Raw genomic sequence first — 54888 nt, 5'->3', positions numbered from 1 at the left:
GGTGTTCGAGGAGTTCGGCAAGGACGCGGCGGTACGGCAGGTCGCCGACCCCGAACCGCCCCGGGACGGGGTCGTGGTGCGCGTCGGGGCGACGGGGCTGTGCCGCAGCGACTGGCACGCCTGGCAGGGGCACGACCCGGACGTCCGCCTCCCGCACATTCCCGGCCACGAACTGGCCGGCACCGTCGAGGCGATCGGCGCCGATGTCACCGAGTGGCGGCCCGGCGAGCGTGTCACCGTCCCCTTCATCTGTGCTTGTGGGCGCTGCGCCTCCTGTGTCCGCGGCGACCACCAGGTGTGCGAGCGCCAGGAGCAGCCCGGCTTCACCCACGCGGGGTCGTTCGCCGAGTACGTTGCGCTGCACCATGCCGACGTGAACCTCGTCGCCGTCCCCGAGGGCATGACCGACGCCACCGCCGCGAGCCTCGGCTGCCGGTTCGCCACCGCCTTCCGTGCCGTGGCCGACCAGGGGCGCGCGGCCGCGGGGGAGTGGGTGGCGGTGCACGGCTGCGGAGGGGTGGGCCTGTCCGCCGTAATGATCGCGGTGGCGGCCGGCGCCCGGGTGGTGGCGGTGGACGTCTCTCCCGATGCGCTCGCCATGGCGACCGAATTCGGCGCCGACGCCTGTGTCAACGCGGCGGAGGTCCCGGACACCGCCGCAGCCGTCCGGGAGGCGACCGGCGGCGGAGCCCACCTCTCCCTCGACGCCCTGGGTTCCCCCACCACCAGCGCCGCGTCGATCGCGAGCCTGCGCCGTCGCGGGCGGCACATCCAGGTGGGCCTGCTGCCGGGCGGCGCACACCTCCCGATGGACCGGGTCGTCGCCCTCGAACTCGAACTCCTCGGCAGCCACGGCATGGCGGCGCACGCCTACCCGCGCATGCTGGAGCTGGTCACCAGCGGCACCCTGCGCCCCGACCGTCTCGTCACCGCCACGATCGGTCTGGACGAGGTCCCGTCCGCGCTCCACGCGATGGGGACGGCGCCGGGGCGGGGCGTCACGATGATCGCGCCCTGAACCGGCGGCGCCCGTCGGCAGGCGTCCTCAGTCGACCGGATGTCCCGGGGTGATGTCCTCTGCGTCGGAGAGCCTGAACGGCCGGCGCCCGGGCGCGTCGCCGGTGTCCGCGGCCTCCGGGGCGAGGACGAAGCCCACGTGGTCGCCCCCGCCGATGTGGTCCACGACGCGGCCCACCAGCCAGGCCCGGGCCGCCCCGAGCACCACGGTTCCGTGCGGGCCCCGGCTCCAGTCGACCGCCGCGAACTTGTCCACCTGGTCGCCGCTCTCGCCGCCGAACAGCTGGGCCAGCGCGTACTGGTCGTGTCCCAGCAGGTGCACGGCGAGGTGGTCGGCGCGCCTGGCGATGTCGTACGTCCGGTTGGCCTTCGAGAGCCACACGACGTAGCGGACGGGGCGGATCGAGCACTGGGAGGAGAAGCCGACCAGGCAGCCCGCCCGCGCGCCGTCGGCCTCGGCGGTGACGACGCACAGTTCCGGGTTCAGATGATCCACGAACGCGTCCGCGACGGGCGGCATGGCGGCGACACCTCCTCGGGTCGGCAAGCACGGCGGTCGGGTCGGCCAGGTGTGCGGCTGGGTCCGTCTCCAGCTGACCACGGGCAGGGCCCAGCCGCACACCACCGGTCATTCCTCTGCCGGAAGCGAGGCGTGCGCCGCTCGGTACCCGGCGAGCAGGTCCTGGGCGGTACGTGTCCAGGGATGGACCGGGCCGAGCACCCGGATGCGGCCCGCCACCAGGATCTCGCCCTGCTCGACCGCTTCGGCGTACCGGCCGAGGGCCGCGAGGATCTCGCAGAGCGCATGGCGTGCGTTCAGCACCAGGAAGTAGTCCGGGTCGAAGATCTGCTCGTATCCGGTCAGCGCCTTGAGCACGTGGGGCAGGGCCTCCGCGTGCCGGCCCGCGCAGCGGAGGCTCGAGGCGAAGTTGAGTTCGGCGGTCAGCGTCAGCGCGTGGTGCTCCCCGAGGGCGCGGTGGCAGTCCGTCAGGAGCTCGGGCCCCGTGGCGATCATCTCGGCCTGCTCCGGAAGGCCGGCCATGCCGGGGTTCGACGCGATCTCCATGAAGGAGGACCGAGCCATCAAGGTGAGCGGGTGATGTCTCCCCAGCGTCTCCTCCCGGACCTGTACGACCCGTCGCCGCAGCGGAGGCACTTCCTGGATCCGGCCGAGATTGGCGAGCGGGCTCCCCATCTTCAGGCACGCCTCCAGCGTCTCGGGAGCGTCGGGCCCCAGCGCCCTCTCGCACTCCGAACGCAGTTCCTGGTACAGGGACTCGGACTCCTCGAAGCGGCCGAGGCGGAACAGCGCACGGCCCACGCGCAGGCGGAGCCGCAGCACGCTCGCGTCGTCGGCGGGCAGGCACTCGGTGGCCAGGTCGACGGCGTCGGTCGCCAACGTGAGCGCCGACGCGTAGTCGCCCGACCTGTGCACCGCGACGACGAGCCGGTGGGCGCAGTCTGCTGCGCTCTCGACGGTGGACGGGCTGGTGCCCCATCGCGTCACGCGCCGCAGCAGCGCCATGACATGGGGAGCGAGCAGCAGCGTCGCGGGGTCCTGCGCCCCGCGCTCCGGCACCTCGGGCAGCATGGCGAGGAGCAGGCGGGCGGCCGTCGCGGCGAGCTGCTCCCGCTGGTCCGCGGGGGTCGCGTGCGCGACGCTGTCCAGCAGGATCCCGTGGACGCGCAGGCAGCGCACCTGCCCCGGCACGAGTTCGGTGAGCGAGTGGTCGAGGAGTCCTCGCAGGGCGGACTCGACACGGGAGGCGGCCAGTTCGGCGCCGAGTTCGGCGCGGGCGAGGAGCTTGAGCGGGAGGGGATCGCCCGCCCAGCAGGAGAGCAGCCGCAGCAGCGGCGTGGCCTCCGGAAGCCCCTGGGCCGTGAGGGAGTCGAGGGAGAGCTGCCAGGTGCTGTTGAGCAGGTGCCGGGGGTCGAAGTGGGTCTCGTCGACCGCGCCGACTGCCTCGATCGGAGCGGCGGGGCCGGTGCCGGAACTGCCGTCGAGCCGGTGACGGTAGTCGGCGAGGCTCCAGGGGTCGATGACCTGGTGGGCGAGGAAACCGCCGGCGAGGGTGAGTGCCAGCGGGAGGTGTCCGAGACGGTCGGCGACCTCCGCGGCGTCGTCGAGGGTGCCGGCGTGGGGAGCGATGTCCTGGAGGACGAGGGCGGCGTCCTGGCGCGGCAGCACGCCGAACTGGAGCAGTTCCGCTCCCGGCCACCAGTGGGTCGCGGCCTGGCGGGTGGTGACGACGACGATGCCCGCGGGGCTCGTGCGCAGCCATCCTCCGGCGCGCAGGATCGCCGGGGTGTCGGCGTTGTCGAGGACGAGCAGCCAGGGCTCGTCGGAGCGGTCGAGGTAGTGCCAGACGAGATCGGCGGCGGGGCGCAGGCCGCCGCGCGCGCCGGTGAGTTCGGCGTCGGTCGCGCCCCGGTCGGCGGCCACGGCGAGCATGCCGGAGCGCAGCGAGGCCGGATCGGAGGCGTTGACCCACAGCCCGACGCGGCCGGCCTGCTCGGTGGCGTACCGGAAGAGGGTGTACGCCACGGCGGTCTTGCCGCAGCCGCCCAGGCCGTGCAGGACGTAGACGCCGTTGCCGATGCCCGGCTCCACCGCGGCGCGCAGCCGGTCCATCTCACCGACGCGGTCGCGGAGGGTGACGGGCGCCCGGCCGACGGCCGGGTGGCGCACCGAGTCGGGCCCCGACCACTCGGGGGCGTGATGATGGTGCTCGACGATGTGCTGGTCACCGGAGGCCTGGTAGACGCGCCCGTACCCCTCGGCGCGTGCTGCGCCGGGGCCGCTCATCGGCCGTCGAAGTGCTGGTCGCGGCCGGCCTGGTAGACGCGCGCGTGGCCGGAGGCGGTGGCGTGCTGGGTGACCGACGGGGCGTCAGGTGCGAGGGGGCTCAGCTCTTCGACGAGGGCGCGCAGGGCCCGGGCCTCCTCGGGGTGCGCCGCGAGCAGCCGCCGGATCCTGCCCTGCCACTCCGTGCCCAGCTCGTCGCGGGACTCGGTGTCACCGTCGTTCTGCGCGGTCAGCAGGTCCTCCCTGGTGACCTCCAGCTCGGCGGAGATCGCGTCGGCGCGCGCGGGTTCGGCCCGACGCCACAGCGCGGTGACACCGTCCCTGGCCCGCTGCCAGGCCTCGGTCGTCAGCAGCCCGACCAACGTGGTGCCCGCCGTCCCTGCGAGCGCGACCATCTCCGGATCCATGAACTCTCCCCCTGGGAACGGACGTTACTGGTGATCCAGGGTATCCAGAAGTGCCGGCCGGACGGTGTCAGTGCGCCGGAGTTCGGCGAGCGCCAAGTCCCGTTCGGCCATCGAGGAGTTCGCGGACGACGCCCAGGTGGCCGGCGTGCGCACCCGCTCAGCATGTAGCGGCATATGCGCATCTCGTCATGTTATGGCCAAGAGTCTTCGGCCACCGCTACGCTTCTGCACATGTCCGCCACACAACCCCCCGGTGGGATGCGGTCCGTTGAGGAGCTCAACGAAGAGATCCGTCGCCTCATGCTGGCTTCCGGCGGTTGGCTCAGCGACGAACAGCGTGTCGCATACGCGGATCTCGTCACCGCCTGGGCGCTCGCCTCACGGAACCCTACGCCCGATGGCGGGTCCGCACAGCCCGAGGGCTGTCCGGGTGTCGCGGCGCGGCCCCGGAGGAACGGGGGCGCGCGTCGTGGCCTGGGTCCGGTGCAGCCGATTCCGCACCCGGCGCCCGAGTTGGCGTCCGAGGACCCGGTGACGGCGTAGAGCGAGCAGGCTCCGGCGACAGCCCCGCTCCGTGCGATGTGCGAGTCAAGTGGCTCGACGGCGCGTTGACTTGTGCACACCGAGGGATCGCCCGATTATCACCGGTATGCACGAAAAATACACAAATGCTGGCCCTGGGGGCCTGCGGGCCGGCTTGCGCGGAGTGGCGGTAGGGGTGGTGGCGGTCGCCACGATCGGCTGCGCCGCGGCACCGGCCCTGGCAGTGTCCGCACCCACTGGGGCCACGAGCGCCGCCAGTGACGAGAATCCTGCCCTGGAGGCCGGCGGCGGGTACGGGGCCGGGGACACTCCGCACGAGGAGTGGTCGCCCCCGGCCGGGTACGGAGACGAGGCGGACGGCTACGGCTCGGAGGACGAGCCTTCCGGATACGGCGACGAGGCGGACGGCTACGGCTCGGAGGACGAGCCTTCCGGATACGGCGAGGAGGAGACACCCACCCCGACGCCGTCGTCGCCGGTGGGGACTTCTGCCTCCCCCTCCCCGTCCGGGAGCGGGTCGGCGACGCCGCCCACGACGCCGACTCCCACGCCGAGCGCGCCAAGCCCGTCGGACCGGGGCGCGACACCGCCCGGAACCCCCACCCCTCCTCCGACGGCCACGACACCGCCGTCGCCGTCGCCCGCCTCCTCCCGCAGGTCCCAACTCGCCGAGACGGGGCGGGAGTCCGGGAGCCACGCCCTCGGGGGGATCGCCGCGATGCTCGTCGCCGCCGGCGTCGGCCTCTGCATCCTTGCCTGCAAGACGCGACGCGAGGCTTGAGGGGCGTTCTCCGTCTCAAGGTGACCGGCCCCACCGCAACAAGGGCTCCAGCCGTGCGTGCGCGGCGGGAGCCCTGTCCTCCTCTCCCGGAGTGCCGGGGTCCGGGGCGGCTCCGGGAGAGATCGCGCAACGGGGAGCCGCGCCTTCGACGAGTCTGCCGTCTCCGGGGCCGCCTGGCAGGCCGTCGAGCGAACGGCATGAGTGCAGGTCAGCCGGTTTCAAGTCCGTTGAGCGAAGCCGGTTGTGCCCGTGAACGGCCGTCGGTCCGCAGCAGCGAGTTTGGAGGAGGGGCGGCAAGCTGGGAGGGTGGGTGTATGGGCCAAGCTGTCGAGCGAGCCGAGGTGAGCACGTCCACGGGGGACGAGGCGCTGGATGTCCTGCAGGCCGTGTACGGGCCGGGTCTGCGCATGGGCGGGTCCCGGCATGGCAAGAGCTCGTTTCGTATGCGGCACGTCGCTGTCGGCCCGCTCGCCTACGACGAAGTGAGCCTTCCGGCCCGACTGGACTTCACCAACGACGCGTTGAGCCCCGTGGTGGTGATCACGACGACGGGCGGGTCGGTCGAGCGGACCTGCGGCCGGCACAGCGACACGTTCACAGCGGGACAGGTGTGGCTGGCCAACATGCCCGATCGGCCCTACTCGGCGCGGACGGACCGTTTCGAGGCGGCCACCGTCAACCTGGACCCCGCCCTGCTGGCCGAGGCCGCCGCGACCATCGACCCGTCCGCGGCCCAGCACCTGCGCTTCACCGACCTGGTCGCGGCCACCGCCCGGGACGCCGCGCTGTGGGAGTCCGCCCGAGCGCACACGCGAGCGGTGTGCGAATCCAATGCGTTGGAAAGCCCGCTGGTGGCGGGGACGTTGGCCCGCAGCCTGGCCATGTTGGCGCTGTCGGTGTTCCCCAACAATGTGGCCGGGCAGGAGCCTTCACTGGCCGACACCCGGGACGCGATGTCCGCCACCACCCGCCGCGCCCGTGCGTTCATCGACGAGCACGCGCATACGGACATCGGGATCACGGACATCGCCGCCGCTGCCCGTGTCACACCACGTGCCCTGCAGTACGCGTTCCGCAGGCAATTGGGCACCACGCCCCTCGGCTATGTGCGCACGGTGCGCCTGGAGGGGGCCCACAGAGACCTGGTGGCAGCGATGCCCGGCGGGGAGTTCACGGTCACCGCCGTGGCGATGCGCTGGGGGTTCTCCCACACCGGGCGGTTCGCTTCCCAGTATCGGGCGGCCTACGGATGCCTGCCGTCGGCCACGCTGCGGCGCGCCCCGTAACGCATGCCGCATGGTGCCCGCCCCGGTCACGCAGGGACAGGCTCTCCGGCCCGCGTGTCCGCGCTCTCGGCGGTGGCCCTGCCCGTCCGTACGAACAGCTCCTCCTCGCGGAGCCGCGACGTCGCCCAGACGCTGCCCACCGCCGACAGGACGAGGTACCCGCACGCCAGCCACGGTGTGCCGGAGCCGATGGCGAGGAACGCGGTGACCAGCAGGGGTGTGATGCCGGACGCGAAGATGCCGGACACCTGGTAGACCGCCGACATCCCCGTGTAGCGCACGTGCACCGGGAACAGCGCCGCGAACAGCGTGCCCTGCGCCCCGTAGAAGGAGGCATGCACGATGCCCAGTGCGAGCACGAGTGCCACCGCGAAGCCCAGCACACCGCCGGTCTCGAACAGCAGGAACGCGGGGAAGACCGACACACCGAAGGCCGCCATGCCCGTCAGGTAGACACGTCGTGCGCCGAACCGATCCACAAGCCGCCCCGACACCGGGACGAGCGCCGCCATCACCAGAGACGCGCCGGTCACCGTCAACAGCACCGAGGTGCGCGGCAGTTCGAGCGTCCCGGTCGCGTACGTCAGCGCGAAAACGCCCCACGTGTTGAAGGCCACGCCCTCGCCCCAGCGGGACACCATGCCCAGGAGCAGGTGGCGGCGGTTCAGCGGATCGCGAGCCACCTCCACCAGGGGCACGGCCCGGGGCTCGGTCGTCCCGTCGAGCACGGCGCGGAAGGCAGGCGTCTCGTCGATCTTCAGGCGTACGGTCAGGCCGACCGCCACCAGGACCAGGCTGGCCAGGAACGCGACCCGCCACCCGTAGCCGAGGAACGCCTCGTCGCTCAGTACGTTGCTCAGGAGCGCGAACACGCCTGTGCCCAGGGCGAGTCCGAGCGCCAGGCCGATCTGCGGATAGCTGCCGAACCGGCCCTTGCGCCCCTCCGGCCCGTGCTCCACGGCCAGCAGCACCGCTCCGGCCCACTCGCCGCCGAGCGCCACACCCTGCGCGACCCGCAGGACCAGCAACAGGATGGGGGCGAGCGCGCCCACCTGCGCGTAGGTGGGCAGGAGGCCGATCAGCGCGGTCGAGACACCCATCAGGCCCATGGTGAACGCGAGGGTGCGCTTGCGGCCCACGCGGTCGCCGATGTGTCCGAAGAGCAGGCCGCCGAGCGGACGGGCGACGAAGCCCACCGCGAACGTGGCGAAGGCGAGCATGGTGCCCACCGTGCCGTTCGTCTCCGGGAAGAACAGCTTCCCGAAGACGAGGCCCGCCGCCGTGCTGTAGAGGAAGAAGTCGTACCACTCGACGGTGGTGCCAAGCAGGCTGGAGAGGACGACGGTGCGGAGCTTGCGTCCGGCTGTCGCGCCGCCGCCCGCCGCACCTGTGTCGGTGTCGGTGTCGGTGTCGGTGTCTGTGTCTGTGTTCATGGTCGTGCTCACACCCCCGCGAACGCCACGGTGCCGGACTCGACGGGGGCCGGTGCGGCCGGGTGGCGCCACAGCCCGCGGCGCTCAAGGAGCGGCAGGACGCCCTCGCCGAACCAGTACGCCTCCTCCAGGTGCGGCACGCCCGAGAGCACGAACTCGTCGATGCCCAGGCGGTGGTACTCCTCGATGCGGTCGGCGACCTCCGTGTGGCTGCCGACCAGCGCGGTGCCGGCGCCGCCGCGCACCAGGCCGACGCCGGCCCACAGGTTGGGGTAGATCTCCAGGTCGGAGCTGGTGCCGCTGGAGTGCAGCGCACGCATCCGCTTCTGGCCCTCGGACTCGGAGGTCGCGAGGCCGCGCTGGACGGCGGCGATGCGCTCCGGGTCCATGCCCTGCAGCAGCCGCTCGGCCTCCGCCCATGCCTGGGCGGCGGTGTCGCGGGCGATGACGTGCAGCCGGATGCCGAACCGGACGGTGCGGCCGAGGAGTTCGGCCCGCTTGCGGACCTCGGCGATCTTCTCGGCGACGGCCTGCGGCGGCTCGCCCCAGGTCAGGTACGTGTCCGTGTGCCGGGCGGCGACGTCGAGGGCCGCGGGCGATGAACCGCCGAAGTAGACACTGGGCACCGGGTCCGGCAGCCGGTTCAGGCGGGCGCCCTCCACGCGGAGGTGCTCGCCGTGGTGGTCGACGGTCTGCCCGTCCCACAGGCGGCGCACGATGTCGAGGAACTCGCCCGTCCGCGCGTACCGCTGGTCCTTGTCGAGGAAGTCGCCGTAGGCGCGCTGCTCGGCGCTCTCGCCACCGGTCACCACGTTCAGCAACAGGCGTCCGTGGGACTGCCGTTGATACGTCGCGGCCATCTGGGCGGAGAGCGTGGGGGAGATCTGGCCGGGCCGGAAGGCGACGAGGAACTTCAGCCGCTCGGTGACCTGCGTCAGCATCGCCGTGGTCAGCCATGCGTCCTCGCACCAGGCGCCGGTGGGCGTCAACGCCCCCTCGAAGCCCAGCTGTTCGGCGGTGCGGGCGATCTGGCCGAGGTACTCCACGGACGCCGGGCGGTCGCCTCCGGCGGTGCCGGGCGTCGAGCCGTGGCCGCCGCCGACGACGTGGCGGCTGTCGCCGGTGGTGGGCAGGAACCAGTGGAAGGTGAGTGCGGACATGACGGGGCGAGGACCTCACAGTGAGTGGAGCGGGGTGGGAGTGCGCCGGAGTCGGCGCGCGGGGGCGGCGTCAGCCCCGACAGCAGGCGCTCTTGTGCCGGCAGAGGTCGATGTGCCGACGGGAGACGAGCGGATGCACGGGCCCCTCCCTCACTGTTCCGTGTTGCCTATCATTCCTACTGGATTACTAGGGAAATGTTCCCCATCGGCGCCCGTTGGTCAAGTTCCGTCTCAGTGGCCGGACGTGCGGGCCGCTTTGACCGCAGCCGCCACGAATGTCCGTACGAGGGGGTGGTCGGCCTGGGTCGGCCAGGCGAGGACCAGGCGGCTTTCGGGGGCGTCCGTGACGGGGACGCACACCACGCCCGGCGGGGTGGGGTGGACGAGCGAGCGGGGCAGGACGGCCACGGCCCTGCCGAGTGCCACCAAGGGGATCAGCTGACTCACGTCCTGCACCTCGGGGCCGTTGGCGCTCACGTCCTCGATGCCGGGGACGCCGCGCCAGCGCGGCATCGGCTCGCCCTTCAGGTCCGCGAGCCGGACCGCTTCGCGGGTGGCCAGCCGGTGATGCGCGGCGAGGAGGGCCACACGCCCCTCGGTCCGAAGGGTCTCGTGGGCCAGGCCTTCCAGGTCGTCGAACGGCGTGTACAGAAGGCCCACATCCGCGCGGCCGTCCCGCAGTTGCTCCGCGCGGTCGGTGGGCCCGCTGAACACGATCTCGACACGGCGCGCGTCGGACTCCTCGGCGTACGTGCCGAGCATCGCGGACAGCAGGTCGGCGTCGCCGCCGGGTTTGAGCACGAGCCGCAGTCCTGCCCCGGCGTCCGCGGCCCGGCGGGCCCGCTCCGCCGCCGCGTCGACCGCGTCCAGCGCGTAACGCCCGTACCGCAGCAGCGCCTCGCCCGCCGGGGTCGGCGCGACCTGGCGGCTGGAGCGGACGAAGAGGTCCACGCCGAGCCGGCGTTCGACGCGGCGGATCGCCTTGGACAGGGCCGGCTGGGCGATCGCGAGGCGCTGGGCGGCGCGACCGAAATGCAGTTCCTCGGCCACCGCGACGACGTACTCGATCTCTCGTGTCTCCAGCTCGGCCATGCCTCCAGGTTATCGGTCGAGGCCCAGAAGGTCTTGGACGCGGCGGCCCACAGCTTGTTTCGATGGACGCATGATTCAACACACGATGCTCGTGTCCTTCGACGGCGCCGTTCCGGACGCCGACCTCGACCAATTCCTCCAGGACATCGAAAAGGTCATGCTCGACTCCGGTCACGCCCTGACGATCGCCGCCCGGCGGCACATCCCCGCCCCCGGCGAGGAGGCCATCCCCGCGCTGATCGCCACGGCGGTGATCCAGTTCGGGGTGGCCGACCTGGAGGCCCTCGGCGCCGCGTTCGAGGCACCCGGCCTCGAGGAGATCATTCACCGGTGGCAGGGCCGGTACCCGTACAAGGTCGCTTACGTGAATCACGAACCGCTGGACTGACAGGTCCCGTCGAACGGGGCCGGGACCTCCCCGGCCGGCTCCGTTACGACGTGGCTCCGGACAGCGCGAGGAACTCGCTGCGTGAGCGCGCGTCCGAGCGCAGGAGCCCGTGCAGGGTGGACGTCATCGTGGTGGAGCCGGTGGCCTGGACGCCGCGCAGGGTCATGCAGGAGTGCTCGGCCTCGATGACCACACCGACGCCCTTCGGTTCGAGCTGGGTCTGCAGCCAGTCGGCGACCTGCTTGGTGAGGCGTTCCTGGACCTGGGGGCGGCAGGCGAAGTGTTCGACGACGCGGGCCAGTTTGGACAGGCCCAGGATGCGGGCGCCGGGCAGATAGCCGACGTGGGCGGTGCCGGTGAAGGGCAGCAGATGGTGCTCGCACACGGACCGGACGGGGATGCGGCGGGCCAAAACCAGCTCGTCGTAGCCCTCGTCGTTCGGGAACGTCGTCAGGTCGAAGGGGCGCGGGCTGAACAGCTCGGCGTACGCGCGGGCCATCCGCCCCGGCGTGCCGCGCAGGCTCTCCGAGTCCGTGGAGACGCCCAGGGCGTGCAGGAAGTGGCCGGCCGCGGTCTCGGCGGCGGCCAGGTCGATGCCCTCGGGCTCGTGGACGACCCGCAGAACGGGCGGGGTGGGCGTCGCCTCGCCCGCGTCGGCGGGGTTCATGCGGGCGAGGATCGTGTCGGGGTAGTCGTTCATGTCAGCTTTCTCCGATGCCCGGGGCGGCGAGCAGGACCAGGACGAGGGTGGCGACGGCGAACGCGCCGTGGCCCGGGACGACGGCCACCGGGAGGTGCCGCTCGGCCGGGACGCCGGCCTCGTCGGCGCGGGCGCCCGACGGGTTGCTTGGCCGGGTGTGGTTCGGCCATCGCGGCCACCTCCCCATTTCGCCAATAGATTTTGGTCTTATTCGGGGAGGCGGTCAAGCGGGCCAGATCAGACGCGTCCGAATCGACGCTCGACGATGGCGGCTGGCGTTACCGTGAAGGGGTGAGCTCCGACATGACCCCGCCGCCGTCCGGCGAGGACGCGATCGACTCCGTCAGCGCGCTCGGCGAGGGCACCCGGCGGCAGATGTTCTCCTTCATCCGCCGCGCGCACAGGCCCGTCACCCGCGACGAGGCGGCCGCCAGCGTCGGCATCTCGCGCAAGCTCGCCGCCTTCCACCTCGACAAACTCGTCGACGTCGGCCTGCTGCGCGCCCGTTACGGCTCACCCACCGGCATCCGCAAGGTCGGCCGCCAGCCCAAGGTGTACGAACCCACCAACACGCCGATCCGCGTCAGCATCCCCGACCGCCGCCACGAACTCCTGGCCGATCTGCTCGTGCAGGCCGTCGTCACGGAGGGCGCGGACGAGACCGCCGTCGAAGCGGCCCAGCGCACGTCACGGCAGCGCGGCGAGGAGCTCGGGGCGGCGGAGCGCGCGCAGTTGAGGCCCGGTCGGCTCGGCGCCGAACGCGGTCTGACCCTGTGCGAGCGCATGCTCGACCAGCACGGCTTCGAGCCGGCGCGCGAGGCCCCCGACCGCCTGCGCCTGCACAACTGCCCGTTCCACCCGCTCGCCGTCCAGGCCCCCGACCTGGTCTGCGGCATGAACCACGCGTTCCTCAGCGGCTACGTCCACGGTCTCGAGGCCCCGTCGGTCGAGGCGGTCCTGGCCCCCCGGCCCGGCCAGTGCTGCGTCGAACTGCGCCACGCGACACCATCGGACGAGGCCGGGACCGATGTCGGGACAGCGGCCGGGTCCGGCTGAGGCGAGCGGTCCGCGTCGGCAACGGTGCCAGTGGGCCGGGCACCTGCTGGGAGCGCCCGAACTGCGGCCCGCACCATGCGTCGAGCCGCCGGAACGGTTCCCTCCGCCGCCCGGACGGACGGCGGGCCGCAGGGCACGGCCGGGGGTCAGGACATGCGCAGGGCCGGATTGGTGCGATCCGCCTCGTCGCGGACCAGCAGCGCCAGCAAGGACGCGACGCTCACGTCGGACTCGGCCGGGTGGCGCAGGATCTTCGAGGGGTCGATCTCGTACACATTGCTGCGGCCCTCGCGTACGTGGGAGAGATAGCCGGCCTCTTCGAGATCCGTGATGATCCGCTGCACCGCACGCTCGGTCAGGCGGCAGTGCGCGGCCAGGTCGCGGATGCGCACCTGGCGGTTGTCGGCGATGGCTGCCAGCACCCGGGCGTGATTGGTCAAGAACGTCCACCCGGTGTGCGACGCGGTCTGCTCCTCCATGCGACCACTATAGGGCCTCCCCGCCAAATGAATCACGAATTACTTTTCAGGTATTGGTTGACGTGATTCAAAGTTCGTACCAAGCTGTGGCCCACTCGACAGGTCGAGCGGGGAGGTGTGGCGGTGCTGGACGGCATGGATCCATCGAGCGCGACGTGGACTTCGCTGCTGATGAGCTGTGTTTCACGGCCCACCCGCATAGCGCCGTCGGCTCCCGTGATCGAGGTGTTCGAGCGCGGCGACCGCGCCGCCGTGGCGGTCTACGGCGAAGTCGACTTCGACGTCGCCCCCGCCCTCGACGACGGGCTGCGCGCAGCGCTGGAACGGTCGGTCTCGGGCCTCGATCTGGAACTCGAGTCCATGACGTTCTGCGACGGCGCCGGCCTCAGGGTGCTGCTGCGCGCCCGGCAGGCAGCCCTGGAGGCGGGCAAGACCGTGCGTCTGTGCTCGGCCAGTCCTGCGGTCGTGAGGCTGCTCCACGTCACCCGCACCCACGGCCTGTTCGCCGACGCCACCGGTCATATTTGTCAGCACAGCTGCAGAGGGGCATCCTCATGAACACCGAGACGGTACGTGACCTCGCACAGCGCTCCGCCTCACGGCCCCGGCGCGGGCTGATCGAGCGCGCCTGCGCGGATCCGGCTTCCATCGCGCCCCGAGACGCGCGTGAAGTGGGCAAGTACTTCTTCGAGCAGCTCACCCGCCTCGAGGAAGGCACCCGCGAACATCAGTACGTCCGCAACGCGTTGATCGAGATGAACCTGTCCTTCGTCAAGTACGCCGCCACCCGCTTCAAGCACCGCGGCCCGGAGGAGATGGAGGACATCGTCCAGGTCGGCACCATCGGCCTGATCAAGGCGATCGACCGGTTCGAGCTGTCCCGCGAGGTCGAGTTCACCTCCTTCGCCCTGCCCTACATCACCGGCGAGATCAAGCGGTTCTTCCGCGACACCACCTGGGCGGTGCACGTCCCGCGCCGGCTTCAGGAGACCCGCGTCGAACTGTCCAAGGCCACCGACGAGTTGCAGACCCGCCTGGGCCGGTACCCCACCACGGCCGAGCTCGCCGAGCTCATGCAGTTGGAGCCGGCCGAGATCGCCGAGGCACAGAAGGCGGCCAACGGCTACAACGCCGCCTCCCTCGACGCCTCACTCACCGGCCAGGACGCCGAGGGAGAGGAGTCCCGGCTCGCCGATGTGATCGGCGTGGAGGAGGACACCTACGAACTGATCGAGAACTACCGCTCGTTGGCGCCGCTCATCGATCGGCTCGACACCCGCAACCGTACGATCATCCACCTCCGTTTCGTGGAGGAGCGCACGCAGAAGGAGATCGCCGAGGCCCTCGGCATCTCCCAGATGCACGTCTCCCGCCTCCTGGCCCGCCTCCTCGCGCAGCTCCGGGAAGGTCTCATGACGACGGCGTAGGGGCCGCGCCGCGCGCCGTCATCACCCCGAATCCGGCGATGTACTCCTTGATCGGCCGGTAGAAGGAGTACGTCACCTCGTACGGGCCCGCGGCCCCGAGCGCCGCGAAGGCGGCGACCCACGTGCGCACCTCGTGGGCGGAGTTGCCGGCGTCCTTCGCCATCTGCTCCGGTGTCATCGCGTCGACGGGGGAGAGGTCACCGGAGGCGAACGTCGCCATCAGGGCCCTGTCCCAGTCGGGGTTGAGGTCCCGGATGCCGGCCGTGCCCGCGGCGAACGCCTTCGCCGTGTCGATGACCCGCTGCTGGCGGGCGTCGCGGGCCGCGGCCGTGGGATGGCGGCCGTTCAGCAGCAGCGCGCGGGCGTCGTCGTCGGCGGTGGCCCACTGGGGGACCGGCGGGTCGTGGGAGAGGCCGCCGGAGCCGATGACGAGGACGCGCTCGTCTTCGAGGGTGGCGAGGTAGCCGCCGATGGCCTCGCCGAGCCGCCGCACGCGGCGCATCGTCACGAAGGGCCTGGCCACACCGTTGACGAAGACCGGGATGGTCGGCACCCGGTCGATGCCGTCGAAGAGGATCTCCAGCGGCTGGATCGCGCCGTGGTCGACCTCCATGCGGCGGGAGACGGCCACGTCGACGTCGCGCTCCGCCACCCACTGGGCGAGCTCCTCTGCCCGCCCGGTCGGCACGTTCAGCGGGCCCGCGGTGGTGCCATAGTCGCCGACGCCCAATGCCTCGTAGCCGATGCAGAACGGCGGCATCAGGTCGTAGAAGAAGCCGTTGTAGTGGTCGGGTGCGAAGGAGACCACCAGGGTCGGGTCGTACTCCCTGACGAAGGTCCGTGCGGCGGAGAAGGCGCCCTGGACCGCGGCGTTCACCTCGGCGGGCGGGTCCGCGTACTCGAGCAGCGGGCTGTGCGACATGGTGACGAGGGCGACGGTCATGCCGGGGCTCCTTCCCGGGCCGGTGCGTCGGCGGGTGCGGTGGTGAGCGAGGCCGCCGTGCACAGGGCGGCCAGCGCCCGTGGCGCCTGGCGGGTGAGGCAGGCCGCGGCCACGAAGTGGTCGGGGCGCAGCACGACCAGGCCGCAGGCGCGCACGTCGAACCAGTCCTTGAGGGTGCCGGTGGTGTCACCGACGACGGTGACGGGTGCCGGGGAGTCCGCGAACACCCGCTCGGCCCACGGGCGTTGGGTCTCCGGCATGAAGGAGACCAGCTTGACGCGGTGGCGGCGGACCAGGTCCAGATCGGCCTCGGTGAGGAACGCCGTCGGGTTCGTGCCCCAGGTGGCCAGCGTCCACCAGTCGCCCGTGACATCGTCGAGGAGGACGTTCGCGGCGTCGGCGGTGGTGACGCGCGGCTGGATGAACTGCAGCCCCACCGGGGACAGTTCACCGGCGGAGTCGATGAAGGGGGCCAGCTGGCCACCGCGCTTGAAACCGGCCCGCGCCCGGCCCGGCGTGAGTGTCTGCTGGTCGACCACGACCCCGGCGGCGTAGCGCGGCATCGGCTTGAAGCGCAGCTCGGTGAAGTACGACTTCCACTTCGGTACGAGGTTGAGCGCGGACGCGGCGACGTCGCGGACCGCGCCACCGAAGCGGCCCATCTTCATGACGGTGCCCGCCGCCATGTTCACATCGATCATGTCGGAGGCGTGCTTGCGGCGCTCCTCGGTGTACGTGTCCAGGAGCGTGTCGGCCGCGTCGCCCGCGAGGACGGCGCTGAGCTTCCACGCCAGGTTCGTCGCGTCGCGGATGCCGGAGTTCCAGCCCTGGCCGAGCCAGACCGGCATCAGGTGCGCGGCGTCGCCCGCGAGGAAGACACGCCCCTTGCGGAAGTCGGAGGCCACGCGGCCGTGGTGGGTGAAGGTGCGCTGGTTGATGACGTTCAGCGCGGCCGGGTCGGGGACGTGCCGCCGCAGCAGGGAGTGCATGAACGCCGGGTCGTCGCACAGTTCGGTCGGCTCGTCGTCGTGGAGCATGAACTCCCAGCGGCGGATGCCCTGCGGCAGACCGATGGAGACGTACGGGCGGCGCGGATCGGCGCCGAGGTAGACCGACGGGGTGCCGATCGGGTCGTCCGCCACGTCGACGACCACCCAGCGGGTCGACGGTGACTTGCCCTCGAAGTCCACGCCCATCCACTTGCGGGTGAAGGAGCTGCCGCCCTCGCAGCCGACGGCGTACCGGGCGGTGACGGTGACCGGGTCGGTCAACTCGCCCTCTGTGTCGTGCCGTTCGGCGGTGACGGTGACGTGGTCGCCGTGGTCCTCCAGGCCGACCACCTTGTGGCCGAAGCGCAGTGCGGTGTCGGGGAACCGGCCCAGGCCCGCGGCGAGTTCCTTGTCGACCAGCGGCTGTACGAAGCCGTGCTTGCGCGGGTAGCCGAACTCCTGGGTGCGCGGGTTGTTGGTGGCGAGCACCTGGCCGGTGCCGTTGACGAGCCGTACCACGTGGTGCGGGACCGTGAACGGCTGCACGCGCTCCCACAGGCCCGCGGTGTGCAGGGTGCGGATCGACTCGTCGTCGAGGCCGACGCCGCGCGGGTAGTCGATGAGTTCGTCGCGGGCCTCCAGGACGGTGGCCCGGTGTCCGCGGACGCCGAGCAGATTGGCGAGGGTGAGGCCGACGGGCCCCGCTCCGATGACGACGACGTCGGTGTCGAAGGTGGTCATGGGGTGTTCCGATCGATTCAGGTGCCGGTGCTGTACCGGTGCGGGGTCCGGTTCAGTTGTGCGACAGGAAGTCGACGACCAGGCGGTTGAACTCGGCGGCGTGCTCGATCATCGCCCAGTGGCCGCACCGATTGAGCAGCACCAGACGGGAGTTGGGGATGTTGGCAAGGAGCCACAGGCTGGTCTCGTAGTGCAGGACGCGGTCGTCCTTGCCGTGGATCAGCAGGGTCGGTGCCTCGATGCCGGGGATCTTGTCGCGGTCGACCTTGATCGGGATGGGGGCTCCGTGCGCGAGGCCCTCGACGTAGTTCGCCAGGTGGTCGGGGCGGGCGAGCGCCGCCTCCGAGCGTGCCTTGGTCAGCTCCGGGGTGGCGAAGCGTTCCTTGTCGTACGTCATGATCTCGACGAGCGCCCGCATGTTCTCCGGGCTCGCGTCCTTGTAGGCCCTGACCAGGACCTTCAGGCCCTCGCTGGGGCCGTCGCCGGGGCCGAAGAGGGAGGCCGGGCCGCGGCCGAGCGAGGCCCCCATCGTCACCAGGTGGGTGATGCGCTCGGGGTGCAGCGTGGCGAAGCGGACCGCGGTGTGCCCGCCCATCGAGTTGCCGACGAGGGCTGCCTTCGCGAGGTCGAGGGCGTCCAGCAACTCGACCAGTGTCGCGTCGTGGTCCATGTCCTTGGTGGCCTGGGCGTCGGAGTCGCCCCAGCCCGGCATGTCGGGGGCGACGACATGGAATCCGGCGTCGGCGATCGCGCCGATGTTGCCCGAGAAGTTCGACCATCCCGTCGCGCCGGGCCCCGAACCGTGCAGCAGCACGACGGGCGTGGCACCGGGCTCCCCGGCCTCGTAGTAGCGCATGCGCAGGCCCGACGGCAGGGCGATGTCGCACGAGGCGGCTTCCTTGGTGAGGGACATGACCTGGCTCCTCGTTCTTTATCTGCACTCGACAGGGCGTTATTTACACTCCAGACATCTCGATGGAACGCCGCCCGGGTGGGAATGTCAAGGGGTGTTCGGTCACGTCGTTCGTGCGCCGCACGCCCGTGACCAGGGGATTCGTGGCTGTGCGGGCATGCCGACGAGGGCCGGGAGCTCGCGCCCTCCCGGCCCTGCGTCGTCGTAGGTGTCAGCCGGCCTCGGCGAGTCCGAGCGCCACGTCGACGATCATGTCCTCCTGGCCGCCGACCAGGCCGCGCTTGCCGACCTCGACGAGGATCGTGCGGACGTCGACGCCGTAGCGCTCGGCCGCCGCCTCCGCGTGCCGTAGGAACGAGCCGTACACACCGGCGTACCCGAGCGTGAGCGTCTCGCGGTCGACGCGGACCGGGCGGTCCTGCAGCGGGCGCACCAGGTCCTCCGCCGCGTCCTGGAGGGCGAACAGGTCGCAGCCGTGCTTCCAGCCGTTGAGGTCGGCCACCGCGACGAACGGCTCGATCGGGCAGTTGCCCGCGCCCGCGCCCTGGCCCGCGAGCGAGGCGTCCACGCGGGTCACGCCCTCCTCCACCGCGACCATGGAGTTGGCGACGGCGAGCGAGAGGTTCTCGTGGGCGTGGATGCCGATCTCGGTGGCCGGGTCGAGGACGTCGCGGTAGGCGCGCATCCGCTCGCGGACGCCGTCCATCATCAGGCGGCCTCCGGAGTCCGTGACGTAGACGCAGTGCGCGCCGTAGGACTCCATGAGCCCCGCCTGCGCCGCGAGTGTCTTCGCGTCGGCCATGTGGCTCATCATCAGGAAGCCGGACACGTCCATGCCCAACTCGCGGGCGGTGTCGATGTGCTGCGCCGAGACGTCCGCCTCGGTGCAGTGCGTGGCGACGCGCACGGAGCGCACCCCGAGCGCGTACGCCTGCTTCAGCTCCTCGATGGTGCCGATGCCGGGCAGCAGGAGGGAGGTCAGGCGGGCGTTGGTGATGTGCGCGGCCGCGGTCTCGATCCACTCCCAGTCGGTGTGGCTGCCGGGACCGTAGTTGAGGGAGCCGCCGGCGAGTCCGTCGCCGTGGGACACCTCGATGCCGTCGACACCGGCGGCGTCGAGGGCGGCGACGATCCTGCCGACCTGCTCGGGCTCGATGCGGTGCCGGATGGCGTGCATGCCGTCGCGCAGGGTGACGTCCTGGATGAACAGCTTGGTGTCACCCGAGGGGGTGCCCCCCGTGGTGTCGGTGGTGTGGCTCATGCGTCGGCTCCCTGGAGTTCGGTGGCGCGGGCGGCCATGGCCTCGGCCATCCGCAGGGCCGCGCTGGTCATGATGTCGAGGTTCCCGGCGTACGCCGGGAGGTAGTGTGCGGCCCCCTCGACCTCGAGGAAGACCGACACCTGGTGGGTGACCGGGGCCTCGGTGAGGGTGTGCACGGGCTGGTCGGCGGGGACCGGCGTGATCTGCACCTGCTGCTTGAGGCGGTAGCCGGGCACGTACGCGGACACCTCGTCGACCCGCTTGGCGATCGCCGCGCGGATCGCGTCGTGGGCGGCCTCGTCCGGCGCGTTCACCAGCGCGAGCACGGTGTCCCGCATGATCAGCGGGGGCTCGGCGGGGTTGAGGACGATGACGGCCTTGCCGCGCGCGGCGCCGCCGACCGTCTCGATGGCGTGGCTGGTCGTCTCGGTGAACTCGTCGATGTTCGCGCGGGTGCCGGGACCCGCGCTCTTCGACGCGATCGAGGCGACGATCTCCGCGTACGGGACCGGGGCCACGGAGGAGACGGCCGCGACGATCGGGATGGTGGCCTGGCCGCCGCACGTCACCATGTTCACGTTGTCCGCGCCGACATGGTCGTCGAGGTTGACCGCCGGGATCACCATCGGGCCGACGGCCGCGGGGGTCAGGTCGACGAGCTGCTTGCCGTACGGGGCGAGCGCGGCGGCGTTGGCGACGTGCGCCTTCGCCGAGGTGGCGTCGAAGACGATCCTGATGTCGTCGAAGCCGTCCATGGCGATGAGGCCCTGGACGCCCTCGGCGGTGACCGGAACGCCGAGCCGCTTGGCGCGGGCGAGTCCGTCGGATGCGGGGTCGATGCCGACCATCGCCCCCATTTCGAGGGTGTCCGAGAGCCGGAGCACCTTGATCATCAGGTCGGTGCCGATGTTGCCCGAGCCGATGACGGCGACCTTGGTCTTCATGCGGTGGCTCCCTCAGGGGTGGAGGCGTGGAAGCGGACGGAGACGGAGCCGAGTCCGCCGATGTCGGCGGTGAACGTGTCGCCGGCCGCGGCGGGCACCATCGGGCCGAGCGCGCCGGACAGCACGACCTGGCCCGCGCGCAGTGGATCGCCGACGTCGCGGGCGGTGCGGGCGAGCCAGGCAAGGGCGATCAGCGGGTCGCCCAGGCAGGCCGCGCCGTTCCCGGTGGAGACGGTCTCCTCGCCCCGACGCATGCTCATCTCGGCCTCGACCGGCTCGAACTCGGCGAGCGGCCTGGCCGGGGAGCCGAGGACGTAGAGCGCGGAGGAGCCGTTGTCGGCGACGGTGTCACCGAAGGTGATGTCCCAGTCGGCGATCCGGCTGTCCACGATCTCCAGGGCGGGCACGGCGTGCGCCACGGCGGCCCGGATCTGCGCGGCGTCGAGCGGACCCTCGGCGAGGTCCGCGCCCAGGGCGAACGCGATCTCCGCCTCGACCTTCGGCTGGAGAAGGCTGCCGACCGGCACGGACGCCCCGTCGTCGACGCCCATGTCGGCGAACAGCACCCCGAAGTCCGGCTGGTCCACGCCCAGTTGCCGCTGCACGGCGGGGGAGGTGAGGCCGATCTTGCGGCCGGTGACCCGGCCGCCCGCCTTCAGGCGATCCGCGGTGAGCAGCTCCTGGACGGCGTAGGCCGCCTTCACGTCGTCGCTGCCGATCAGGTCGCGGACCGGGGCGCAGGGCGTGTGGTCGGCGGTGGCGCGCAGCAGCCGCCGCGCCGCCTGTGCCACGGCGTCGTTTCCGGGGGGAGTCTCGTTCATGCCCTCAGCTTGGACACGCGGGACGCCGCACGCCCAGCATCGAGTTCCGTCTGGCGGAACTCTCGCGCAGATCAGTGCTTGCGCAGCTCCGCACGCCGCCCGAGCGTCGCGGAGATCCCGGCCGCGGCGGCGCGCACGCTGTTGGCGTGCCGCGCGGGCTGGAAGCGGTGCACCGGACCCGTGACACTGACCGCCGCCACGATCTCGTCCGCCGGGCCGAAGATCCCGGCCGCGACACACACGATGCCGACCGCCGACTCCTCGTACTCGAAGGCCACGCCCTTCGTGAGCACGTCGGACAGCTGCCGCGTCAGGACATCGACGTTCGTGATGGTGCGCGGCGCCTTGCGCTCCAGCGGCCCGCGCAGCGCGGCCTCCCGGTCCTCGGCGGGCGCGTGGGCGAGCAGTACCTTGCCGATCGCCGTCGCGTGCAGCGGCATCCGCCCGCCGAGCCGGGAGGGCGAGTCGGCCTGCTGGTGGCCGCCCATCTTGGCGACGTAGACGACCTCGGTGCCCTCGCGCGTGCCCAGGTGGACCAGTTCGTGCGTGCGCACGTAGAGGTCCTCCAGGAATGGGGTCGCCACTTCGAGCAGTCCCCGCTCGACCGACGCGCGCATCCCCAGCTCGAAGACGAGGCCCGACAGCCGGTAGCGCCCCTGGACCCGGTCGAGGAGGCGGGCGGCCACCAGGTCGCCGAGGACCCGGTGCAGGGTGCTCTTGGCGAAGTCCGTGCGCCGCTGCAGCTCGGCGAAGCCCAGGGTGGTGTCCTCGACGGTGAAGGCCTGCAGCACGGTGAGGGCCTTGGCCAGGACGCCGCTCGGCGCGTCGTCGCTCAAGGGGTCTTCCTTCCGGGATCTTCCGTCCGGGGGTCGCAACGTCCCGACTCTACGGGAGGGTGTGCGCGGGCACCGGGCCGTGCGCCCGCACCACAGTGACGGTGTGTCACCACCGCGCACGTAGACTGAGCGGATGAGCGACAAGCAGGTGGGCAAGGCCGTGGGGTCTCAGACCCTCTCCCGTGGACTGCGCGCCCTCGAACTGGTCGCCGGGCAACCGCAGGGGCTCGCCGTGCAGGACGTGGCGGAGCACCTCGGTGTCCACCGCACCATCGCGTACCGCACCTTGGTCACGCTCGCCGAGCACCACCTCGTCGTCCGGGCCTCCGACGGCCGCTACCGCGCCGGGTCCGGCACCGTCACGCTGGCGCGCGGCTACGCGGCGGGCGTGCGTGAGGCCGCCCTGCCGGTGCTGCGCCGCACGGCCGACGAACTCGGCGCCACGGTCGCGCTGATCGCGGCCGAGGGGGACGAGGCGGTCGCCGTCGCCGTGGTCGAACCGCGGTCCGTGGACTACCACATCGGCTACCGGGTCGGCAGCCGTCACCCCGTCGGCGTCGGCGCCGCCGGCCTGGCGCTCGCGACGCTGCGGCTGCCCGCACCCGGGGAACCGGCCGATGTCACGCGGGCCCGCGAACAGGGGTACGCCCGCACCTTCGGCCAGATCGAGCCCGGCGCGCACGGTGTCGCCGTGCCCCTGCACACGGCGGACCCGGCGCTGCACATGTGCGTCAACCTCATCACCTCGCGCGAGGACGTGGCAGACGCCTCCGTGGCCGCGATGCGCGCGGTCGCCAAGGAGATCTCGGCGCTGGGCTGAGCCCCGCCGCCGCACCCCGCACAGCGCCCGACAGGCCCCCACGAGAGCACCCGACAGGCCTCCACGTCCGACGTGGGGGCCTGTGTCATGGGTGCGCCGTCGGCTTTGATCGATCATCCGGGCGGCCCTTGACACCCTCCCGGGCCACCCGCATCGTGTTCGCTATCTACAAGCGCTTGTGCGGAAAATGCACACGTGGTGGCCGTGGACGACCGGCCGCCGACCCGGTGCCCAAGCCTCCGCAGCGCGCCAAACCCCCGGAGCCGAAGATGCCCCTCAACGACGCCGCGCGTCGCGCCGAATCACGCCGGATCGCCCTGTCCAGCTTCGTCGGCAGCGCCATCGAGTTCTACGACTTCCTGCTGTACGGCGCCGCCGCCTCGCTCGTCTTCAACGAGCTGTTCTTCACCGACCTGAACCCGCTCGCCGGTACCGTCGCCGCTTTCGGCACCCTCGCCGTCGGCTACGTCGCCCGCCCGCTCGGCGGCATCGTCTTCGGACACTTCGGCGACCGCGTCGGCCGCAAGTCGATGCTGGTGCTGACCATGACGCTGATGGCGCTCGCCAGCTTCGCCATCGGCCTGCTGCCCACCTACGACACCATCGGCATCTGGGCGCCGCTGCTGCTGGTCGCCTGCCGCCTGGTCCAGGGCATCGCGGTCGGCGGCGAATGGGGCGGCGCCGCCCTCATGGCCATGGAGCACGCGAGCACCGAACGCCGCGGCCTGATGGCCTCCTTCGCCAACATGGGCGGCCCCGCGGGAGCCGTGCTCGCCACCGCCGTCTTCGCCGGCTTCTCCGCGCTGCCCGAGGACGAGTTCCTCGCTTGGGGCTGGCGCGTGCCGTTCCTGCTCAGCCTGCTGCTCATGGCGATCGGCCTGTTCATCCGGATGAAGGTGAGCGAGAGTCCGGTGTTCGCCGAAGCACAGCGCCAGGCCGAGCGAGAGGCGACCGGGCACAAGACGGCCATGCAGGAGGCACCCCTGCTCACCGTGCTGCGCCGCTACCGCAAGAACATCGTCCTGTCCTGCCTCGGCGGCTGCGCGGCCCTCGTCCTGCAGTCACTGCTCGCCACCTTCATGCTCACCTACGCCACCGGGGTCGGCTTCGAGCGCTCGACCGTGCTGCTCGCCCAGACCGTGTCGTCGGCTCTGCACATCTTCACGATCCCCGCGTTCGCGATCCTCTCGGACCGGGTGGGCCGCCGCCCCGTCATGATCACCGGCGCGCTGGTCACGGCCGCGGCCGCGTTCCCGCTGTTCGCCCTGGTCAACAGCGGTTCCGTGGTGCTCCTGTTCGCGGCGTACATCATCGGCAACCCGATCCTCCAGGCGTCGATGTACGGCCCGATGGCGGCCTTCGTCAGCGAGATGTTCGGAACGCGTGCCCGCTACACCGGCGCCTCCCTCGGCTACCAACTCGCCTCCACGCTGGGCGCGGGCACGGCCCCGCTGATCGCCAGCAGCCTGCTCGCCGGGGCGGGCGGGGGGCACGCACTCCACCCCGGTCAGCGTCTACTTGATCGGCGTCTGCCTGATCAGCGCGGCGGCGATCGCGCTGACCCGGGAGTCGCACCGCACGGACATCACCGACGGCGCCGACTCCCCGTCCCCGCCCCCGGGACGTCAGCACTCCACCTCGAACTCGAGCTCCTCGTAACGGCGTTCCGCGAGCAGCTCCCTGCGGCCCGCGATGAGTGTGAGGTATCCGTCCCCGTCGGAGACCGCGCGCTCCGGGATGCGCAGGAGCAGCACGTGCCCGCGGTCCTCCACCGGGTTCTGCCAGGCGCGGGAGTGGCCGCCGAGCTGGATGTCCTGGGTCCACCGGGGGTACAGGATCGCGTCGATCCGCCCGATCAGCCGCTCCACGAGACGTCTGCGCTCGGTGTCCTCTCCGGCGTACTCCGCGGCCTCCGTGACGTCGGACCAGCGATGGAAATCGGGCATGGTGGCGCCCGGGACGGCGTAGAGGGGGAACGGATCGTGGAACTCCGGACCCTCCGTCCCCTCCACCTCCTGCAAGGGGCGTTCGGCGGCCCCCGTCTCCGACGGCAGATGGACGACGGCGCCTTCGCCCGGGTAGTCGCTGATCTCGGCGAAGACCACCAGGTGCCCGTCCGCGGGGAATTCGATGTCGAGGGCGTCGGCGGGTATGGCCGCGCAGTCGAGGGTCAGGATGTGCGGCAGGCCCCCGGGAGCCTCCAAGTCCTTCGGCAGACGGGCGGGTCCGGCGGCTCTGCCGACCGGCCGCGCCTCTTGTCTCTGGGCCTCCGGCACCATGTCGTGGGCGCAGAGATGGACGCAGGGGCGCAGGTGGCGGAGGAACGACCGCGTCACCGGATCGGGTACGCCGAGGGCCCGTCCGGCGTCGAGGACGGCTTCCCGCGTGGTCTCACGTACGGTCGAAGTCATGGACCGCACAGTGCCATGCGGCACTGACAACGGCGCCCGGCGGGCGATGCGTTACGACGACTCCCGCACCACCAGCTCCGTGTCGAGCACCAGCCGGGTCCGTGCAACCGCCGGGTTCCCGATCTCGCGCAGCAGCGTGCGCGCGATCGTGCCGCCGATCTCCTCCGTGGGCTGGCGGACCGTCGTGAGCGGCGGGTTGGTGTGGCGGGCGAGGTAGGAGTCCTCGAAGCCGACGACCGCGACGTCCTCCGGCACGCGGCGTCCCTGGGCGCGCAGTTCCAGGAGGGCGCCCGCCGCCATCAGGTCCGAGGCGGCGAACACGGCGTCCAGGTCGGGAGCGCGTTCAAGTAGCGAACGCATCGCCGCGCGGGCGCCGTCCTCGGTGAAGTCCCCGGCCGCGACCAGGTGTTCCCCGGCCGGGACGCCCGCCTCGACGAGCGCCTCCCGGAAACCGTGCAGCCGGCTGCGGCCGACCTCCATGTCCTGCGGGCCCGCGACCGTGGCGATGCGGCGCCGGCCGCGCTCCAGGAGGTGGCGCACCGCGGCGGCCGCCCCGCCCCGGTTGTCGGCGCACACGTAGCTGAGCGGATCGTCCTCGCGGCGGCGCCCGGCGAGGACGGTCGGCAGCCCGGCGGACTCCAACAGGCCCGGCAGCACGTCGTGTTCGTGCACCGACACCAGCAGCACGCCGTCGACCCGACGTTCGGCGACGGACTGGGTGAGCTGATCGCGTTCGGCCTGGTCGCGCACGAGCGTCAGCTGCAGCTGGGTGCGCGTGTCGGCGAGCGCCGCGCTCACCCCGCGGATCACGGCCGAGAAGTACGGCTCCGAGCCCAGGCGGCTCTCGGACTCGGGGATGACCAGGGCGACGGCGTTGGTACGGCTCGTGACCAGGCCGCGGGCCACCGAGTTGGGGACGTAGCCCAGTTCGGCGATGGCGTTGAGTACGGCCTCCCGCGCCTGCTCGCTGACCAGCTCCGAACCGTTCACCACGCGGGAGACGGTGGTGCGCCCGACACCGGCGCGGGCCGCGACGGTCTTGATGGTCGGCCGCGAGGCGGACGCCCGTCCCTGTACCTGCTCGCCGTTCGTCATCGTTCCCGATCCTCCAATTCGCCTCCAGGGCCGCCCCGTTGGGCGAGCTGCCCCTCCGGGTACCCCCTGGCCCCCTCCCGGCCTGCGCATTCTGCCAGTCGCCACCCCGATTCTGCCCGCTCCCCGACCCCCTTCGGGAAGCGTCCGTCGATAACGAGGTGGAAACGAGCTGGATTCGACTTCTTGACACGGGAGTTGTCGGCAGCGAGTCTTCCAGCAACTCAGTGGGCACGTTCCCACCAACTCTTCAGCAGGCGCGCCGGAGACCGTGAACCTTGTTCGTCGGCCTCCGTCAAACCTGCCCTGAGCTGGGAACTTGATGGTGCCTGCCGCGGGCGGCCGGGCTTCGGGCCGACTCGTGCCACCGGTGCGTCGGCGCCGTCTCAGGGAGGACGTTCATGCTCAAGGTCGAGCGGAAACTGCGTACAAAAGTCACAGCCGTGCTGGCCTGCACGGCGGCGAGCGCCCTGCTCGCGGGGTGCGGCGGAGAGGGGGCCGGCGCCACGGGCGGCGGCGTCAAGGACGGCAAGGTCACCATCACCATGGGCCTGTACGGCGTGATGGGCTTCAAGGAGACCGGCCTGATCGAGAAGTACGAGAAGGAGCATCCGAACGTCACCGTCAAGGTCGAGGCGGCCGGTGACGAGCAGACGTACTACACCGCCCTGCAGACCCACCTCGCCAGCGGCTCCGGGCTCAAGGACGTCCAGGGCATCGAGGTCGCGCGGGCCAAGGAGATCACCGAGACGCAGGCCGACAAGTTCACGGACTTCGCCGGCGCCAAGGGCACCGACCACTTCCAGCCCTGGAAGCAGGCCCAGATCACCACCAAGGACGACAAGGTCCTCGGTCTCGGCACCGACACCGGGCCCATGGCGGTCTGTTACCGCAAGGACCTGTTCGAGCAGGCCGGGCTGCCCACCGACCGCGAGAAGGTCGGCAAGCTGTGGGAGGGGGACTGGAAGAAGTACGTCGAGACCGGCGAGAAGTTCGCCAAGGGCAACAAGGACAAGAAGGTCTCGTACCTCGACTCGGCGTCCGGCCTGTTCAACGCCATGGTCTACGGCAACTCCGAGCAGTACTACGACAAGTCGGGCCAGCTGATCTACAAGACCAACCCGGCGATCAAGGAGGCCTGGAAGCTGTCGACCGAGGCGGCGCAGAAGGATCTGACGGCCAAGTTGCCGCAGTTCCAGCCTGGTTGGGACCCGGGGCTCGCCAACGGCACCTTCGCCACCACCGTCTGCCCGGCCTGGATGCTCGCCCACATCACCGACAAGGCGGGCAAGGCCAACAAGGGCAAGTGGGATGTTGCCAAGGCCCCCAAGGGCGCCAACTGGGGCGGCTCCTTCCTCGGCGTCACCGAGAAGAGCCCGGTGAAGGCGGAGGCCAAGAAGCTCGTGGCCTGGCTGACCGCCCCCGAGCAGCAGGCCTACCTCTTCGAGAAGCTCGGCAACTTCCCGTCCTCCAAGACCGCGCTTGAGGACCCGAAGGTGAAGGACGCGAAGTCGGAGTACTTCTCCGGCGCCCCGACCGGCCAGATCTTCGGCGAGGCGGCCAACGAGGTGCCCGCGGAGCAGGTCCTCGGCCGCAAGGACGGCACCATCAAGGACAACTTCCAGCAGGGCCTCCAGTTGGTCGAGAACGGCAAGTCCCCGGCGCAGGCCTGGAAGATCACCGACGAGCGCGTCAAGAAGGCCGTCGGCTGACGCGTACGGCACCGGGCGGGTGCGGCCGGATCGCCCTCCGGCCGCACCCGCCGCCGCACCGCTCACCCGCCAGCCCGCCGCCCCACGGAAGGACCCCCGGTGGCCGCCTCAACTCTCGCTTCGGACAAGCCCCGTTCAAGGATTCCGCTGCTGCACCGCCTCGACGTGAAGGGTGCACCGTACGCGTTCGTCGCGCCCTTCTTCGTCATCTTCGCCGCGTTCAGCTTCTACCCGCTGATCTATACCGCCTGGATCTCCCTCCACCAGGTCGAGCTGTCCACCTTCGACGTCATGACCTGGCGGGGCCTGGACAACTACACGGCGCTGTTCGCCGACGCGCGGTTCTGGAACGCGCTGCGCAACACCGTCACCATCGGTGTGATCTCCACGGTTCCGCAGCTGCTCATGGCCCTCGGCCTGGCGCATCTGCTCAACTACAAGATGCGTGGCTCGACCTTCTTCCGGGTCGCCGCCATCACCCCGTACGCCACCTCGGTCGGCGCCGCCGCGCTCGTCTTCACGATGCTCTTCCAGCGCGACTTCGGGATGATCAACTGGGGTCTCGGCCTGGTGGGCATCGACCCGATCGACTGGGAGAACTCCACCGGCGCCTCCCAGACCGCCATCTCCGCGATCGTGATCTGGCGGTGGACCGGCTACAACGCCCTGCTCTACCTGGCCGCCATGCAGGCCGTGCCGCTGGAGCGCTACGAGGCCGCCGCCATCGACGGCGCCAACCGCTGGCAGCAGTTCCGCACCGTCACGGTCCCCGGCATCAGGGCGACGATCGTCTTCACCATCGTCCTCTCCACCATCGGTGCCACCCAGCTCTTCGGCGAACCACTGATCTTCGGCCAGGGCCCCAACGGCGTCACCGGCGGCACCAACAACCAGTACCAGACGCTCGGCCTGCTGCTCTACGAAGAGGGCTGGAAGAACTACCAGATGGGCCGCGCGGCCACCGTCGCCTGGGCGATGTTCCTGCTGCTCGTCCTCGTCTTCGTCCTGCAGCGCGTCGTCTCGCGCCTGCGCAACCGCACGCACTGACCGGGGGAGCCACGCCATGACCACCGACACCGCTCCGGTCCGCACCGGCGCCGCGAAACGCGACGCCGTCGAACGCCCCGCACCCGCCCGCCGCCGGCGCCTGCGGCAGGGCGCGGGCAAACAGCACCACGCCGGGCCCCTCGCCTACATACTCCTCGGGCTCACGGCCCTGGTCTCGCTCTTCCCGCTCTACTGGACGCTGGTCGCGGCCTCCACGGACAGCGCCCGCATCTCGCGGACCCCGCCGACGTTCCTGCCGGGCCCGAACCTCTTCACCAACCTGTCCCGGGCCTGGACCGAGGCCGCCATGGGCAAGGCGATGATGAACTCGCTGATCGTGGCCGGCGCCATCTCGCTGTCCACGGTGCTCTTCGCGACGCTCGCCGGATTCGCCTTCGCCAAGCTCCGCTTCAAGGGCCGCAACGCGCTGCTCATGGTCGTCATCGGCACCATGATGGTGCCGCCCCAACTGGGCGTCGTCCCGCTGTTCATGATGATGAGCGACCTCGGTTGGGGCCAGCAGCTGCCCTCCGTCATCTTCCCGACGCTGGTCAGCGCGGTCGGCGTGTTCTTCATGCGGCAGTACTTCGCCGAGGCGCTGCCCGACGAGCTCGTCGAGGCGGGCCGGGTCGACGGCGCGCACTCGCTGCGCATCTTCTGGTCCATCGTGCTCCCGATCGCCCGCGCGCCCATGGCCGTCATCTTCATGATCACGTTCGTGCACGCCTGGAACGACTTCTTCTGGCCGTTCATCGCCCTCGACATGACCAACCCGACGGTGCCCGTGGCCCTCACCCAGCTCAGCGCGGGCTACGTCCGCGACCAGTCCCTGATCATGGCGGGCGCGCTGCTCGGCACGCTGCCGCTGCTCGCGATGTTCATCGTCTTCGGCCGCCAGATCGTCGGCGGCATCATGCAGGGCGCCGTCAAGGGCTGAGCAGCGCTGCCCTCCGGCCCGCTCCTGCGCGTGCCAACTCCCTTCCCCTTTCCGCCCGTTCTTTCCGGAGGAGCCCTCCATGTCATCCGCGCTCACGTTCCCCGCCGACTTCCTGTGGGGCACGGCGACCGCCTCGTACCAGATCGAGGGCGCCGCCCAGGAGGACGGGCGCACCCCGTCCATCTGGGACACCTACGCACGTACTCCCGGCAAGGTCCTCAACGGGGACACCGGCGACATCGCCTGCGACCACTACCACCGCTGGGCCGAGGATGTCGACATCATGGCCGACCTGGGCGTGAAGGCGTACCGCTTCTCGCTCGCCTGGCCGCGCATCCAGCCGACCGGCCGCGGCCCGGCCCTGCAGAAGGGCCTCGACTTCTACCGGCGCCTGGCCGACGCGCTGCGCGCCAAGGGCATCAAGCCGGTCGCCACGCTCTACCACTGGGACCTGCCGCAGGAGTTGGAGGACCTGGGCGGCTGGCCGGCCCGCGAGACCGCCGAGCGGTTCGCCGAGTACGCGGCGCTTGCCGCCGAGGGCCTGGGCGACCACATCGACACCTGGACCACCCTCAACGAGCCCTGGTGCAGCGCCTTCCTCGGCTACGCGTCCGGCGTGCACGCCCCCGGCCGCACCGAGCCCGTCGCCGCCCTGCGCGCCGCACACCACCTCAACCTGGGCCACGGCCTGGCCGTTCAGGCACTGCGCTCCCGCCTGCGCCCGGCCGCCGAGATCTCGGTGACACTCAACGTCCACCATGTGCGCCCGCTGACCGACGCGGCCGGTGATGTGGACGCTGCCCGCCGCATCGACGCCCTCGCCAACCGTGTCTTCACCGGCCCGATGCTGCGCGGCGAGTACCCCGATGACCTGCTGAAGGACACGGCGCCGCTGACCGACTGGTCCTTCGTCGAGGACGGCGACCTGAAGCAGATCAACCAGCCGCTGGACTTCCTGGGCGTCAACTACTACTCGCCGACCCTGGTCTCCGAGGGCGACCCGGCCCACGGCAACGACGGCCACGGCGCCAGCGCGCACAGCCCCTGGGTGGGCACGGACCGCGTCGCCTTCCACCCCACGCCCGGTGACAAGACGGCGATGGGCTGGACGATCGACGCCTCGGGCCTGGAGGAACTCCTCCTGCGCCTGGCCGCCGACCACCCCCGCCTGCCCATGGTGATCACCGAGAACGGCGCCGCGTTCCACGACTACGCGGACCCCGAGGGCGACGTGAACGACCCCCAGCGGATCGCCTACGTCCGAGACCACCTGGCCGCCGTGCACCGTGCACTGTCCGCGGGCGCGGACATCCGCGGCTACTTCCTGTGGTCCCTGCTGGACAACTTCGAGTGGGGTTACGGCTACAGCAAGCGCTTCGGCATGGTCCACGTCGACTATCCGACGGGGAGGCGGACGCCGAAGGCGAGCGCGCGGTGGTACGCGGGGGTGGCGGCGACGGGAGTGCTGGCGGGGTCGTAGCCACCCCGTCGCTCATCGAGCCACCAGCCGGCCGTCGAGCGCGGCACCGACGTCGGGGCAGTTCTCCCGGATGGTGTCGAGGAAGGCGCGCAGCACCGGGGAGCGATCGCGGGCCGCGAAGGACAGGACGAGATCGGGCAGGGGCGTGCGCGGGGTCACCTCGCAGAACCGCACTCCCGGGCGCGGGGCCGCCCTCATGCGGGACGGCCCCAGACCGACTCCCACTCCGGAGGCGGCGAGGCCGATGATGGTGTGCACGTCCCGCGCGACGGTCGCGCCGTCGAGAGCCGCTGCGTCCGCGCCCAGCAGGGTGCGCAGTCCGGCGATGACAGCGGGCTCGTCCTCGCCGGCCGACACGATCAGTGGTTGTCGCCGCAACTGGTCGACGCTCACCGAGGGTTGACCCGCGTACGGGTGCGTCGTGCTCACCGCGGCGATCATGTGGTCGCGTCCGATCGGGACGGACACGAGATGCTCGGCCCCTGCGCCCCGCGGCGGGCCGAGGGTGATCGCCACGTCGAGCTCCCCGGCGACGAGGTCCTGGCTGCTGCGGCTGGTCGCCATCTCGTGCAGTTCCAGCCGTACGTCGGGCCGGTCACGGCCGAACCGGCTCAGGACGTCCGGCAGCGGGTCGAGCAGCGCCGAGGCGATGAAGCCGAGGCGCAGCCGTCCCGTCTCGCCGCGCGCGGCCCGGCCCGCGTCGACCGTGGCGGCGGTGATCTCGTCGAGCGCCCGGCGCGCCCGCGCGAGGAACGCCTCGCCGGCGGCCGTCGGGAACACCCCCTGACGTGTGCGGTCGAACAGCCGGGCACCGACCTCGCGCTCGAGGTCGGCGATCTGCTTGGAGAGCGGCGGCTGCGCGATGCCGAGCGCGACGGCCGCCCGGCCGAAGTGTGCGTGCTCGGCGAGGGCCACCGCGTACCGCAGGTGTCGCGCTTCCATGACCCGCCTTCCGAACCGTCCATTGCCATCGCCGTCTGCTGGCGATACCTCAAGGATATGGCCGCGCCAACTGCCAGATCTTTGAATGGATGGCGCTGTGGTTCAGGTCTGGAATGGGGTCATGACGAACGTATCCCTGACCGACACCGTCTTCGTTCTCGTGCACGGCGCCTGGCACAGCTCCGGGCAGTGGGCGGCGACGCAGCGCGCATTGGCCGGGCGGGGGGCTGCGAGCGTGGCCGTCGATCTGCCGGGGCACGGCTTCGACGCACCCCTGCCCACCGGCTACCTGCTGCCCGGCCAGCCGGGCCTGGTGACCGAGAAGTCGCAGCTCGCCACCGTGTCGATGGACGACTGCGCCGAGGCAGTGCTGAGCGTCCTAAGCCAGGTGCGGCACCATCGCACTGTCGTGATGGTCGCGCACAGTGCGGGTGGTGGGCCCGCGTCCCTGGCGGCGGAGCGGGCGCCCGAGCTGGTGGACCGGATCGTCTACCTGTCCGCGTTCGTCCCGGGCGGGCGGCCGCGGTTCTTCGACTATCTGGGGTCACCGGAGAACGCCGGTGCGCTGGGCCGGAACCTGAACCTCGGCGACCCCGAGACTCTGGGCGCCGTACGGATCAATCCGCTCTCGCCGGATCCCGCCTATGTGGACGAACTGCGGGAAACCCACTACCACGACACCCCGTTGGAACACTTCGACCGGTGGCGTTCCGTGCTGAGTCCGGATCTGCCGCTGGCGATCCCGACGGCTCCTGTCACCTTGACCGCGGCACGGTGGGGAAGCATTCCGCGCATGTTCCTGCGCTGCGCCGAGGACCGGGCGCTGGCACCGGCCGTGCAGGACCTGATGATCGCGGAAGCCGACCGGGCCTTCCCGGGCAACCCGTTCACCGTCCAGACCCTGCCCGGCAGTCACAGCCCGTTCGCCGCCCGGCCGGTCGCGCTCGCGGCGGCCCTCAGTCCCGCGAATTGCCGAACAGCACCCGGTAGCCGATGAGGAGGACGAGCGAGCCCGCGATGGCGGCGATCCACGTGGGCAGGTCGAAGAAGTCCTTGGTGATGGGGCGGTCGAGGAAGCGGGACGACAGCCAGCCGCCCACGAAGGCGCCCGCCACGCCGATGAGCGTGGTGCCGATGAGGCCGCCCGGATCGCGGCCGGGGAGCAGAACCTTGGCGATGGCTCCGGCTATGAGGCCCAGGATGATCCAGCTGATGATGCCCATGAGGTGGTCGGTCTCCGTTCGCGTTCGTGCCTTGCTTGTTTGCGCAACTCTATAGGTGTGCAAGGGGTGTCATGAACGGCGCCAGAGGAGGCGTCAGGATCGGAGAAGGAACCTCACGGGCTCGCCCGGTCGAATCCGTAGCGCAACGGCTCGTTCTCCACCCGCAGATCGCGCCGGTAGACGTACAACGCCTCGGCGCGCAGGCCCTGTTCGTGGAGCGGGCCCTCCACCTCGCAGGGGTGGGTCACTTGGACCACCGGCGGGCGGTCCGTGACGCGCAGGTGCAGTCCGTGGGCGGGGCCGTCGTCGAGGATCGCGAGTTCCGTGCCGGTGGGGTCGCCGGAGTCGTCGGAGCCGCCGGTGTCGTCGGCGGGTGTGTTCGGCATGGCTCGCTCCCTGAACTCTCGGAGAACTTCCGGATCTTCCGGATGGCAACATCCGGCACTCCTTGGCTGACGGTGGCGGCAGCGGCGAGGCATGGCGGTGCCGCCGCGCCACCCATGATGCTTTAGGTATTGCGCAACCAATGGAATCATTGTCGCCGCGGCGGCGTCGCCCGGGGTGGGGAGCGGTCGGCCGGTCAGTGCCGTTCGGGGCTGATTCCCGCCACCGCGAGGCCGAGCAGCGCCTCGGCGCGGGTCGTGGGATCGGGGTGGTGTTCCGTCGCGAGGGCCAGGCCGACGGCCAGGGTGATCAGGTCCTCGACTGTGAGCCGCGAGTCCACCGCACCCTCCCGCGCGGCACCGCGCAGCAACGGCTCGCCCGCCTCGATCAGCGCCGCCGCGCAGGAGTTGCCGCCCACGGGGTCGTGGTCCGCGTCGTACGAAAGGGCGACCGCCAGTCCGCGTGCGGTGACGCAGTAGGCGAGCACCTCGCCCAGCCATTCCAGGAGCGCAGCGCGACCGTCGCCGCCGTCGAGTTCGCGTGCCCGCGCGCACAGTGTCTCGATCCGCTGCTGGGACACCGCCTCCAGCAGCGCCCGTCGGGTCGGGAAGTGTCTGCGCACGGTCGCGGAACCGACCCCGGCCACGCGCGCGATCTGCTCCAGCGAGGCGTCGGCGCCCTGTGTGGCGACCTCCTCCTCGGCCACGGCGAGGATCCGCTCGTAGTTGCGCCGGGCGTCGGCGCGCTGCCGCTCGACCATGTGATCAGCTCCAGGATTGCTAAGTGGCGGGGCCCGCCATATCGTATCGTGGCATAAGTGGCGGGACCCGCCACTTAGCTTGTCGAGGGAGTTCACTCATGCCTGTTCCGCACACCGATCCGTCGCGGCTCCATGCCCCGGTGCTCGTCACCGGCGCCACCGGGCGCCAGGGCGGTGCCACCGCCCGTGCGCTGCTCGCCGCAGGTGTCCCCGTACGTGCCCTGGTCCGGGACCCCGGCACGGAACGGGCCCGCGCCGTCGCCGCGCTCGGCGCGCAGCTCGTCACCGGGGATCTCCTGGACCGTGACTCCGTGGCGCGCGCCGCCGAGGGGGTCCGCGCCGTCTTCTCGGTCCAGATGCCGCTCTTCACCGAGGAGGGCGCAGACTTCGGCAACGAGCTGGCCCAGGCCACCAACCTCGTCGAGGGTGCCAAGGCCGCCGGTGTGGAGCAGTTCGTGCACACCTCCGTCGCCGGTGCGGGGCAGCACACCGAGGTGCCCGGCTGGGCCGAGGGGCACTGGGACTTCATGGCACCGTCCCTCGACACCAAGGCCGCCATTCAGGACCTGGTCCGCAAGGCCGGCTTCGCGCGCTGGACGCTCATCAAGCCGGGCTTCTTCATGGAGAACCTGCTGCCCTCCATGGCGTACCTCTTCCCGCACGGCATCGAGGGCGGCCTGATCACGCTCATCAAGCCCGACACCCGGCTATCCCTCACCACGGTCACCGACATCGGCACCACGGCCGCAGCCGCTCTGCAGGACCCGGACCGTTTCCATGAGGTGGAGCTCGAACTGGCCAGTGAGTACCGGTCGATGGCGGAGGTCGCCGAGATCCTCAGCCGCGTCCTCGACCGGCCGATCACCGTTCCGGACCTGACCCTGGAGCAGGCGCTGGCCGCCGGAATGCCGCCCATGGGCGCCTCCGGTGCCTTCATGAACGCCGCGAGCCAGCCGGGCCGCCCGGAGTTCGCGCGGGCCCTGGGGCTGCAGTTGACGTCCTTCGAGGACTGGGCGAGGGACAACCTGCGTTAGGTGGTCAGGCCCTGGCGTCCGTCGGACTCCCGTCGTCGTGTGCGGCCGCCAGTGCCACGTCGATGGCCGTCCACGCCATGCCGGTCGCCCCGTCGAGCACGGCCCGGTCCGCCGCCTGCGTGACGCACGCGGCGGTGAACTCCGGCTGGTGGTTGACCGCGGGAGTGCAGTCGAGGCCGAGCATGGGGTGGATGGTGGGCACGACATGGGAGACGTTGCCCATGTCGGTGGCGGCGCCCGCGACGCTGCCCGGCAGTTCGGGGAAACGGCGGCCGAGCGCCGTCGCGTTGGCGACCCACAGGTCCAGGAGGGCCCGGTCCGGGCGCAGGTCGGCGTAGTCGGGGCCGACCGGCGTGGTGGTCAGTTCGCAGCCGGTGGCCAGCGCGCCCGCCTCGAAGCAGCGGTACACCCGTTCTGTCAGCGGCTGCAGGGCGTCCAGGGTGTCGCTGCGTACGATCCAGTGGCCGCGGCTGACATCGGGGATGACATTGGCGGCGGAACCGGCCTGCGTGACGACGCCGTGGATGCGGTCGGATGCGGTGGTCTGCTGGCGCAGCAGTCCGATGCCCACCTGGGCGAGGGTCATGGCGTCCGCCGCGTTGACGCCCAGTTCGGGATAGGCGCCGGCGTGTGCCGGCCTGCCCCTGTAGGTCACATCGAGCTGGGTGACGGCCAGGCCCGGCATCGCCGCCATCTCGACCGCGGCCGGGTGCACCATCATGGCCGCGTGCACCCCGTCGAAGGCGCCCCGTTCCAGCATCAGCACCTTGCCGCCGCCTCCCTCCTCGGCAGGTGTGCCCAACACCCGTACCGTCAGGCCGAGTTCGTCCGCCAACGGGGCCAGTCCGATACCGGCGCCGACCGCCGCGGCGGCGATGATGTTGTGGCCGCAGGCGTGGCCGATGTCGGGCAGCGCGTCGTACTCCGCGCAGATGGCGATGTGCGTCGGACCGGTGCCGATGGTCGCTTCCACGGCGGTCGGCAGGTCGCAGTACCCGTGCCGGACCTCGAACCCCGCGTCGCTCAGCGCGTCGGCGACCCAGCGGCTGGCCCGATGCTCCTCGAAGGCGAGTTCGGGGTGGGCATGGATGCGGTGCGACAGGGCGATCAGGTCGTCCTCCGCGGCACGGATGCGCTGCGCCGCGGTCTCCTTGGCGGCCGTCACCGGGGCACCGCCGGGGAGGTGGCGGCGATGTGTACGGCGGCGGGCCGGGTCGCGGCGTCGTACGCGGCACGTGCGCCGGTGGCCCCCATGCCGCTGTCGCGGGCGGGTTCGTAGAGCCGCTCGGGGCCGCCGCCCTGCCACTGGTTGACCCAGACGACTCCCACGGGCAGGTGTGCGGCGGCCGCGATGTGGCCGGGGTCGTCGGTGTAGACGGTGGCGGCGAGGCCGTGGCGGGACGCGGCGGCGCGGGCGAGGCCCTCCTCGAAGTCGGCCACGACGGAGACGGGCGCGACCGGCCCGAACGTCTCCTCCGTCATCACCAGCATGGTGTCGTCGACCCCTGTGAGCACGGTCGCCGGGTAGAAGCAGCCGGGACGTTCCGGTGCGGCACCGCCGGTGTGCACGGTGGCTCCCTTGGCGACGGCGTCCTCGACATGGCGGCGTACGGTGTCGCGTTGCCGGGCGTCCACGAGGGGGCCGAGCACGGTGGCCGGGTCGAGGCCGTCGCCGATCGTGAAGGTGTGCGCCGCGGCGACCAGGGCCTCGACGAACGCGTCCGCGATCCGCTCATGGACGTAGATGCGTTCCATGGAGGTGCAGATCTGGCCGGTGTTGATGAACGCGCCGAACGCGACGGCCTGCGCGGTGGCCACCGGATCGACCCCGGCGTCGACCACGACGGCGTCCTTGCCGCCGAGTTCGAGCACACAGCGGTTCAGGCGTCCCGCGGTCGCCGCCCCCACGGTGCGGCCGGCCGCGACCGAGCCGGTGAAGTGGACGAGCCGTACGCCCTCGTGCTCCGCCAGCGCCGCGCCGGTGCGGCCGTCGCCGAGAACCAGGTTGAGCACGCCCGCGGGCAGCCCGGAAGCGGCGGCCAGTTCGCACAGCCGCACCGTCGAGAGCGGGGACCGTTCCGAGGGCTTGACCACGACGGTGTTCCCGGCGGCGAGCAGCGGGCCGAGGGCGCCGAGGACCATGGCGACGGGAAAGTTCCACGGGGTGATCACGGCGGTGACACCGAGGGGGTGGCGGACGATGTCGGTCCGTTCGCCTGCCGGGCTTGGACCCGGGCCGGTCACCGTTTCGCTGAACGGGTACGTGAGCGCCTGGTCCGCGGCGGCCTTCAGCCCGGCCACCGCGCCCTCGACGAACGTGCGCCCGATGCCGACCGGCTTGCCCATCTCCCGGCATTCCAGCTCCGCCAGCTCCGGGGCGTGCGCGGCGATCGCGTCGGCCCAGGTGTGCAGGAGTTCCACGCGCCGCGCGACGGTGAGCGCGGCCCACTCGCGCTGCGCGGCGCCCGCCGCGGCCACGGAGCGTTCGACGTCGTCGGCGTTGCCGGCGTGGAACTGGGCTACGGCTTCCTCGGTGGCGGGATTGACCACCGTGAGGACGTCCTCGCCGACCGGCTCTTCCCACCGGCCGCCGATGAAGTTCTGGAGGGTTTCCATGGTGGGGGCCGTTTCTGTTCGGTACGGGGTTCCGCGCGTCACGGAAGTGGTGTCAGGCGTCGAGCCGGTCGGCCATGAGCTCGCCGGTCATGATGGCGGCGAGGTTCGTGTTGGCCCGGGGCACGGACGGGAAGACCGAGGCGTCGACGACGCGCAGGCCCCGGACACCCTGCACCCGGCAGTCCGGGCCCACGACCGTCCCGGCGGCGTCGGGCGCGCCCATCCGGCAGGTGCTCGTGCCGTGTTGGGCGTCGAGGACCGTGGACAGCAAGTGGTCGTCGAGGGCGCTGTCGTCCGCCAGGGCCGCGAACAGCGGGCCGTTCGCCTCCTCGACCGATCCACCCAGGACGGCGGCCGTCTCCGCGCTCGCGCTCAACTCGACGAGGGCGCGCACTCCTTCCCTCATCGGGGCGAGGTCGCGCGCGTCGGAGAGCATGCGCTGGGCGACGTACGGGTGTGCCGACGGGGCGGTGGAGACGAGGGTGAGTTCACCGCGCGAGTGGGTCCGGTTCAGCCAGACACCAAAGGCACCCGCGTGTGCCTGGGTGTTCGCGGTGGCCATGGCCAGCACGTTCTGATTGAGCGAGACGAACATGAGGTCGTCGGAGTGCGTCCCCGACCGGCTCGACCAGCGTACGCACACGTTGGTGTGTCGGTCGTGCGGCGACTTGATGGCCGCTTCGGGCCGCAGCGGCAGCGAGAGCACCGCCATCGCGTGGTCCTGCATGCCGACACCGACCGGCAGGTTCTGGCGCACCTCGATCCCGAGCGACCGCAGTTGGGCGGCCGGTCCGATGCCAGAGCGCAGCAGGATCGCGGGGGAGTGGACGACCCCCGCGCTGAGGATCACCTCGTCCGCGTACTCGGTGACGAGTGAGCCGTCGATCACCGCACGCACACCGACCGCGCGGTCGTTCCCGAAGACGACGGTGTCCACGAGCGCGTCGCCGCGGACGGTGAGGCCGGGCAGGTCGCGCCCGCCTTCGAGGTAGGCGTCGTTGACGCTGACGCGGCGCCCGTCACGGGAGTTGATCGGGTACGGCGAGACACCGGTGGCGCCGGGGGCGTTGACGTCGGGAGCCCAGCCGAAGCCGGCCGCCAGGGCCGATTCGGCCAGCGCCCGGTCGACGCTTCCCCAGGCGTCCTTCGGAGTCCGGTGGATCGGGGTCGGACCGCCACGGCCGTGGTACGGCCGGTCGCCGAACGCGTCGTCGTCCTCCAGCTTCGCGAAGTACGGCAGCACGTCATCGGGCGCCCAACCGGTGCAGCCGAGCCGTGCCCACTCCTCGAAGTCCGCCATCGGGGGCCGGATCGCGATCTGGCCGTTGACGGACGAACTGCCGCCCACCCCGCGGCCGCGCCAGTACGGGGCCTGCGGCTGCTTCTCGGTGCGAGAGGAGTTCAGACCGGTCCATACGAGGTGCTCGGAGGCCGCGGGATCCATGAGGGCCACCACGGGGTTGGGGGAGCGCCACGCCTCCGGCATCTGCGCCGAACGGTAGTCGGGACCCGCCTCGAGCAGGAGGACCCGCCGGCCGCGAGCAGCGGCGCGGACGGCGAGCGCCGCACCCGAGGAGCCCGCGCCGACGACAATCAGGTCGTGAGTGCGCTGAGCCCCTTTGCGCTGATCCTTCGCGCGCTGAGTCTTCTGGTGCTGTGACATGTCTACTCCTTGATGCGGGAGCGTCCCGCACCGGTGACTGCCGCGCGGATGCTGGTAATGTGACGCACCAAGGAAAGTTCAGTCAAGAATGAATTTTCAGTTTTTTCCGTACGGGGAGGATCGGTGCCGCCAACCGCCGACAACGGTTCAGCCATGGGCGACGGGGCGCTCGTCGAGGACTTCGGCCGGCGGATCGGGCGCGCGATGGGTTGGCCGCCGATCGCCGGGCGCCTGGCGGGTGTCCTGATGCTCAGCCCCGAACCCATGACACTGTCGGAACTCCAAGAGGCGCTGGGGGCCAGCAAGGGTTCCACCTCGGAGATGACCCGCCTGCTCATCGCGAACGGCACGGTCGAGCGGGTCAAGGTGCCCGGCGTCCGCCAGGCCGGTTACGTATGGCGCGACGACGCATGGAGCGGCTGCCTCCAGCACCAGCTCGACCAGACCGAGCAGCTCCTCGAACTCGCCGAAACGGCGAAGGAGCGGGGTGCCGGCATGCCGGACGTCCAGCAGGCGCGGCTGCGCGACATGCACACCTACTACGAGTTCATGGTGCGGGAGCTGCGGCGCCTACTCGACGAGTACCGGCAACTGCACGCCGGATAGCGGCGGGTGGGTCTTGCTCAGACCCCCCGCCGGTCAGTCCAGGTCTTGCAGGTCTGACAGGTCTTCCAGGTCGGACATGTCGAGCACGAACCGGTAGCGGACGTCGTTCCGCTCCAGGCGTTCGAGGGCCACGTTCACCTCGGACGACGGCAGCAGCTCGATGTCCGCGGTGATGTCGTGTTCGGCGCAGAAGCGCAGCATGGCGGCGGTGGACGGGCGGCCGCCGCTGCCGGCCGAGCTGAGCTTCTTGCGGCCGATGAGCAGGTCCAGGGTGTCCACGGTGACCGGTCCGAGGTGGCCGAGGTGACTGAGGGTGCCGTCCATGGCGGTCGCGCGCAGGTACGGGGCCAGGTCGTGCGGCGCCGAAATGGTGTCGATGACGACATCGAACCGGTCGCGGACCGCCTCCAGTTGCTCCGGATCGGTGGACACGACGAACCCCTGCGCACCCAGCTTGCGCGCCTCCTCGGCCTTGTCCGGGCTCCGGCTGATGACGGAGGTCGTGGCGCCGAGCCCGACCGCCATCTTGACCGCGAGGTGTCCCAGACCGCCGAGCCCGGCCACGGCGACGGTGCTGCCCGGCCCCACGTCGAGCGCCCGCAGCGGCTCCCAGACGGTGACGCCGGCGCACAGCAGCGGGGCCGCGGCGGCCGCGTCGAGGCCCGCGGGCAGCTGGTAGGCGAAGCGATGGCTCACGACGTACTCGCGCGCGTACCCGCCCAGCGTCGTCGACCCGTTCTGCCGGTCGGCTCCGCCGTAGGTCAGTGTAGGGAACTCGCGGCAGAAGTTCTCCTGGCCGGCCCGGCACATACGGCACTCGCCGCACGAGTTGACGATGTTCCCGACGGCCACCGGATCGCCCGGGGAGAAGTCGGCCACCGCGCTGCCGATCTCGCTCACCACGCCGGTGAACTCGTGCCCGGGTACGAGCAGTTCCTTCGCCTCGCTCCCGTGTGCCCGCAGCGCGTGCAGGTCCGTGTGGCAGACGCCGCAGTAGTCGACGCGTACGGCGATGTCGTCCGGGCGCAGGTCCCGGCGCTTCAGTGACGCGCGGCGCAGTGTCCGCGTCGTGCCGTCCGCTTGCCATCCCACGGTGGAACGCATCGCCATCTCCTCCGGCAGATTCTCAGACAGACTGTTCAGTCTGTTTGAAGGTAGGCGCATGCGAGGCGAGAAGCAAACAGACGAGTCGGTCTGTTACGGTGCGGTGCATGCCCGACCAGCCATCAAGCAGCCGCGGAGCGGCGACGTATCAGCGCATCGTCGACGTCGCCACGCAGGAGTTCGCCCAGTACGGCATCGCCGGCGCGCGCGTCGAGCGGATCATCGCCGGAGCGCGCACCAACAAGGCGCAGCTCTATGGCTACTTCGGCAGCAAGGAACAGCTCTTCGACGCGATCTTCTTCGCCTCGCTGGAGCGGATCACCAATGTCGTCGCCATCGACGCCACGGACCTCGCCGACTGGGCGGTGCGCCTCTACGACGAGTACCTCAGCCGCCCCGATCTGATCCGGCTCGCGACCTGGGCACGCCTGGAGCGGCGCCCGACCGGGCACCTCGTCGCGGACCACGACCAGTACGACGACCGCAAGCTCGGCGCCATCGCGGAGGCCCAGGCCGCCGGGCGCATTCGCCAGGGAGACCCCTTCGACGTGATGGCCATGGTCATCGCCATGTCCATGGCCTGGTCCCCGGTGAGCAACGTCTACGCCGCCTCCGCCGAGGAGCCCGCGAGCGTGCACGAGCAGCGGCGCGCCCTGCTCCGCGACTGTGTGAGCCGGGCGGTCGCCCCCGACCGCGACTGATCAAGTGGCGGAGAAGGGCGCCCAGTTGGCGAGCCGGAAGCCGGAACCCTCGCGGCGCAGCTCGAAGGCGCCGTGGCCGGGAAGGTGGGCCGGGAGGACGAGGGCGTTGGTGTCGGCGGCGTGCGCGAACATGCGCGCACGGCTGGCGCGGGCGCCGTCCTCGTCCTCCTCGAAGCAGCTGTTGATGTGCGGCTCGTGCACCTGGATCGCGCCGTGCAGAAGGTCCGCCGCGAAGATCGCCCGATCGCCCGCCGACTCCAGGTGGATGATCGACGTGCCCGGTGTGTGGCCGGGGGCCGACTCAAGGCGGAGATGGGAGTCGATGGTGTACGACTCGTCCCAGGTCTCCACCAGACCGGCCTCGGCGACCGGTTCGACGCTGTCCTCGTAGACGTTCTGATTGCCCCGGCCGAACACGGTGTTGTGGAGGTTCTCCGGCTTCCAGTACTCGAAGTCGCGGCGTGGCATGAGGTAGGTCGCGTTGGGGAACGTCGGAACCCAGTCCCGGCCCTCGAGCCGCGTGTTCCAGCCGACGTGGTCGTCGTGCAGGTGGGTGTTGACGACGAGGTCGACGTCCTCCGGGCGCACCCCGACGGCGGCGAGGTTCTCCAGGTATCCGGTGTTCAGGTAGGACCAGATCGGCTGCAGCGGTCGGTACTTGCCGTTGCCCGCACCCGTGTCGATCAGGATGATCCGGCCCTCGCTGCGCAGCACCCAGGACTGGGTGGCGGCACGCGTGAGGTCGCTCCGCGGGTCCCAGTGGTGCGGCGCAAGGAGGTCGGTGTGGCGCTGCCACTCCTCGGGCCTGCTGTTGGGGAAGAAGACGTCCGTCGTCATCGGGGTGGTGTCGGAGTACTCCATGACGCGGTGGATCTGTACGTCGCCCAGTTCGAGGGTGGTGACGGTCGGTGCGGCGGTCGTGGTGCCGGTGTCGGTGCCGGATCCGGTCTGGGCCCCGGTCTCGGTTTCGGACGGTGTGAGGGGAGACATGTCGGCTCTCCTTGGTGGCTCGTTCGCCTTGGTGGCTGTGGACGTCCTTCAGCCTGCGGGTGGGGCATGCCTGGGCGGTATCGGTCACCTGACTGCACTTGCGCCGGGCCCGCCTTCGTACGATGTGGGGGAGGCGAAGAGGGCTGGTGGACGACGTGGTCAGGGACGCGGAACTGCGCACGCTGCTCGCGGCGGTGCGGCCTCCGGGCACCAAGGGCTCGTTGGTGACCGTGGTGGGGGCGCAGGGCAGTGGCAAGACCACTCTGCTGGAAGCCGTCGCGGACCGGTTCGCCGTGGACGGCGGGCGCGTACTGCGGGCACACGGCAGCCGGTCCGAGAGCGGCCTGCCGTACGCCGGCCTGCACCAGCTGCTGCGTCCGGTCCGTGAGGACATGGAGACACTGCCGCAGCGGCAGCGCGAAGCCCTGCGTGCCGCCTTCGGCCTGGCGGAGTCGGGCCGGGCGCCGGATCCCATGCTCATCGGGATCGTCGTGCTGGACTTGTTCTCCGAACTCGCCTCGCGGCAGCCGATGTTGGTGGTCGTGGACGACGCGCAGTGGGTCGACCCGGCCTCGCTCGACGCCCTCTCCTTCGCCGCTCGGCGCCTGGCCGCCGGCGAGCCCGTGGTCCTTCTGGTCGCCGCGCGGGACGGTGTGCCGCGAGACATCACCGCGCGGGAGGCGGCCCTCGAACTGGCGCCGCTCGACCGGAGCGCGGCGGCGCGGCTGCTCGACCTCCAGCCACAGGTGCCGGCCGGGCTCCTCCGGGGCCGCGTCCTCGACCAAGGCGAGGGCAACCCGCTCGCGCTGGTGGAACTGGCCCGCGCCACCACAGGTATCACCACCGGTGACCACGGCGTTCGTGGCCCCGACGGCCCGCTGCCGGTCAGCGACCGGCTTGAGCGGCTCTACGCCGACGAGCTGGCGGCCCTGCCCGACGCCACCCGCCGCGCCGTGGTGCGCCTGGCCACCGCGGCCCCGGAGGACCCTGCGCAGGCGGTGCGGTCCTGGGTGCCCGACGTGGCCGACCCGGTGTGGACGCCAGCGGAGGAGGTCGGGCTCGTGCGGCGCGGCGGCGGACGGCTGCGCCACGGCCATCCGCTGTCCCGCCTCGCCGTCCACCAGGCAGCCCCCGCGCACGAGCGGCAAGCGGCACACCTCGAACTGGCCGAGCTCTTCCGGGAGCAGGACCCCGACCGGCATGCGTGGCACCTTGCCGCTGCCACCTCCGGGGCGAGTGCGAGGGTGTCCGCAGCCCTGGAGGCCGGCGCGGAGCGGGCGCGACAGCGCAGCGGCCACGCGACCGCCGCGCACATGCTGGAGAGTGCCGCGGAACTCCACCCCGACCGGGCCGAGAGCACCCGGCTGCTCACCGCCGCGACCAGGACGGCGGTCCTCACCGGCCGACTCGACGCCGTCGAGAGGCTGGCCGCCCGCACCCGCTCCAGCACCGACGACCCGAAGGCCGCGGCCCTCGCGGCCGTCCAGGTCGGCCGGCTGATGGCGCTGACCTCCTCACACAGCGCCGCCTTCGGCCAACTCATGCGCCCCGCCGCCGTATTGGCGGACCACGGTGCACCCGGAGCCGCGCTGGAAGCCCTGGCCGCCGCCGCGGTGGTCCGCTTCTACTCCGGTGACACGGCCCAACTGCACGAGATCGAGCGCCTGTTGACTGGGGTCGCCGATCGCCCCGGCCCTGAGTTCGGCGAGCGGGAGAGTCTGCTCGCGGCCTGGTCCGGGACCGTCGCGCACCCCCAGGCGGCCGACCGGCACCTCGTATCGCAACTGCCATCCCTGGCGGCGGCCGCGCGCAAGGAGCCGGAAACGCTGACCCTGCTCGCCGTCGCCGCCTGGCTGCTCGACGAGACCGACGCGGCGGCACGGATCTTCGACGACGCCTTCGCCTCCTGGAAGTCGCAGGAACCGCTGCCGGACGGCCTCGGCGGAGTCGCCGCCCTCGCCTACCTGGAACAGGGGCGGTGGGCCCGCGCCCAGAGCGCCTGCGCCGACCTCGAGGCCGTGGCCTCCCGTGCGGGCCTCGACCATGCCGTGGCCTGTGCCGTCTCGACGGAGGCGCTGCTGCGTGCCCTGCGCGGCGACACGGCCGGAGCCCGCACCCGGGCCCGGCACGCCCTCTCGCTGGTGGACCCGCACGAGAGCCGTTCCGTTCTCGCCCTCGCCCACCGCGCGCTGGGCACCGCCGCCACCGCGGAAGGCGACCACGAGACCGCGTACCAGCACTACCGGACGCTCTTCGACGGCCGCGGCAACCCCGCGCACTACCACCTCTCCTACCCGGCACTGCCCGAACTGGCGGCCGCCGCGGCCAGGACACACCAGGAGGAGGCCACCCGGATCGTCGACGGCGTCGAGGAGTCACTGACGTACGCGGGTGTCCTCGCTCCGCGCAGGAGCGCGCTCGTCCGGTTGAGCCGGGCCGTGCTCGTCCCCGCCGACGAAGAGGCCGAGGCCGAGCGGCACTTCGCCGCCGCTCTGGGCAACCCGGCGCTCGCCCGCCGACCCTTCGAGCACGCCCGGGCGCGGTTGGCGTACGGGCAGTGGCTGCGCCGCCGCCGTCGGATCGCCGACGCCCGTCAGCCACTGGTCGAGGCCGAGGCGGTGTTCCGGCGGTTGGGCGCGCAGCCGTGGACGGCGCGCGCCCAGGCCGAACTCAGGGCCGCCGGAGACCGGAGCGGTCCGACGGAGCCGGACGCCTTCGCGCGGCTCACCGCCCAGCAACAGGAGATCGTGCGCCTTGCCGCGCTCGGCCTGACCAACCGCGAGGTGGCGGAGAAGCTCTACCTCTCCCCGCGCACCGTCGGCTCCCACCTCTACCGCGCATTCCCGAAGCTCGGCATCACGGCGCGAGCCCAACTCAGGGACGTGGTCGACGCGGTGACGGCCCACTCGGACATGGGCTGAACACCGCGTCAGCCTGTGTGGCAGATGTAGATCGGGCCGAGCCAGTGAGTGCATGTGGGGGAGGGGGCGCTGGGCTCCGGAGGTGTCGTGGGCTCGGAGGGTTCCGTGGGCTCAGGTGTCGTGGGTGCGGGACTCGTCGGCGTAGTCGGCTCGGTCGTCGGAGTCGGGGCATCCGTGGACGGTGTCGGTGTCGGTGTCGGCGTTTGCGTCGGTGTCGGCGTAGGTGTCTCGGGTCGCTGCTCGTTCGGGGTCTCCTGCGGCGCCGCCCGCTCTGCGGCAGGCGGATCCGAGGGTGCGGTCGGAGTGGCCGGATCGCTCGGGGCCTCGGTCTCCTGCGGCTCGGCCGGCGCCTTGGGCGCGGCAGGCTTGGCTGCCTTCGGGGAGCCCTCGGGAGCTCCCTCCGACCCGGGTTCGGCCGCCCGCTGCGAGCGATCCTGCGGAGCAACGGGCTCCCGTGAAGCGGAAGTTGACGGATTCGAGGACGAGGACGGAGACGGGTGTGAGGACGAAGATGAAGGCGAGGACGAGGACGAGGGCGGCGGGGCCGCCTCACGCCCGCCGGACTTCTCGCTCTGCACCGCCGCCGACCGCTGCGGCGGCACCGTGTCGTCGTTCCCCGTGAGCATGAGCCCGGCCGCGACGGCGGCCCCTGCCACCGACACACCAAGCACCCCGGCCACGGCACCCTGCGCCTTCGCCCCACCGGTGAGCGCATGTCGTACGCCGTGCAGCAGTCCGGAGCCGGTGCCGTGTCCGCCCGCGGCTGCGCCGCCGGCCCCGGCCCCGGCCATGAGCGGCACCAGGAACTTCCCGGCCCCGCCGAGCACGAAGATCAGGAGCGCCGGACCCACCAGGGCCGGCAGCCGGTCGTTGGCACGCAGCAGGACCGCGAGCCGCGCCCGGCAGTCGTCGCAGTCGTCGACGTGCGCGAGGAGCTTCTCCGACTGGCGGGCGGACGCGCTGCCGCGCACATGCGCGGGCATCCGGTCCCAGTGGCTCTCGCACGCCGGATCGTCCGGGGTCCCCGGGTGCGCGCGCAGGAAGCCCTGCCGCATGCCCTCCCGCGCGCGGTGCAGCAGCACGGCCGTGGCCCCGCTGCCCGCGCCGATGCCCCGGCCCACCGCCTCCAGCGGCTGGCCCTCCGCTTCGGAGAGCCACAGGGCCTTCACCCACCGTTTCGGCAGCTGTCCGAGGACCTGGGAGAGCAGGTCCACGGAGGAGGCGCGGGCGGCCGGGTCCTGGTCGCCGTAGGCCCCGGATCCGTACGCGTCGCTCGACACCTGCATCGGCTCGAGGGCGGCGTGCGGATCGAGGGGTGTCTCGCGCGCCGCCCCGCGCCCGGCCGAGGCGGCGAGGTTCCGCACGGTCGTCGTCAGGTACGCCGCCACGTTCTCGATGTCGTGCCCGGCCGCGAGGCGCCGCCAGACCCGGAAGTGTGCCTCGGCGACGAGATCGTCGGCGAGCCAGGCGTTGCCGGTCAGTGAGCGGGCGTACGCGACGAGGTGCGGCTGCTCCGCCTCGTAGATCCGCGCGTACGCGGCGGGGCTGAGGCCGCCCTCCGTGGCGGCGGGGGGTATCGGCGCGGCGGCGGGGCCGTCGGTCATGGCAGGAGTCTTCCGTTCCGTCCGACGTCGGCGGTGCTCGTTCGGGTGCTCACTCGTCGCTCCGCCCGACTGCGGATCGGGGAGGAGAATGAGGAGGAGTTTGAAACCGTAAGCCACAAATGTCGGATTACGGGAGGGGTGAGTGGCACAGGTCACAACAGGCTTTTTCGGAAACGCCGTAATACCGCACCCCGCCGCTGCGTCGAACGGGCACCTGGAACACGCAGTACTGAAAGGGGCCTGCCATGCCGACCACGCTGCCCGTCACGCTCGAACAGTCCGCCCGCGCCCGCCTCGTCGTCGCCGAGGGCCAGGGTCCCGAGCGCAGTGTCACCGTCACCCTGCGCTACAAGTCCGCCGACCCCCTCGCCCTCCAGCTGGTGTTCCCGGCCGAGGCCACGCTCGACGGGATCGAGGTGACATGGGCCTTCGCCCGCACCCTCCTCGACGACGGCCTGCGTGTGCCGACCGGGACCGGCGACGTTCATGTGTGGCCGTGCGGCCGCGCCCGCACTGTCGTCGAGCTGCACGCGCCGCAGGGGATGGCCGTCGTCCAGTTCGACACCTCGGCCCTGCGCCGCTTCCTGCTGGGCACCTACGCGCTCGTGCCCGCCGGCAAGGAGAACGTGGAGTCCGTCGTCGACCGCGCACTGGCCACCCTCTTCGGCCCCGACCTCGAAGGCTGACGCCTGCCGGGCTCAGTCTCGGGCGTCCTCGTCGATGGCGGGCATCGCCTTCCCGCCCGGGTGCCAGCGGTCGAGGAAGGGGGCCTGCCTGGCCACGTCGACGAGTTCGATCCGTGCGCCGATGCTGTCCACCTGGTGATAGGCGAAGGGCCGGCCATAGGGGCAACCCGAGAAGTCCACGGGCAGGCCCTCCGCCTCCAGCCGCCGGGAACCCTCCCGTACGTCGCTGGTCCAGAAGCCGATGTGATCGAACCGGGCCCCCTCGGACGCGTCCCAGGGGCTGCCCGGCGGTCCTTCGATCAGCTCGATGAACGGCGGCCCGCCCGTGGTGAACACGATGCGGTAGTCCCACTCGCCGAGCCGGTCGGACGCGGGCTCGCTCCACTCGACCCCGGCGGAGCGCCGAAAGTCCCGCATCGCCCGCTCGAGGTCCGGGACGCCGAAGCACACATGGTAAAAGGCGGTCATCCACCCATGATCGAGCACGGTCCGCGGTCCCGGGCCCGTAACGGCCCGGGCCCGGGCGGCAGGTGTACGCCACACCTGGGTAACAAGCGACGGGCGGGGCGTGGTTCGGCCCGTGCGGCCCTCGTAGGATGAACGCCGTACGGTCGAACACGACGTGCCGGTGCCGGACGGACAGGACCACGGGGGAACGATGACCAGCCCGACCCAGGCCCCAGAGCAGGCCCGTGTCACCTATGAGCCCCACCCGTACATCGGGGGCCGCAACGCCGCGCTGCGCGTGCTCGCCGCGTGGCGGATGGAGTGGCCGGGCGCGCCGCGGGTCGTCATCCTGACAGGCAGCCCGGGCACCGGGTGTTCGCGGCTGCTCACCGGGTTCCTGATGCTCTGCGACCCGGAGTACCGCAAGGGACTCGACCTGGACGCGTTCGACCCGGCGACCGTGCCGCCGGACCTGCCCGCGCCCGCGGTGCCCAGCGTCGCGGGGCTGACGGCGGCGCAGACCCTGTGGCTGCTCGCCGACCACTACGAGCTGTCCGCGACCCGCGCCGCCGACATCTACCCCGAACTCGGCCAACTCGCCGCGAACGGGCGGCCGGTGACGATCGTGGTGCCGGACGTCGACCGGGCCGGACCGGTGCGCGGGGCCGGGGAGCCCGCGCGCCTGGTGCGGGAGGTGCTCAAGCCCCTCGCCGCCGTCGAGGCCGTGCGCCTTCTCGCCGACGTGCCCCGGGAGTTGGCCGCCGAACTCGCCGAGGGGTTGCCGCCCGGTGTCGCCCGGATCATCGACCTCGACGCCCCCGAGTGGGCCGACCCCGAAGGCCTCGTGCTCCAGGCCGAGGCCCTCCTCAGCCCCCAATTCGGCGCCCCTGAACTGCCGTTCACGACCGACCCCGCCGCCCGGCGCGCCCTCGCCGAGTCGATCGCCCGGCACGCGGGCGACGGCGCGGGCAGCCGCCTGACGGCGCAGCTCGCCGTGCAGTCGATCCTGACGCACCCGGAGGGATTCGACCCGGCGGCCGCTGCGGACGCGGGTCAACTGCCGGGCGACGTGGGCGAAGCGCTCGACCTGCACGCCCAGCGGCTCGGCGCCCACCCCCGCACCCTGCGGCAGATCCTCGCTCCCCTCGCCCTCGCCGAGGGCGAAGGACTGCCCGTGCACCTGCTGACCCCGCTCGCCTCCGCCGTCGCCGAACGGGACATGCGCGAGGACATGGCGCGAGGCATGCGGCTCGCCGCCCCCTTCATCCGGCCCGTCGAGCGGGACGGCGAGGACATCCCCGAGGGCGAGCAGACCCTCGTCGCCCTGCAACACCCGGGCATCGGCGAGGCCCTTCGGGCGGGCATCGCGGACGTGCCCGGCGCGCAGGCACGTATCGCCATGGAACTGCTGGAGGCCGTGCCCGACCAGGACTGGTCGCGGGCCGGCGAGTACGTCCGCGACCGCATCGCCGGACACACCCTGGAGGCCGGACTGCTGCCCCGCCTCCTCACCGACCCCAACCTGTTCGCCCAGGCCGACCCGGTACTGCTGCGCGCCGCGGTGGAGGCCCTGCCCTACGAGGAGTTGGCGGCGCCGGGACGCACGTATCTGCGCACCGCCCCGCTGCTCACCCGCACGCAGGCACCCGCCGTGCTGCGGGCGGCGTTCCTGGAGACAGCGTTCGTCGAGGACGGACTGCCGGAGTACGCGGCGGTGCTGCGCCAGGCGCTGCCCGAGCTTCCGTGGCACACCTTGTGGAGCGTGCCGGTCGTGGGTGTCGACGGCGTGACCGTCGGCAAACTGGCCGTCGCCGGGGCGGACGGCGTCGATGAGGGTCCGCTCGCGGTCGCCGTGAGCGTGGTGCCTCAAGGCACCCCGGGGTCACGCCCGTTGAGGGCCGATGATCCCGATGCGCCGGCCGTGCTGGTGCAGCACCTCGCCACTGGCGCCGTCATCAATGATGTCGACCCGGCCCGGATCCAGCGCCCCTCGGACGACGAGCGCGCCGCGACGCCGCTCGGGTTCAGCCGCGGCGCCGACTACGTCCGCATCTGGCGACGCGGCACGCAGAAGGGGGACGAGAAGCTCGTCACGGCCCTGGTCTCCGCCACGCCTCTCACGGGAACCGACCTCTCCGCCGAGGGCATCCTCCTGGTCGCCACGGAACGCGGTGTGAAGGCGCTCCAGATCCGCCCGGCGCAACCCGAACCGGACCCCGGGCCTGGGGCCGACGCCCGCCCGACCGCCTGACACTCAGCCGCCCGGCGCGCCGCCGCCACCCCCTCCATCCGTAGCCTCGAACGACCCGAAGGGAACTCCGTGATCAGCCAGGAGCAGGCGCTCGCGACCGCCGAGGGGTGGCTCAACCCCGAGGGACAGCAGCGCCGTGAGGTGCGCATCCAGGAGTTCGACCTCGGCTGGGTGGTGTGGGCCGCGGCCCCGCCGTTGGAGCGCGACCCGGTCACGGGCAAGCGCCGGCCTCCGGCCACGTTCGGCCACTCCTGCGGTGTCGTCGACCGCCGCACCGGCGAGCTGAGCACCTGGCCGTCCGTGCCGGTCGAGGAAGTCGTGCGGATGTACCAGCAGAAGCACGGCGGCGGCCAGGAGACACCGGAGCCGCCCGCGCAGCCGCCGGTCACCGGCCCCGGCAACACCGCGGTCTTCACGTACGTCGACCCGGCCACCGGCGAGGAGACCAGCCTCGCCCGGAACTCCGCCCCCGGCGAGCCGCCGTCCGAGTACCAGGCCATGGCGGACCTCGACCGCCTCGGCGTCCCGGCGCAGAACGTCATCGCCATCCACACCGACCTCAGCCCCAGCCTGCTCCCCGGCGGCTACCCGGGCCTGCTGCTCGGCCGCCGCTTCACCAACGCCACGTTCACCTGCGTCCAGGAGTACGGCCTGCGGGCCGAGGAGCGCGCCGAGGCGGTCGCCGGCCTGGTCGAGTACGTCGAGCAGACGCACCGGATCGCGGGCCAGCAGCCGCCGCCCCGCCCGCACCGCGCCCCGGTACCGACCGACGTCGAGCCGGCCGAGCCGCTCCGCGACGTCGCCCTGGGCCGTGAACTGGCGGAGGCCTTCGGCGCCGACGCGGTACGCCGCTACGACGCCGACGACGTGGCGGGCACGCCGCTCCCGGAGGCCGCCAAGGCGACGCTGACGTGGGCCGGTCTCCCGGCCGACATGCCGTTCTTCTTCACCGCCGACGGCCCGCAGGCGGGGCTCCCGGGCGGCCTGTTCGGCAACGCCGCCGCGCACCTGCGCGAGACCGGAACCCAGGCCGACGCCGACGCCCTCGCCTTCCTGGAGGGCCACGTCAGGATCGGCACCGACGGCGTCGCCCTCATCACCGTCCAGTGCACGGACTCCGACCTGGAGGGCGAGCCGGTCGGCCAGATCTGGGCCGTCACCCCGGACGACGGCGCGGGCCGCCGCGTCAACGCCTCGGCGTCCGCCTTCGTCCGCTCGCTGGCGCTGCTGCACACCACGCGCGAGGGCATGATCGCTCTCGACCCGGCCAGGGCGGGCGGAGTCGTCGCCGATTTCCAGGAGCAGCTCGTCGCCATCGACGCCTCGGCCCTGGATGACCCGCGGAACTGGTGGTCGGTGATCGTCGATCAGATGTGGGACGGGTTGTTCTGAGCGGAGGACGAGCGATGAGCCGTGCGGTCACGGTCGGTCCGCGTCACGCAATCCAGCTCGGGCCACCATCGGCGGTACGGTCCGGTCGACACTCCGTCGACATACGTCTGGAGCCGGATCAGCCGACCTTCTTTGTCGTGCGATACGACCTCGCCCGTACAGGGCTCGCCCACGTAGTGCACGATCACGTTGTCGCCCTCGGTGTACGTGTCTTCTCTGTTGACTCGCATGGTCATTCCGTTATCTCGCCGCCCGTCTCGTCGACTCTGGTCAAGCGAGTTGCCAACCGAGGCTGATCACTGCATCGATTCCGCGTGTGATATCGGCGACGCCGGAGCCGTTCTCCGTCCAAAGATTCCAATAGAGGGAGATGTCGAGGATCAACTTGCCGGACCTTCGGTGGATTCGGTACTCGAAGGGGGCGTGCAGGGTCGCCGGCAACGGCCCGTACACCCACGCGCCGCCGTCGACCCTTGTGATCGGGTGGTCCACAACCCCACCCGCGACGGCGACGGAAATTTTGGTGGCGTCGACGTCGGAAAAGCTGTGAGGCAGTCGCATCATTGCGGTAGGGACGTAGATGTCGGTCCACCCGATGGGCGTCCCCGTAGGGTCATTTGGGGTGGGCTCAATGAACTCTCGGACGAAGCTCGAAGCGGTGTGTTCGTCTACCACTTCTGCCGTGGTCACTTCTTCGCCCGGCCAACCAGGTCGGGGTGTGACGATCCCTGGGGGGAGTTGCTTGCGTCGCAGCATTCGCGAGTTCGTAGGACGTGCGGGGTAATTCATGGGGATGTCGAACTCGTCTTCCCAATAGGCCGTGAGCACTTCCAGGGCCAGGGGAACGCAGAGCCGTTCAGAGAACGTAAACAGGCCTTTCAAGGCGAGACGCGCCAGCATGCCGTGATCCATCGATGCATCCAGCACGTCACGCTCCAGACGTACTTCATGCCCGGGGAAATCAAGCATTCTGCTGTGCGCCATAAGACTCTCTGTCACGAGGCCCCCATCGTATGCAGGCGGCTTCAGGCGTACTCTTGAATTTTTCCGTGATGCCTTGAAGGGGATCCCCTCCCACGGAACACTGTCGCGCATGATGTTTGACCGTCATTGGGGCGAAGCTGCAGATAGGTTCCATCGGGCATGCGGTCGATCTTCATCCCGCGGGCGTCTTCCGTGCCGGTTGTGGGCGAGACCGGCGCATTGCCCTCAAGGGCGACGTCGATTGAGAACAGCCCTTTCGGCGCGGAGTCACGTGCTGTGCAGTACGTACGACCAAGCGGGCTGCTTTCCGCCCGTTTCATTGGTCTCGATCAGGGCGCCCACCACCCAGTAGGTGGCCTGCTGCCGTTCGGCGCTGGTCGGGGGTGCGAGGGCGCGTGAGCGCCAGCCGGTGACGAACACCGCGACCAGGGTGAGGAATTCCTCGAGGCTGCCTGCGACGGGGAGGCCGCCGAGGTGGTCCTCGCCCGGCTGGGTGGGGACGCGCAGGACGCGTCCTGTGGGGCCGTCGACGACGAGTTTGCCGCCCACCCACTTGCCGATCTGGAAGAAGGGGCCGCTCTCGGCGACGGGCTCGACCCCCTCGGGCCAGGAGGGCAGTTCGTCGAGGACGCCCATCTCCCAGTTGCCGAACGGGAAGAGCCCCATGCCCCCTTCCTTCATGTACGGCAGACCGAATTCCAGGAGGAGTTCGCGGGTCGCGGGATCGGTGAGCCGGTCCGGCAGGTCCTCGGGCTGGATGGGATAGATCAGGTCCTCGCCGAACACGGTGATGAGGTCCTCGTGGCTCGGGGCCGGAGCGTCGACCGGGCTGCACGGGCCCGCGTCCGTGTAGTCACCGCTGAGGGGGAGCGCCCGGGCGCCGAAGTCGGAGAGGTCCACGTCCTCCGCTGGTTCGATGGCGATCATTCCCAAGTCGCCTGCGAACAGGGTGACATCACCCACGGTCAGCGGCACGCAGGGCAGCATGCAGGCGCGGTCGTCCCGCCGCGGGAGCGACGCGGCGAACAGCTCGCTGACAGTGTCGGGCGCGGCGGAGT

At 71.5% G+C, this 54888-nt stretch carries 51 protein-coding genes (2 of these 51 cut by a window edge); 20 read left to right on the top strand and 31 right to left on the bottom strand.

The features are described 5' to 3' along the window. A protein-coding gene (locus ACZ7L4_RS29380) for a zinc-dependent alcohol dehydrogenase family protein (protein ID WP_472107289.1) crosses the window boundary here: on the top strand, positions 1–1018 show its 3' portion. It extends 11 nt beyond the left edge of the window; only the last 1018 of its 1029 coding nucleotides appear in the window; the start codon falls outside the window, past its left edge; it ends in the stop codon at positions 1016–1018. 27 nt (positions 1019–1045) lie between these two features. Here the strand turns inward: ACZ7L4_RS29380 and ACZ7L4_RS29375 are convergent, their stop codons facing one another. The 4 genes from ACZ7L4_RS29375 to ACZ7L4_RS29360 all read right to left on the bottom strand — a co-directional run bounded on the left by ACZ7L4_RS29375 (position 1046) and on the right by ACZ7L4_RS29360 (position 5523). Then, positions 1046–1537, bottom strand: a complete 492-nt coding sequence (locus tag ACZ7L4_RS29375) for a flavin reductase family protein (protein ID WP_472107287.1) — start codon at positions 1535–1537, stop codon at positions 1046–1048. Positions 1538–1645: 108 nt separating this feature from the next. Further along, entirely contained in the window at positions 1646–3823 is a 2178-nt protein-coding gene (locus ACZ7L4_RS29370) for a tetratricopeptide repeat protein (protein WP_472107285.1), read from the bottom strand. After that, the gene (locus ACZ7L4_RS29365) at positions 3820–4230 is read right to left on the bottom strand and encodes a hypothetical protein (protein ID WP_472107284.1); all 411 of its coding nucleotides are present in this window, start codon (positions 4228–4230) and stop codon (positions 3820–3822) included. Before ACZ7L4_RS29365 ends, ACZ7L4_RS29370 begins: the two co-directional genes overlap by 4 nt. Positions 4231–5181: 951 nt before the next feature. After that, positions 5182–5523, bottom strand: a complete 342-nt coding sequence (locus ACZ7L4_RS29360) for a hypothetical protein (protein WP_472107282.1) — start codon at positions 5521–5523, stop codon at positions 5182–5184. Positions 5524–5868: 345 nt separating this feature from the next. On the opposite strand from ACZ7L4_RS29360, the gene ACZ7L4_RS29355 reads away from it, so the two are divergent. Then, the gene (locus tag ACZ7L4_RS29355; protein ID WP_472107280.1) at positions 5869–6840 is read left to right on the top strand and encodes a helix-turn-helix transcriptional regulator; all 972 of its coding nucleotides are present in this window, start codon (positions 5869–5871) and stop codon (positions 6838–6840) included. Between the two features lie 26 nt (positions 6841–6866). Here the strand turns inward: ACZ7L4_RS29355 and ACZ7L4_RS29350 are convergent, their stop codons facing one another. The 3 genes from ACZ7L4_RS29350 to ACZ7L4_RS29340 all read right to left on the bottom strand — a co-directional run bounded on the left by ACZ7L4_RS29350 (position 6867) and on the right by ACZ7L4_RS29340 (position 10525). Next, positions 6867–8273, bottom strand: coding sequence for an MFS transporter (locus ACZ7L4_RS29350; protein WP_472107278.1), 1407 nt, complete (start codon positions 8271–8273; stop codon positions 6867–6869). An 8-nt stretch (positions 8274–8281) separates the two neighbouring features. Next, positions 8282–9433: an LLM class flavin-dependent oxidoreductase gene (locus tag ACZ7L4_RS29345; RefSeq protein ID WP_472107276.1), complete on the bottom strand. Its 1152-nt coding sequence runs from the start codon at positions 9431–9433 to the stop codon at positions 8282–8284. 231 nt (positions 9434–9664) lie between these two features. Then, complete coding sequence (locus ACZ7L4_RS29340; protein WP_472107274.1) at positions 9665–10525, bottom strand: LysR family transcriptional regulator; 861 nt, start codon at positions 10523–10525, stop codon at positions 9665–9667. A gap of 70 nt (positions 10526–10595) precedes the next feature. Here ACZ7L4_RS29340 and ACZ7L4_RS29335 point away from each other — a divergent pair, with 70 nt between their 5' ends. Beyond that, positions 10596–10913, top strand: coding sequence for a hypothetical protein (locus ACZ7L4_RS29335; protein WP_472107272.1), 318 nt, complete (start codon positions 10596–10598; stop codon positions 10911–10913). Positions 10914–10956: 43 nt separating this feature from the next. Here the strand turns inward: ACZ7L4_RS29335 and folE are convergent, their stop codons facing one another. Continuing rightward, entirely contained in the window at positions 10957–11580 is a 624-nt protein-coding gene (gene folE, locus ACZ7L4_RS29330; RefSeq protein WP_472107390.1) for a GTP cyclohydrolase I FolE, read from the bottom strand. 34 nt (positions 11581–11614) lie between these two features. Continuing rightward, positions 11615–11800, bottom strand: a complete 186-nt coding sequence (locus ACZ7L4_RS29325; protein WP_472107270.1) for a hypothetical protein — start codon at positions 11798–11800, stop codon at positions 11615–11617. A 104-nt stretch (positions 11801–11904) separates the two neighbouring features. Between ACZ7L4_RS29325 and ACZ7L4_RS29320 the strand changes: the two genes are divergently transcribed. Beyond that, positions 11905–12669, top strand: a complete 765-nt coding sequence (locus ACZ7L4_RS29320; protein WP_472107268.1) for a helix-turn-helix transcriptional regulator — start codon at positions 11905–11907, stop codon at positions 12667–12669. 146 nt (positions 12670–12815) lie between these two features. Here ACZ7L4_RS29320 and ACZ7L4_RS29315 read toward each other — a convergent pair whose 3' ends face one another. Continuing rightward, on the bottom strand, positions 12816–13148 hold the full coding sequence (locus ACZ7L4_RS29315) for a helix-turn-helix transcriptional regulator (protein WP_472107266.1): 333 nt from the start codon (positions 13146–13148) through the stop codon (positions 12816–12818). Positions 13149–13283: 135 nt separating this feature from the next. Between ACZ7L4_RS29315 and ACZ7L4_RS29310 the strand changes: the two genes are divergently transcribed. Continuing rightward, entirely contained in the window at positions 13284–13706 is a 423-nt protein-coding gene (locus ACZ7L4_RS29310) for an STAS domain-containing protein (protein ID WP_472107264.1), read from the top strand. Next, on the top strand, positions 13703–14575 hold the full coding sequence (locus tag ACZ7L4_RS29305; RefSeq protein ID WP_472107262.1) for a SigB/SigF/SigG family RNA polymerase sigma factor: 873 nt from the start codon (positions 13703–13705) through the stop codon (positions 14573–14575). The genes ACZ7L4_RS29310 and ACZ7L4_RS29305 overlap by 4 nt, the downstream gene beginning before the upstream one ends. Here ACZ7L4_RS29305 and ACZ7L4_RS29300 read toward each other — a convergent pair. The 7 genes from ACZ7L4_RS29300 to ACZ7L4_RS29270 form a co-directional block, all read right to left on the bottom strand. Then, the gene (locus ACZ7L4_RS29300) at positions 14559–15518 is read right to left on the bottom strand and encodes a 3-carboxyethylcatechol 2,3-dioxygenase (RefSeq protein ID WP_472107261.1); all 960 of its coding nucleotides are present in this window, start codon (positions 15516–15518) and stop codon (positions 14559–14561) included. The two genes, ACZ7L4_RS29305 and ACZ7L4_RS29300, sit on opposite strands and share 17 nt — an antisense overlap. Beyond that, on the bottom strand, positions 15515–17248 hold the full coding sequence (gene mhpA / locus ACZ7L4_RS29295; RefSeq protein WP_472107259.1) for a bifunctional 3-(3-hydroxy-phenyl)propionate/3-hydroxycinnamic acid hydroxylase MhpA: 1734 nt from the start codon (positions 17246–17248) through the stop codon (positions 15515–15517). Before mhpA ends, ACZ7L4_RS29300 begins: the two co-directional genes overlap by 4 nt. A 52-nt stretch (positions 17249–17300) precedes the next feature. Next, entirely contained in the window at positions 17301–18161 is an 861-nt protein-coding gene (locus tag ACZ7L4_RS29290; protein ID WP_472107257.1) for an alpha/beta fold hydrolase, read from the bottom strand. 211 nt (positions 18162–18372) lie between these two features. Continuing rightward, entirely contained in the window at positions 18373–19422 is a 1050-nt protein-coding gene (gene dmpG, locus ACZ7L4_RS29285) for a 4-hydroxy-2-oxovalerate aldolase (RefSeq protein WP_472107255.1), read from the bottom strand. Next, positions 19419–20366 (bottom strand): acetaldehyde dehydrogenase (acetylating), encoded by a 948-nt coding sequence (locus ACZ7L4_RS29280; RefSeq protein WP_472107253.1) that lies wholly within the window; start codon positions 20364–20366, stop codon positions 19419–19421. Before ACZ7L4_RS29280 ends, dmpG begins: the two co-directional genes overlap by 4 nt. After that, positions 20363–21187: a 2-keto-4-pentenoate hydratase gene (locus ACZ7L4_RS29275; protein WP_472107251.1), complete on the bottom strand. Its 825-nt coding sequence runs from the start codon at positions 21185–21187 to the stop codon at positions 20363–20365. Before ACZ7L4_RS29275 ends, ACZ7L4_RS29280 begins: the two co-directional genes overlap by 4 nt. 71 nt (positions 21188–21258) lie before the next feature. Beyond that, positions 21259–22023 carry an IclR family transcriptional regulator gene (locus tag ACZ7L4_RS29270; protein ID WP_450810914.1) on the bottom strand — a complete coding sequence of 255 codons (765 nt, stop codon included), beginning with the start codon at positions 22021–22023 and terminating at the stop codon, positions 21259–21261. Positions 22024–22156: 133 nt separating this feature from the next. Between ACZ7L4_RS29270 and ACZ7L4_RS29265 the strand changes: the two genes are divergently transcribed. Next, entirely contained in the window at positions 22157–22843 is a 687-nt protein-coding gene (locus tag ACZ7L4_RS29265; RefSeq protein ID WP_472107249.1) for an IclR family transcriptional regulator, read from the top strand. A 269-nt stretch (positions 22844–23112) separates the two neighbouring features. Next, positions 23113–25281, top strand: a complete 2169-nt coding sequence (locus ACZ7L4_RS29260) for an MFS transporter (protein WP_472107247.1) — start codon at positions 23113–23115, stop codon at positions 25279–25281. Positions 25282–25305: 24 nt separating this feature from the next. Here ACZ7L4_RS29260 and ACZ7L4_RS29255 read toward each other — a convergent pair whose 3' ends face one another. Next, on the bottom strand, positions 25306–26349 hold the full coding sequence (locus tag ACZ7L4_RS29255; protein WP_472107245.1) for a LacI family DNA-binding transcriptional regulator: 1044 nt from the start codon (positions 26347–26349) through the stop codon (positions 25306–25308). Positions 26350–26747: 398 nt separating this feature from the next. Here ACZ7L4_RS29255 and ACZ7L4_RS29250 point away from each other — a divergent pair, with 398 nt between their 5' ends. The 4 genes from ACZ7L4_RS29250 to ACZ7L4_RS29235 all read left to right on the top strand — a co-directional run bounded on the left by ACZ7L4_RS29250 (position 26748) and on the right by ACZ7L4_RS29235 (position 31522). After that, positions 26748–28058 carry an extracellular solute-binding protein gene (locus tag ACZ7L4_RS29250; RefSeq protein WP_472107243.1) on the top strand — a complete coding sequence of 437 codons (1311 nt, stop codon included), beginning with the start codon at positions 26748–26750 and terminating at the stop codon, positions 28056–28058. A gap of 99 nt (positions 28059–28157) precedes the next feature. Continuing rightward, positions 28158–29105: a carbohydrate ABC transporter permease gene (locus ACZ7L4_RS29245; protein WP_472107241.1), complete on the top strand. Its 948-nt coding sequence runs from the start codon at positions 28158–28160 to the stop codon at positions 29103–29105. A gap of 16 nt (positions 29106–29121) precedes the next feature. Further along, positions 29122–30042, top strand: coding sequence for a carbohydrate ABC transporter permease (locus ACZ7L4_RS29240; protein ID WP_472107239.1), 921 nt, complete (start codon positions 29122–29124; stop codon positions 30040–30042). A 79-nt stretch (positions 30043–30121) separates the two neighbouring features. Then, the gene (locus tag ACZ7L4_RS29235; protein ID WP_472107237.1) at positions 30122–31522 is read left to right on the top strand and encodes a GH1 family beta-glucosidase; all 1401 of its coding nucleotides are present in this window, start codon (positions 30122–30124) and stop codon (positions 31520–31522) included. Between the two features lie 12 nt (positions 31523–31534). Here ACZ7L4_RS29235 and ACZ7L4_RS29230 read toward each other — a convergent pair whose 3' ends face one another. Further along, positions 31535–32464, bottom strand: coding sequence for a LysR family transcriptional regulator (locus ACZ7L4_RS29230; protein ID WP_472107235.1), 930 nt, complete (start codon positions 32462–32464; stop codon positions 31535–31537). A 121-nt stretch (positions 32465–32585) separates the two neighbouring features. On the opposite strand from ACZ7L4_RS29230, the gene ACZ7L4_RS29225 reads away from it, so the two are divergent. Beyond that, entirely contained in the window at positions 32586–33461 is an 876-nt protein-coding gene (locus ACZ7L4_RS29225; RefSeq protein WP_472107233.1) for an alpha/beta hydrolase, read from the top strand. Here ACZ7L4_RS29225 and ACZ7L4_RS29220 read toward each other — a convergent pair. The 3 genes from ACZ7L4_RS29220 to ACZ7L4_RS29210 form a co-directional block, all read right to left on the bottom strand. Then, positions 33421–33687 carry a GlsB/YeaQ/YmgE family stress response membrane protein gene (locus tag ACZ7L4_RS29220; RefSeq protein WP_385756476.1) on the bottom strand — a complete coding sequence of 89 codons (267 nt, stop codon included), beginning with the start codon at positions 33685–33687 and terminating at the stop codon, positions 33421–33423. The genes ACZ7L4_RS29225 and ACZ7L4_RS29220 overlap by 41 nt on opposite strands. Before the next feature lie 113 nt (positions 33688–33800). Beyond that, the gene (locus ACZ7L4_RS29215; RefSeq protein WP_472107231.1) at positions 33801–34073 is read right to left on the bottom strand and encodes a hypothetical protein; all 273 of its coding nucleotides are present in this window, start codon (positions 34071–34073) and stop codon (positions 33801–33803) included. A gap of 194 nt (positions 34074–34267) precedes the next feature. Further along, positions 34268–34831 (bottom strand): TetR/AcrR family transcriptional regulator, encoded by a 564-nt coding sequence (locus ACZ7L4_RS29210; protein WP_472107230.1) that lies wholly within the window; start codon positions 34829–34831, stop codon positions 34268–34270. Positions 34832–34929: 98 nt separating this feature from the next. Here ACZ7L4_RS29210 and ACZ7L4_RS29205 point away from each other — a divergent pair, with 98 nt between their 5' ends. Beyond that, on the top strand, positions 34930–35865 hold the full coding sequence (locus ACZ7L4_RS29205; RefSeq protein ID WP_472107228.1) for an NmrA/HSCARG family protein: 936 nt from the start codon (positions 34930–34932) through the stop codon (positions 35863–35865). A 4-nt stretch (positions 35866–35869) separates the two neighbouring features. Here the strand turns inward: ACZ7L4_RS29205 and ACZ7L4_RS29200 are convergent, their stop codons facing one another. Genes ACZ7L4_RS29200 through ACZ7L4_RS29190 form a run of 3 tightly spaced genes read right to left on the bottom strand, consistent with a single transcriptional unit; the run spans position 35870 to position 40144 of the window. Beyond that, positions 35870–37030: a M20 family metallopeptidase gene (locus tag ACZ7L4_RS29200; RefSeq protein WP_472107226.1), complete on the bottom strand. Its 1161-nt coding sequence runs from the start codon at positions 37028–37030 to the stop codon at positions 35870–35872. Beyond that, the gene (locus ACZ7L4_RS29195; protein WP_472107224.1) at positions 37027–38481 is read right to left on the bottom strand and encodes an aldehyde dehydrogenase family protein; all 1455 of its coding nucleotides are present in this window, start codon (positions 38479–38481) and stop codon (positions 37027–37029) included. The genes ACZ7L4_RS29200 and ACZ7L4_RS29195 overlap by 4 nt, the downstream gene beginning before the upstream one ends. A gap of 52 nt (positions 38482–38533) precedes the next feature. Then, a complete protein-coding gene (locus ACZ7L4_RS29190) occupies positions 38534–40144 on the bottom strand; it encodes a GMC family oxidoreductase (RefSeq protein WP_472107222.1) in 1611 nt (536 codons plus the stop codon). 123 nt (positions 40145–40267) lie between these two features. Here ACZ7L4_RS29190 and ACZ7L4_RS29185 point away from each other — a divergent pair, with 123 nt between their 5' ends. Then, a complete protein-coding gene (locus ACZ7L4_RS29185) occupies positions 40268–40750 on the top strand; it encodes a GbsR/MarR family transcriptional regulator (protein WP_472107220.1) in 483 nt (160 codons plus the stop codon). Positions 40751–40783: 33 nt separating this feature from the next. Here ACZ7L4_RS29185 and ACZ7L4_RS29180 read toward each other — a convergent pair whose 3' ends face one another. Next, positions 40784–41854, bottom strand: coding sequence for an NAD(P)-dependent alcohol dehydrogenase (locus ACZ7L4_RS29180; protein ID WP_472107218.1), 1071 nt, complete (start codon positions 41852–41854; stop codon positions 40784–40786). Between the two features lie 107 nt (positions 41855–41961). On the opposite strand from ACZ7L4_RS29180, the gene ACZ7L4_RS29175 reads away from it, so the two are divergent. Then, positions 41962–42555: a TetR/AcrR family transcriptional regulator gene (locus ACZ7L4_RS29175; protein ID WP_472107216.1), complete on the top strand. Its 594-nt coding sequence runs from the start codon at positions 41962–41964 to the stop codon at positions 42553–42555. On the opposite strand, the gene ACZ7L4_RS29170 is transcribed toward ACZ7L4_RS29175, so the two are convergent. Then, positions 42556–43416, bottom strand: a complete 861-nt coding sequence (locus ACZ7L4_RS29170) for an MBL fold metallo-hydrolase (RefSeq protein WP_472107388.1) — start codon at positions 43414–43416, stop codon at positions 42556–42558. Positions 43417–43691: 275 nt separating this feature from the next. Here ACZ7L4_RS29170 and ACZ7L4_RS29165 point away from each other — a divergent pair, with 275 nt between their 5' ends. After that, positions 43692–46466, top strand: a complete 2775-nt coding sequence (locus tag ACZ7L4_RS29165) for a helix-turn-helix transcriptional regulator (protein WP_472107214.1) — start codon at positions 43692–43694, stop codon at positions 46464–46466. 8 nt (positions 46467–46474) lie between these two features. On the opposite strand, the gene ACZ7L4_RS29160 is transcribed toward ACZ7L4_RS29165, so the two are convergent. Next, a complete protein-coding gene (locus ACZ7L4_RS29160; RefSeq protein WP_472107212.1) occupies positions 46475–48070 on the bottom strand; it encodes a sigma factor in 1596 nt (531 codons plus the stop codon). 245 nt (positions 48071–48315) lie between these two features. On the opposite strand from ACZ7L4_RS29160, the gene ACZ7L4_RS29155 reads away from it, so the two are divergent. After that, a complete protein-coding gene (locus tag ACZ7L4_RS29155; protein ID WP_472107210.1) occupies positions 48316–48756 on the top strand; it encodes an SsgA family sporulation/cell division regulator in 441 nt (146 codons plus the stop codon). A 12-nt stretch (positions 48757–48768) separates the two neighbouring features. Here the strand turns inward: ACZ7L4_RS29155 and ACZ7L4_RS29150 are convergent, their stop codons facing one another. Continuing rightward, positions 48769–49224: a VOC family protein gene (locus ACZ7L4_RS29150; RefSeq protein WP_472107208.1), complete on the bottom strand. Its 456-nt coding sequence runs from the start codon at positions 49222–49224 to the stop codon at positions 48769–48771. A gap of 190 nt (positions 49225–49414) precedes the next feature. On the opposite strand from ACZ7L4_RS29150, the gene ACZ7L4_RS29145 reads away from it, so the two are divergent. Then, positions 49415–51454, top strand: a complete 2040-nt coding sequence (locus ACZ7L4_RS29145; RefSeq protein ID WP_472107206.1) for an ATP-binding protein — start codon at positions 49415–49417, stop codon at positions 51452–51454. A gap of 69 nt (positions 51455–51523) precedes the next feature. Beyond that, positions 51524–52846: an SUKH-4 family immunity protein gene (locus ACZ7L4_RS29140; RefSeq protein ID WP_472107204.1), complete on the top strand. Its 1323-nt coding sequence runs from the start codon at positions 51524–51526 to the stop codon at positions 52844–52846. A 270-nt stretch (positions 52847–53116) separates the two neighbouring features. Here the strand turns inward: ACZ7L4_RS29140 and ACZ7L4_RS29135 are convergent, their stop codons facing one another. Together ACZ7L4_RS29135 and ACZ7L4_RS29130 are read right to left on the bottom strand one after the other, a co-directional pair. After that, positions 53117–53845 (bottom strand): hypothetical protein, encoded by a 729-nt coding sequence (locus tag ACZ7L4_RS29135; RefSeq protein ID WP_472107203.1) that lies wholly within the window; start codon positions 53843–53845, stop codon positions 53117–53119. A 252-nt stretch (positions 53846–54097) separates the two neighbouring features. Continuing rightward, positions 54098–54888 carry the end of an SUKH-4 family immunity protein gene (locus tag ACZ7L4_RS29130; protein ID WP_472107201.1) on the bottom strand. The gene runs 1417 nt beyond the window's last position, so 791 of the gene's 2208 nt are visible here — the last part of the coding sequence; its start codon lies off the right edge, out of view; its stop codon occupies positions 54098–54100.

The organism is Streptomyces sp. NPDC107575, assembly GCF_055657265.1.
This window is presented reverse-complemented; position numbering and strand designations above follow the sequence as displayed.

Bases quoted from the DNA above. Each gene is read 5' to 3' on its own strand.
- ACZ7L4_RS29375 (WP_472107287.1), bottom strand. From the start codon at position 1,537: ATGCCGCCCGTCGCGGACGCGTTCGTGGATCATCTGAACCCGGAACTG.
- ACZ7L4_RS29370 (WP_472107285.1), bottom strand. From the start codon at position 3,823: ATGAGCGGCCCCGGCGCAGCACGCGCCGAGGGGTACGGGCGCGTCTAC.
- ACZ7L4_RS29365 (WP_472107284.1), bottom strand. From the start codon at position 4,230: ATGGATCCGGAGATGGTCGCGCTCGCAGGGACGGCGGGCACCACGTTG.
- ACZ7L4_RS29360 (WP_472107282.1), bottom strand. From the start codon at position 5,523: ATGCAGAGGCCGACGCCGGCGGCGACGAGCATCGCGGCGATCCCCCCG.
- ACZ7L4_RS29355 (WP_472107280.1), top strand. From the start codon at position 5,869: ATGGGCCAAGCTGTCGAGCGAGCCGAGGTGAGCACGTCCACGGGGGAC.
- ACZ7L4_RS29350 (WP_472107278.1), bottom strand. From the start codon at position 8,273: ATGAACACAGACACAGACACCGACACCGACACCGACACCGACACAGGT.
- ACZ7L4_RS29345 (WP_472107276.1), bottom strand. From the start codon at position 9,433: ATGTCCGCACTCACCTTCCACTGGTTCCTGCCCACCACCGGCGACAGC.
- ACZ7L4_RS29340 (WP_472107274.1), bottom strand. From the start codon at position 10,525: ATGGCCGAGCTGGAGACACGAGAGATCGAGTACGTCGTCGCGGTGGCC.
- ACZ7L4_RS29335 (WP_472107272.1), top strand. From the start codon at position 10,596: ATGATTCAACACACGATGCTCGTGTCCTTCGACGGCGCCGTTCCGGAC.
- folE (WP_472107390.1), bottom strand. From the start codon at position 11,580: ATGAACCCCGCCGACGCGGGCGAGGCGACGCCCACCCCGCCCGTTCTG.
- ACZ7L4_RS29325 (WP_472107270.1), bottom strand. From the start codon at position 11,800: ATGGGGAGGTGGCCGCGATGGCCGAACCACACCCGGCCAAGCAACCCG.
- ACZ7L4_RS29315 (WP_472107266.1), bottom strand. From the start codon at position 13,148: ATGGAGGAGCAGACCGCGTCGCACACCGGGTGGACGTTCTTGACCAAT.
- ACZ7L4_RS29310 (WP_472107264.1), top strand. From the start codon at position 13,284: ATGGATCCATCGAGCGCGACGTGGACTTCGCTGCTGATGAGCTGTGTT.
- ACZ7L4_RS29305 (WP_472107262.1), top strand. From the start codon at position 13,703: ATGAACACCGAGACGGTACGTGACCTCGCACAGCGCTCCGCCTCACGG.
- ACZ7L4_RS29300 (WP_472107261.1), bottom strand. From the start codon at position 15,518: ATGACCGTCGCCCTCGTCACCATGTCGCACAGCCCGCTGCTCGAGTAC.
- mhpA (WP_472107259.1), bottom strand. From the start codon at position 17,248: ATGACCACCTTCGACACCGACGTCGTCGTCATCGGAGCGGGGCCCGTC.
- ACZ7L4_RS29290 (WP_472107257.1), bottom strand. From the start codon at position 18,161: ATGTCCCTCACCAAGGAAGCCGCCTCGTGCGACATCGCCCTGCCGTCG.
- dmpG (WP_472107255.1), bottom strand. From the start codon at position 19,422: ATGAGCCACACCACCGACACCACGGGGGGCACCCCCTCGGGTGACACC.
- ACZ7L4_RS29280 (WP_472107253.1), bottom strand. From the start codon at position 20,366: ATGAAGACCAAGGTCGCCGTCATCGGCTCGGGCAACATCGGCACCGAC.
- ACZ7L4_RS29275 (WP_472107251.1), bottom strand. From the start codon at position 21,187: ATGAACGAGACTCCCCCCGGAAACGACGCCGTGGCACAGGCGGCGCGG.
- ACZ7L4_RS29265 (WP_472107249.1), top strand. From the start codon at position 22,157: ATGAGCGACAAGCAGGTGGGCAAGGCCGTGGGGTCTCAGACCCTCTCC.
- ACZ7L4_RS29260 (WP_472107247.1), top strand. From the start codon at position 23,113: ATGCCCCTCAACGACGCCGCGCGTCGCGCCGAATCACGCCGGATCGCC.
- ACZ7L4_RS29255 (WP_472107245.1), bottom strand. From the start codon at position 26,349: ATGACGAACGGCGAGCAGGTACAGGGACGGGCGTCCGCCTCGCGGCCG.
- ACZ7L4_RS29250 (WP_472107243.1), top strand. From the start codon at position 26,748: ATGCTCAAGGTCGAGCGGAAACTGCGTACAAAAGTCACAGCCGTGCTG.
- ACZ7L4_RS29240 (WP_472107239.1), top strand. From the start codon at position 29,122: ATGACCACCGACACCGCTCCGGTCCGCACCGGCGCCGCGAAACGCGAC.
- ACZ7L4_RS29235 (WP_472107237.1), top strand. From the start codon at position 30,122: ATGTCATCCGCGCTCACGTTCCCCGCCGACTTCCTGTGGGGCACGGCG.
- ACZ7L4_RS29230 (WP_472107235.1), bottom strand. From the start codon at position 32,464: ATGGAAGCGCGACACCTGCGGTACGCGGTGGCCCTCGCCGAGCACGCA.
- ACZ7L4_RS29225 (WP_472107233.1), top strand. From the start codon at position 32,586: ATGACGAACGTATCCCTGACCGACACCGTCTTCGTTCTCGTGCACGGC.
- ACZ7L4_RS29220 (WP_385756476.1), bottom strand. From the start codon at position 33,687: ATGGGCATCATCAGCTGGATCATCCTGGGCCTCATAGCCGGAGCCATC.
- ACZ7L4_RS29215 (WP_472107231.1), bottom strand. From the start codon at position 34,073: ATGCCGAACACACCCGCCGACGACACCGGCGGCTCCGACGACTCCGGC.
- ACZ7L4_RS29210 (WP_472107230.1), bottom strand. From the start codon at position 34,831: ATGGTCGAGCGGCAGCGCGCCGACGCCCGGCGCAACTACGAGCGGATC.
- ACZ7L4_RS29205 (WP_472107228.1), top strand. From the start codon at position 34,930: ATGCCTGTTCCGCACACCGATCCGTCGCGGCTCCATGCCCCGGTGCTC.
- ACZ7L4_RS29195 (WP_472107224.1), bottom strand. From the start codon at position 38,481: ATGGAAACCCTCCAGAACTTCATCGGCGGCCGGTGGGAAGAGCCGGTC.
- ACZ7L4_RS29190 (WP_472107222.1), bottom strand. From the start codon at position 40,144: ATGTCACAGCACCAGAAGACTCAGCGCGCGAAGGATCAGCGCAAAGGG.
- ACZ7L4_RS29180 (WP_472107218.1), bottom strand. From the start codon at position 41,854: ATGCGTTCCACCGTGGGATGGCAAGCGGACGGCACGACGCGGACACTG.
- ACZ7L4_RS29175 (WP_472107216.1), top strand. From the start codon at position 41,962: ATGCCCGACCAGCCATCAAGCAGCCGCGGAGCGGCGACGTATCAGCGC.
- ACZ7L4_RS29170 (WP_472107388.1), bottom strand. From the start codon at position 43,416: ATGGAGTACTCCGACACCACCCCGATGACGACGGACGTCTTCTTCCCC.
- ACZ7L4_RS29160 (WP_472107212.1), bottom strand. From the start codon at position 48,070: ATGACCGACGGCCCCGCCGCCGCGCCGATACCCCCCGCCGCCACGGAG.
- ACZ7L4_RS29155 (WP_472107210.1), top strand. From the start codon at position 48,316: ATGCCGACCACGCTGCCCGTCACGCTCGAACAGTCCGCCCGCGCCCGC.
- ACZ7L4_RS29150 (WP_472107208.1), bottom strand. From the start codon at position 49,224: ATGACCGCCTTTTACCATGTGTGCTTCGGCGTCCCGGACCTCGAGCGG.
- ACZ7L4_RS29145 (WP_472107206.1), top strand. From the start codon at position 49,415: ATGACCAGCCCGACCCAGGCCCCAGAGCAGGCCCGTGTCACCTATGAG.